This is a genomic window from Eubacterium sp. LMAG:50, assembly GCF_008680265.1.
Classification (GTDB): domain Bacteria; phylum Bacillota; class Clostridia; order Lachnospirales; family Lachnospiraceae; genus Eubacterium_U; species Eubacterium_U album.
This window is the reverse complement of record NZ_NALP01000007.1, coordinates 605,344-663,014: the sequence shown is the minus strand read 5'-3', so window position 1 is coordinate 663,014 and position 57,671 is coordinate 605,344. Positions and strand designations below refer to the sequence as shown.

Annotated in this window: 54 protein-coding genes and 3 tRNA genes (1 of these 57 running past the window's edge); 7 read left to right on the top strand and 50 right to left on the bottom strand. The window is 32.6% G+C overall.

Features of this window, described 5'->3' with window-relative positions:
- Nucleotides 1-97: 97 nt before the first annotated feature.
- The 3 genes from spoVG to CCC31_RS08230 all read right to left on the bottom strand — a co-directional run bounded on the left by spoVG (nt 98) and on the right by CCC31_RS08230 (nt 2,841).
- Complete coding sequence (gene spoVG / locus CCC31_RS08240) at nt 98-370, bottom strand: septation regulator SpoVG (RefSeq protein ID WP_022089209.1); 273 nt, start codon at nt 368-370, stop codon at nt 98-100.
- A gap of 81 nt (nt 371-451) precedes the next feature.
- Nucleotides 452-1,570 (bottom strand): glucose-1-phosphate adenylyltransferase subunit GlgD, encoded by a 1,119-nt coding sequence (glgD, locus tag CCC31_RS08235; RefSeq protein ID WP_022089208.1) that lies wholly within the window; start codon nt 1,568-1,570, stop codon nt 452-454.
- Entirely contained in the window at nt 1,570-2,841 is a 1,272-nt protein-coding gene (locus tag CCC31_RS08230) for a glucose-1-phosphate adenylyltransferase (RefSeq protein WP_290850826.1), read from the bottom strand. Before CCC31_RS08230 ends, glgD begins: the two co-directional genes overlap by 1 nt.
- A gap of 423 nt (nt 2,842-3,264) precedes the next feature.
- On the opposite strand from CCC31_RS08230, the gene murC reads away from it, so the two are divergent.
- From murC to CCC31_RS08210, 4 genes are all read left to right on the top strand, one after another.
- A complete protein-coding gene (murC, locus tag CCC31_RS08225; protein WP_290850824.1) occupies nt 3,265-4,647 on the top strand; it encodes a UDP-N-acetylmuramate--L-alanine ligase in 1,383 nt (460 codons plus the stop codon).
- A 352-nt stretch (nt 4,648-4,999) separates the two neighbouring features.
- On the top strand, nt 5,000-6,154 hold the full coding sequence (locus CCC31_RS08220) for a DnaD domain protein (RefSeq protein WP_118565843.1): 1,155 nt from the start codon (nt 5,000-5,002) through the stop codon (nt 6,152-6,154).
- 10 nt (nt 6,155-6,164) lie between these two features.
- A complete protein-coding gene (locus CCC31_RS08215; RefSeq protein WP_022089204.1) occupies nt 6,165-7,157 on the top strand; it encodes an ATP-binding protein in 993 nt (330 codons plus the stop codon).
- Between the two features lie 20 nt (nt 7,158-7,177).
- The gene (locus tag CCC31_RS08210) at nt 7,178-8,347 is read left to right on the top strand and encodes a ribose-phosphate pyrophosphokinase (protein ID WP_022089203.1); all 1,170 of its coding nucleotides are present in this window, start codon (nt 7,178-7,180) and stop codon (nt 8,345-8,347) included.
- A 358-nt stretch (nt 8,348-8,705) separates the two neighbouring features.
- On the opposite strand, the gene CCC31_RS08205 is transcribed toward CCC31_RS08210, so the two are convergent.
- The 6 genes from CCC31_RS08205 to CCC31_RS08180 all read right to left on the bottom strand — a co-directional run bounded on the left by CCC31_RS08205 (nt 8,706) and on the right by CCC31_RS08180 (nt 18,675).
- Nucleotides 8,706-9,062: an Hpt domain-containing protein gene (locus tag CCC31_RS08205; protein ID WP_147586521.1), complete on the bottom strand. Its 357-nt coding sequence runs from the start codon at nt 9,060-9,062 to the stop codon at nt 8,706-8,708.
- A gap of 128 nt (nt 9,063-9,190) precedes the next feature.
- Complete coding sequence (locus CCC31_RS08200; RefSeq protein WP_117910625.1) at nt 9,191-11,098, bottom strand: AAA family ATPase; 1,908 nt, start codon at nt 11,096-11,098, stop codon at nt 9,191-9,193.
- Nucleotides 11,095-12,159 carry a DNA repair exonuclease gene (locus tag CCC31_RS08195; protein WP_260979062.1) on the bottom strand — a complete coding sequence of 355 codons (1,065 nt, stop codon included), beginning with the start codon at nt 12,157-12,159 and terminating at the stop codon, nt 11,095-11,097. The genes CCC31_RS08200 and CCC31_RS08195 overlap by 4 nt, the downstream gene beginning before the upstream one ends.
- 17 nt (nt 12,160-12,176) lie before the next feature.
- Entirely contained in the window at nt 12,177-14,285 is a 2,109-nt protein-coding gene (locus tag CCC31_RS08190; RefSeq protein WP_022089199.1) for a hypothetical protein, read from the bottom strand.
- Nucleotides 14,286-14,399: 114 nt separating this feature from the next.
- Nucleotides 14,400-16,355, bottom strand: coding sequence for a 1,4-alpha-glucan branching protein GlgB (gene glgB / locus CCC31_RS08185; RefSeq protein ID WP_022089198.1), 1,956 nt, complete (start codon nt 16,353-16,355; stop codon nt 14,400-14,402).
- A 22-nt stretch (nt 16,356-16,377) separates the two neighbouring features.
- Nucleotides 16,378-18,675, bottom strand: a complete 2,298-nt coding sequence (locus CCC31_RS08180) for a hydratase (protein WP_117910628.1) — start codon at nt 18,673-18,675, stop codon at nt 16,378-16,380.
- 354 nt (nt 18,676-19,029) lie between these two features.
- On the opposite strand from CCC31_RS08180, the gene CCC31_RS08175 reads away from it, so the two are divergent.
- Entirely contained in the window at nt 19,030-20,160 is a 1,131-nt protein-coding gene (locus CCC31_RS08175; protein WP_158562712.1) for a glycosyltransferase, read from the top strand.
- A 212-nt stretch (nt 20,161-20,372) separates the two neighbouring features.
- Here CCC31_RS08175 and CCC31_RS08170 read toward each other — a convergent pair whose 3' ends face one another.
- The 31 genes from CCC31_RS08170 to CCC31_RS08020 all read right to left on the bottom strand — a co-directional run bounded on the left by CCC31_RS08170 (nt 20,373) and on the right by CCC31_RS08020 (nt 50,624).
- The gene (locus CCC31_RS08170) at nt 20,373-23,138 is read right to left on the bottom strand and encodes a glycoside hydrolase family 3 protein (protein ID WP_290850814.1); all 2,766 of its coding nucleotides are present in this window, start codon (nt 23,136-23,138) and stop codon (nt 20,373-20,375) included.
- A 529-nt stretch (nt 23,139-23,667) separates the two neighbouring features.
- Nucleotides 23,668-25,521 carry a leucine-rich repeat protein gene (locus CCC31_RS08165; RefSeq protein ID WP_290850813.1) on the bottom strand — a complete coding sequence of 618 codons (1,854 nt, stop codon included), beginning with the start codon at nt 25,519-25,521 and terminating at the stop codon, nt 23,668-23,670.
- Between the two features lie 244 nt (nt 25,522-25,765).
- Entirely contained in the window at nt 25,766-26,029 is a 264-nt protein-coding gene (gene rpsR / locus CCC31_RS08160) for a 30S ribosomal protein S18 (RefSeq protein WP_022089193.1), read from the bottom strand.
- A 54-nt stretch (nt 26,030-26,083) separates the two neighbouring features.
- On the bottom strand, nt 26,084-26,533 hold the full coding sequence (locus CCC31_RS08155; protein ID WP_117910632.1) for a single-stranded DNA-binding protein: 450 nt from the start codon (nt 26,531-26,533) through the stop codon (nt 26,084-26,086).
- Nucleotides 26,534-26,559: 26 nt separating this feature from the next.
- On the bottom strand, nt 26,560-26,850 hold the full coding sequence (rpsF, locus tag CCC31_RS08150; protein WP_022089191.1) for a 30S ribosomal protein S6: 291 nt from the start codon (nt 26,848-26,850) through the stop codon (nt 26,560-26,562).
- A gap of 117 nt (nt 26,851-26,967) precedes the next feature.
- On the bottom strand, nt 26,968-27,747 hold the full coding sequence (locus tag CCC31_RS08145) for a hypothetical protein (RefSeq protein ID WP_117910633.1): 780 nt from the start codon (nt 27,745-27,747) through the stop codon (nt 26,968-26,970).
- Nucleotides 27,741-28,439 (bottom strand): ABC transporter ATP-binding protein, encoded by a 699-nt coding sequence (locus CCC31_RS08140; protein WP_117910634.1) that lies wholly within the window; start codon nt 28,437-28,439, stop codon nt 27,741-27,743. The genes CCC31_RS08145 and CCC31_RS08140 overlap by 7 nt, the downstream gene beginning before the upstream one ends.
- Nucleotides 28,439-28,795 carry a GntR family transcriptional regulator gene (locus CCC31_RS08135; RefSeq protein WP_117910635.1) on the bottom strand — a complete coding sequence of 119 codons (357 nt, stop codon included), beginning with the start codon at nt 28,793-28,795 and terminating at the stop codon, nt 28,439-28,441. The genes CCC31_RS08140 and CCC31_RS08135 overlap by 1 nt, the downstream gene beginning before the upstream one ends.
- A gap of 270 nt (nt 28,796-29,065) precedes the next feature.
- The gene (locus CCC31_RS08130) at nt 29,066-29,395 is read right to left on the bottom strand and encodes an MBL fold metallo-hydrolase (RefSeq protein WP_290850812.1); all 330 of its coding nucleotides are present in this window, start codon (nt 29,393-29,395) and stop codon (nt 29,066-29,068) included.
- 304 nt (nt 29,396-29,699) lie between these two features.
- The gene (locus tag CCC31_RS08125; protein WP_290850811.1) at nt 29,700-30,656 is read right to left on the bottom strand and encodes a CAP domain-containing protein; all 957 of its coding nucleotides are present in this window, start codon (nt 30,654-30,656) and stop codon (nt 29,700-29,702) included.
- 57 nt (nt 30,657-30,713) lie between these two features.
- Nucleotides 30,714-31,073, bottom strand: a complete 360-nt coding sequence (locus CCC31_RS08120) for a hypothetical protein (RefSeq protein WP_290850809.1) — start codon at nt 31,071-31,073, stop codon at nt 30,714-30,716.
- A 146-nt stretch (nt 31,074-31,219) separates the two neighbouring features.
- Nucleotides 31,220-31,408, bottom strand: coding sequence for a DUF951 domain-containing protein (locus tag CCC31_RS08115; RefSeq protein WP_117910636.1), 189 nt, complete (start codon nt 31,406-31,408; stop codon nt 31,220-31,222).
- Nucleotides 31,409-31,510: 102 nt separating this feature from the next.
- The gene (locus tag CCC31_RS08110) at nt 31,511-33,247 is read right to left on the bottom strand and encodes a hypothetical protein (RefSeq protein ID WP_117910637.1); all 1,737 of its coding nucleotides are present in this window, start codon (nt 33,245-33,247) and stop codon (nt 31,511-31,513) included.
- A gap of 89 nt (nt 33,248-33,336) precedes the next feature.
- Nucleotides 33,337-33,882 (bottom strand): TIGR01440 family protein, encoded by a 546-nt coding sequence (locus tag CCC31_RS08105; protein WP_022089185.1) that lies wholly within the window; start codon nt 33,880-33,882, stop codon nt 33,337-33,339.
- 124 nt (nt 33,883-34,006) lie between these two features.
- Entirely contained in the window at nt 34,007-34,582 is a 576-nt protein-coding gene (locus CCC31_RS08100; protein ID WP_290850805.1) for an ECF transporter S component, read from the bottom strand.
- Nucleotides 34,583-34,995: 413 nt separating this feature from the next.
- Nucleotides 34,996-35,066: transfer RNA gene (locus CCC31_RS08095), tRNA-Cys, on the bottom strand.
- A gap of 64 nt (nt 35,067-35,130) precedes the next feature.
- Nucleotides 35,131-35,202, bottom strand: a tRNA-Glu gene (locus tag CCC31_RS08090).
- A gap of 219 nt (nt 35,203-35,421) precedes the next feature.
- A complete protein-coding gene (locus CCC31_RS08085) occupies nt 35,422-36,135 on the bottom strand; it encodes a CvpA family protein (protein WP_022089183.1) in 714 nt (237 codons plus the stop codon).
- Nucleotides 36,136-36,166: 31 nt separating this feature from the next.
- The gene (locus tag CCC31_RS08080; RefSeq protein WP_290850803.1) at nt 36,167-37,363 is read right to left on the bottom strand and encodes a DUF5711 family protein; all 1,197 of its coding nucleotides are present in this window, start codon (nt 37,361-37,363) and stop codon (nt 36,167-36,169) included.
- 108 nt (nt 37,364-37,471) lie between these two features.
- On the bottom strand, nt 37,472-39,181 hold the full coding sequence (locus tag CCC31_RS08075) for a LysM peptidoglycan-binding domain-containing protein (RefSeq protein ID WP_290850801.1): 1,710 nt from the start codon (nt 39,179-39,181) through the stop codon (nt 37,472-37,474).
- 289 nt (nt 39,182-39,470) lie between these two features.
- Entirely contained in the window at nt 39,471-40,196 is a 726-nt protein-coding gene (locus CCC31_RS08070) for an NAD-dependent protein deacylase (RefSeq protein ID WP_022089180.1), read from the bottom strand.
- A gap of 59 nt (nt 40,197-40,255) precedes the next feature.
- Nucleotides 40,256-41,608 (bottom strand): DUF6382 domain-containing protein, encoded by a 1,353-nt coding sequence (locus CCC31_RS08065; RefSeq protein WP_118565834.1) that lies wholly within the window; start codon nt 41,606-41,608, stop codon nt 40,256-40,258.
- Nucleotides 41,609-41,639: 31 nt separating this feature from the next.
- Complete coding sequence (locus CCC31_RS08060) at nt 41,640-42,134, bottom strand: TadE family protein (protein ID WP_147586527.1); 495 nt, start codon at nt 42,132-42,134, stop codon at nt 41,640-41,642.
- Between the two features lie 9 nt (nt 42,135-42,143).
- The gene (locus CCC31_RS08055; protein WP_158574539.1) at nt 42,144-42,515 is read right to left on the bottom strand and encodes a hypothetical protein; all 372 of its coding nucleotides are present in this window, start codon (nt 42,513-42,515) and stop codon (nt 42,144-42,146) included.
- Between the two features lie 113 nt (nt 42,516-42,628).
- On the bottom strand, nt 42,629-43,453 hold the full coding sequence (locus CCC31_RS08050) for a hypothetical protein (RefSeq protein WP_290850796.1): 825 nt from the start codon (nt 43,451-43,453) through the stop codon (nt 42,629-42,631).
- Between the two features lie 482 nt (nt 43,454-43,935).
- Nucleotides 43,936-45,843 carry a DUF5702 domain-containing protein gene (locus CCC31_RS08045; protein WP_290850794.1) on the bottom strand — a complete coding sequence of 636 codons (1,908 nt, stop codon included), beginning with the start codon at nt 45,841-45,843 and terminating at the stop codon, nt 43,936-43,938.
- On the bottom strand, nt 45,843-46,034 hold the full coding sequence (locus CCC31_RS08040; RefSeq protein WP_022089174.1) for a Flp1 family type IVb pilin: 192 nt from the start codon (nt 46,032-46,034) through the stop codon (nt 45,843-45,845). The genes CCC31_RS08045 and CCC31_RS08040 overlap by 1 nt, the downstream gene beginning before the upstream one ends.
- Nucleotides 46,035-46,076: 42 nt before the next feature.
- Complete coding sequence (locus CCC31_RS08035; RefSeq protein WP_118565830.1) at nt 46,077-47,531, bottom strand: hypothetical protein; 1,455 nt, start codon at nt 47,529-47,531, stop codon at nt 46,077-46,079.
- 119 nt (nt 47,532-47,650) lie between these two features.
- Nucleotides 47,651-48,388, bottom strand: a complete 738-nt coding sequence (locus CCC31_RS08030; RefSeq protein WP_022089172.1) for a type II secretion system F family protein — start codon at nt 48,386-48,388, stop codon at nt 47,651-47,653.
- An 8-nt stretch (nt 48,389-48,396) separates the two neighbouring features.
- The gene (locus CCC31_RS08025) at nt 48,397-49,560 is read right to left on the bottom strand and encodes a CpaF family protein (RefSeq protein WP_290851727.1); all 1,164 of its coding nucleotides are present in this window, start codon (nt 49,558-49,560) and stop codon (nt 48,397-48,399) included.
- A 53-nt stretch (nt 49,561-49,613) separates the two neighbouring features.
- On the bottom strand, nt 49,614-50,624 hold the full coding sequence (locus CCC31_RS08020) for a hypothetical protein (RefSeq protein WP_290850791.1): 1,011 nt from the start codon (nt 50,622-50,624) through the stop codon (nt 49,614-49,616).
- A 191-nt stretch (nt 50,625-50,815) separates the two neighbouring features.
- On the opposite strand from CCC31_RS08020, the gene CCC31_RS08015 reads away from it, so the two are divergent.
- Nucleotides 50,816-51,496: a hemolysin III family protein gene (locus tag CCC31_RS08015; protein WP_022089452.1), complete on the top strand. Its 681-nt coding sequence runs from the start codon at nt 50,816-50,818 to the stop codon at nt 51,494-51,496.
- A 96-nt stretch (nt 51,497-51,592) separates the two neighbouring features.
- Entirely contained in the window at nt 51,593-51,961 is a 369-nt protein-coding gene (locus tag CCC31_RS08010; RefSeq protein WP_022089451.1) for a hypothetical protein, read from the top strand.
- A gap of 252 nt (nt 51,962-52,213) precedes the next feature.
- On the opposite strand, the gene CCC31_RS08005 is transcribed toward CCC31_RS08010, so the two are convergent.
- From CCC31_RS08005 to CCC31_RS07960, 10 genes are all read right to left on the bottom strand, one after another.
- A complete protein-coding gene (locus tag CCC31_RS08005; RefSeq protein ID WP_022089450.1) occupies nt 52,214-52,648 on the bottom strand; it encodes a hypothetical protein in 435 nt (144 codons plus the stop codon).
- A gap of 166 nt (nt 52,649-52,814) precedes the next feature.
- Nucleotides 52,815-53,306, bottom strand: a complete 492-nt coding sequence (locus CCC31_RS08000; protein ID WP_022089449.1) for a dCMP deaminase family protein — start codon at nt 53,304-53,306, stop codon at nt 52,815-52,817.
- Nucleotides 53,307-53,586: 280 nt separating this feature from the next.
- Nucleotides 53,587-54,216 carry a uracil phosphoribosyltransferase gene (upp, locus tag CCC31_RS07995; protein ID WP_022089448.1) on the bottom strand — a complete coding sequence of 210 codons (630 nt, stop codon included), beginning with the start codon at nt 54,214-54,216 and terminating at the stop codon, nt 53,587-53,589.
- A 20-nt stretch (nt 54,217-54,236) separates the two neighbouring features.
- A complete protein-coding gene (locus CCC31_RS07990; protein ID WP_022089447.1) occupies nt 54,237-54,692 on the bottom strand; it encodes a low molecular weight phosphotyrosine protein phosphatase in 456 nt (151 codons plus the stop codon).
- A 16-nt stretch (nt 54,693-54,708) separates the two neighbouring features.
- Nucleotides 54,709-55,776 (bottom strand): L-threonylcarbamoyladenylate synthase, encoded by a 1,068-nt coding sequence (locus tag CCC31_RS07985; RefSeq protein WP_022089446.1) that lies wholly within the window; start codon nt 55,774-55,776, stop codon nt 54,709-54,711.
- 204 nt (nt 55,777-55,980) lie between these two features.
- A tRNA-Pro gene (locus tag CCC31_RS07980) sits at nt 55,981-56,054 on the bottom strand.
- Between the two features lie 33 nt (nt 56,055-56,087).
- Nucleotides 56,088-56,249: a hypothetical protein gene (locus CCC31_RS07975; RefSeq protein ID WP_167553930.1), complete on the bottom strand. Its 162-nt coding sequence runs from the start codon at nt 56,247-56,249 to the stop codon at nt 56,088-56,090.
- 273 nt (nt 56,250-56,522) lie between these two features.
- Complete coding sequence (locus CCC31_RS07970; protein WP_118565972.1) at nt 56,523-56,843, bottom strand: DUF2185 domain-containing protein; 321 nt, start codon at nt 56,841-56,843, stop codon at nt 56,523-56,525.
- The gene (locus CCC31_RS07965; protein WP_147365064.1) at nt 56,836-57,369 is read right to left on the bottom strand and encodes an ankyrin repeat domain-containing protein; all 534 of its coding nucleotides are present in this window, start codon (nt 57,367-57,369) and stop codon (nt 56,836-56,838) included. The genes CCC31_RS07970 and CCC31_RS07965 overlap by 8 nt, the downstream gene beginning before the upstream one ends.
- Before the next feature lie 10 nt (nt 57,370-57,379).
- Nucleotides 57,380-57,671, bottom strand: the 3' end of a protein-coding gene (locus tag CCC31_RS07960) for a GH-E family nuclease (RefSeq protein WP_290850782.1). Its footprint extends 944 nt past the window's final position; the window shows 292 of its 1,236 coding nt (coding positions 945-1,236); the start codon falls outside the window, past its right edge; its stop codon occupies nt 57,380-57,382.

The window sequence follows — 57,671 nt, the reverse complement described above, 5'->3', positions numbered from 1 at the left end:
CAAATTTCTAAAATTGTGTATAATTAAAAATGGCATAACCACAATCGGTCATGCCATTTTAAGATAATAACTATTTTTATTCCAATTTACATTATGTCTATTCTGGATCTGGTTCTAACAATGCTTTTTCATAAGCTGCTAAAACAATTTCCTGAATTGAATTACGAGTCTGTGAATTGATTGGATGAGCAATATCTCTATATTCTCCATCTGCTGCCTTACGACTAGGCATTGCAATAAACAATCCTTTTTCACCTTCTACTACTTTGATGTCGTGAATAACAAATTCATCATCAATTGTAATTGAAACAACCGCTTTCATCTTGCTTTCTTTTGTCATCTTTCTGACTCTTACATCTGTAATATTCATATTTTTGCCTCCTCATTGTTTTGTAGAACATTACTTTTATTTTTACGCATCAATCATCACATATCAATGCGTCAAATACTTTTATAACCCGTATCTAAAGTTACGCTCTATTATAATTTTAGGTTCACTTTCATGATTAATTATTTCTGTATTAGGTTTAATTGTTCCGTGACTTTCAACGATACAGTTTTCAAGATGTACGTTGTCTCCAATATAAACATCATTAAGTATAATACAATTCTTTATCGTACTGTTATTTCCGATGTAAGCCTGTTTAAATACAACCGAATCATCTACTTTTCCATTTACTATGCATCCGCCTGAAATTAAGCTGTTGCTAACATCTGCTCCCGGATTATATTTTGCCGGTGGTAAATCTTCTACCTTTGAATATACATCCGGATATGTTCTAAAGAAATAATTTCTAACTTCCGGTTTGAGGAAATCCATGTTTGTATTGTAATATCCATCAACTGTAGAAATATTCCTCCAATAATCAGTTGTCTTATAAGAGTAAATCTTACGATTATTCTTATTTCTCTGTATAATGTCAGATACGATATCATATCTGTCCTCTTCCATACACTGTTCAATCAACTGGATGAGTAATCTTCTTCTAATTACATATACCCCTGTTGAAATTAAAGTTCCATCACTTTCAATTGGCTTTTCTTCAAATTTTACAATACGTCCATCATCATTAGTTGTTACTACTCCATAATTAGATACCTTACCATCCGGTAAATCTGTTGTAACAATTGTTATATCTGCATTCTTTTCAATATGATATTCTAATACTTTATTGTAGTCTAACTTGTAAACTGCATTAGATGATGCAATAACTACATATGGCTCATGGCTCTTCTTAAGGAATCCTATATTCTGTGCAATTGCATCTGCTGTTCCTCTATACCAGAAACCATTGTCAGATGTAATTGACGGAGTAAATACATATAAGCCTCCCTGCTTTCTACCAAAATCCCACCATTTTGATGAACTAAGGTGCTCATTTAATGACCATGCGTTGTACTGTGTAAGTACAGCTACTCTCTGAATATGAGAATTACTCATATTACTCAAAGCGAAATCAATAGCTCTGTAACTACCTGCTATTGGCATTGCCCCTACGGCTCTTTTTGCTGAGAGTTCTTTTAATCTGTTACTGTTTCCACCTGCTAAAATAATTCCTATCGCTCTCATTAAATTTCACCTGCCTTAATTATATAGTCTCCTGATTCAAGTTTTCCGTCAGGGTAATCGCTAATTACAGTCTTACCTGATATAGCTACATTTCTTCCAACTGTAACATTGGATGGTACGGTTGAATTTTCACCAATAACTACTAAATCACTGGCATAAACTCTTGTATCAAGTTTACTTTCTGCATACTCACCCGTTCCGATTGTACATTTTTCACCGATAATGACATTCTCTGCAATGATTGCCTTGTCCACTACAGTTCCTTTCTTAATAACCGTATTGTCCATAATAATTGAATCCCTAACTATTGCTCCTTCTTCAATTACAACATTGGCACTGATTACTGAGTTAGATACGTTACCATGTATCTCACATCCGTTGCCTATGATACATCTTTCTACAGATGCCTCCTTGGCTACATACTGTGGTGGCAATGAACTGCTCTTAGTATATATTTTCCAAAATTCTTCATATAAATTAAATTCAGGTACAATATCTATTAATTCCATATTGGCTTCCCAATATGACTGTAATGTTCCTACATCTTTCCAATAGCTTGAATATTCATAAGCAAAAATTCTCTGTTCCTTATCAAAACAGTATGGAATTACATGCTTACCAAAGTCACAATTAGGCTGATTCTTAAGTGCTAAAAGCGCTTCCTTAAGTACATCCCAACTAAATATGTAAATACCCATTGAGGCTAAATTGCTCTTAGGTACAGGTGGCTTCTCCTGAAACTCTGTAATTCTGTGATTTTCATCTGCAATTACAACACCAAATCTACTTGCTTCCTCAATAGGAACCGGCATAACTGCAATTGTAATATCTGCATTGTTGGCCTTATGGTAGTCAAGCATAACTTCATAATCCATCTTGTAAATATGGTCACCTGATAAAATTACTACATACTCAGGATTATAGCTCTGCATATAATCAATGTTCTGATATATAGCATTAGCTGTTCCTGTATACCAATCTGTATGCTCGCTTCTTTCATATGGAGGTAATACTGTTACTCCTCCGATATTTCTATCTAGGTCCCATGGAATTCCAATGCCAATGTGGGCATTAAGTCTTAATGGCTGATACTGTGTTAATACACCTACAGTATCTACACCTGAATTAATACAGTTACTAAGTGGAAAATCAATAATCTTATACTTGCCTCCAAACGCAACCGCAGGCTTAGCTACCTTGGATGTTAAAACTCCAAGTCTGCTTCCTTGTCCGCCTGCGAGTAACATGGCAATCATCTCTTTTTTAATCATGTCGTTCACCTCGCTGCTAATTTTATAAAGTAGTTAAATTATACCATTTAATTGCCCATATTTAAAGGATTTTCTTAGATTTTTTTATTACATTTTTCTATATACGAAACGTTTTTATTTAGTTTTTTGTGCATTTTCAACAATTTTCGTCATATTATTGCAGTTAATTTCTAATTTGTCTTTTTTTTAACAATTCTTTTAATGTCATAATCTTAAATTTTTCCTTTTATTTTCTTTTTTTTAAGAGTATACTTATAAAGCAAATAGGAGAGTTTAACCTTTATTTTTCAGTAAATATGGCGTTTTTTCAGTAAAAAATAAAGTGAAAAATAATTACTTTCTTATAATATTGAAAACTTTTATTTTGTTACTACTTAATATAAAGTAACCAAAATTTATTACTTATTAAAAGAGGTATCACAAATGTATATTTTAAATTTTAACGAACCATGTAAATTACATTTTACGGGAATTGGTGGAATCAGCATGAGTGCTTTAGCAGAAATTATGTTATCAAGACATTTCACTGTTACAGGTTCTGACAATCAAAATTCACAGATTACAGCACATCTTGAATCATTAGGTGCAAAGATTTTCTACGGTCAGCGTAACGAAAATGTTTCACCTGACACTGATGTACTTATTTATACAGCTGCGGTAAAAAATGATAATCCTGAATTAGTAACTGCAAGAGAATATGGGATTCCAACATTAACACGTGCAGAGTTTTTAGGACAAATGATGAAAAATTACGATGTTGCAATTGGTGTTTCAGGAACTCACGGAAAAACCACTACAACTTCAATGATTTCACAGATTTTACTTCAGGCAAATACTGACCCTACTATTTTAGTCGGTGGAATTATGCCTGCAATCAAAGGTAACACCAGAGTTGGTCACTCAGGAACAATGATTACTGAAGCCTGCGAATACACAAATAGCTTCTTATCATTTGCACCAACTGTAGGCATTATTTTAAATGTTGCCGCAGATCATCTTGACTTCTTTAAAGATTTAGATGATATTCGTCATAGTTTTAGAAGATACGCAGAGTTGCTTCCTGCTAACGGAGCTTTAATTATCAACGGAGACATCGACAATCTCGAATATTTTACAAAAGACTTAGACTGCAAAGTTATTACTGTAGGTTCTGAAGAATCAGGCAGTATGTACACTGCAAAAAATATTACATTTGATGAATTTGCTCATGGAAGCTATGATTTGTATGTTGAAGGAGAATTTAAGCACAGAGTTACTTTAAAGGTAACAGGTATGCACAACATTTATAACTCTCTTGCAGCAATTGCAACTGCTCACTTTTTAAATATTGATAAAGAAGATATTCTTAATGGTCTTGAAGCTTATGGCGGAACTGACAGACGTTTCCAATTAAAGGGCAAACTTGGTGATATAACTATTATTGATGATTATGCTCATCATCCTGATGAAATTACTGCAACGCTTAAGACTGCTGAACATTATCCTCATAAAAAGTTATGGGTTGTATTCCAGCCTCATACATATACAAGAACTAAGGCTCTACTTCCTGAGTTTGCAAAAGCATTATCAGAGGCTGACGCTGTTGTTCTTGCAGATATTTATGCAGCAAGAGAAAAGAACACTTTAGGAATTAGTTCTAAAAATTTGGCTGATGAAATAGAAAAATTAGGTACTGAAGTACATTATTTTCCAACTTTCGATGAAATTGAAAATTTTTTATTAGAAAATTGTAATGATAATGACTTATTAATAACTATGGGTGCCGGAGATGTCTATAAAATCGGCGAAAAGCTGCTAGGTAAATAGAGTTATTAACACTATCCGTAAAAATGTGGTAAAAAGTTATCAACATTTTTACGGATTTTTAGTTTACATAACATTTTGTATTTTTAAACCTGATAAATGCCCTATTTAAAGCCTTTTTACAATTTTCGACAAATTATTTTCGAAAGTTATTCACATTATTAACATTATTAACATTTGCCTGAACCCCTTTAAAAATGGGCGTTTCAGTGTTTTTTAACCCTTTTCAAATAAAATTTATTGTGCTATACTTTGTCTTGCTTGAGAGAGAAAAAGGATTTTGACCTTTATTATTTTTTTGCTTTCTCAAGAAATTGGTTTACATAACATTTTGAGAATTTGAGAGGTTTTTATCATGGGTAAGTTAGTTATAGATAGAGGGAATTTTACAGATTTAACATCAGTATCTAATCTTTTTATTGATGAATATATGCCAAATGCCAATGGCGAATTTGTTAAAATATATTTATATCTTTTAAGATTAGTTTCCGGACATTCTACTGAAATAACAACAGATGCTTTGGCTGATCTTTTATGTTTTACTGAAAGTGATGTTGAACGTGGGTTATCTTACTGGGAACGCCTCGGTCTTATTTCTCTTTCAAGAGATGAGGACATGCATGTTAACGGAATTCGCATGGAAGCATATACAACTAATAAATTTTATGTTAAATCAATATTAAACTCTTCAGGAAGCCAGGTTTCAGCAAGAGCTGTTGGCGATACTTTTTATGGCAATTATGAAGACGTTAATTCTGAGCCTGCATTAATCGAAAGTATTGCACCTGCAAATGCAATTCCTGCCAAGCACAAATATACTTCTAAAGAAATTTCCGCATTCAGCAAGGATCCAAGGGTTCAGCAGTTAACATTTCTTGCCCAAACTTATCTTGGTAAGACATTAAACAGTAATGATGTTAATTCTATTTTATATATGATTGATGGTTTAAATTTATCTTCTGATTTTATCGAATATCTTATGGAGATGTGCATTTCATCAGGAAATAATACTTTAGGCTCTATCGAGAAGTCAGCTGTCAACTATTATAAACGTGGAATTACAACTATTGATGATATTAAATTTGATACAAAAATCAGGAAATCAATTTATAAGAGTGTATTTAAAATATTTGGATTAACTGACCAAAACGCAGCAAAGAAGGATGTTAATTACATTTCTAAATGGACAGAAACTTATAATTTTTCAGAAGATATTATTGTTGAAGCTTGCAACCGTACAATAGAACATACCCATACAGCAAGTTTTCCTTATGCTGACACAATCCTTAAAGGATGGTATAATAACGGTATTACAGAGTTATCACAAGTTGAACAGTTAGATGAAGAACATGCTAAAGAAGTTTCTGAGAAGTTTTCATCTCTTCAGACTTCTAAGGCTTCTAACAAATCATGCTCAGCAAGTCTTAAGAAGTTTAAAAACATGGACGAGCGTACATACGATTCTATTGAGTTAGAAAAAATGTTACTTTCATCTACAAATAGAAAATAGGTTTTAAATTATGGGTTTAAAAAGAGAACAATACGACGTTATTAGCAATATGTATAATATGCGCCGTTTAAACAATAAAATTGAATTAGAAGAGAGAATTGCCAAGGTTTATGAAAAAGCCCCTGAAGTTGAAGAAATAAGCCACCAGATTAGTTCTTTGGCCATTTCAGCCGGAAGGAAAGCTTTAGCCGGGGATTCTTCAGCAGTTGATTCACTAAAAAGGGAATTAGTCTTATTAAAAGATGATAAGAAGGCTGCTTTACTTGCCGCCGGTTTTCCATGTGATTATCTGGATGAGATCTTTACATGCCCTGACTGTAAAGATACAGGTTTTATAAATGGTGAACCATGCCACTGCTTTACTAAGGCTGTTGTTGAGGAATTATACTCACAATCTAACTTAAAAGAGATTCTTATGCGAGAAAACTTTGACAATTTTAACTTTGACTATTACAATAGTGGCGAAGTAGATTCTATTACGGGAAAAACTCCTCTTGAAAATATTGAGGATGTTGTTGACCATTGCAGGTATTTTATTAAGAATTTTAAAGACAGTCATGAAAGTCTTTTGATTTATGGGAATGCAGGTGTTGGCAAGACTTTTCTAGTTAACTGCATTGCTAAAGAACTTATAGAACAGGCTTACTCTGTTATTTATTTATCTGCAGTTCAATTATTTGACCTGTTGGCTGATTTATCATTTAACAGCCACAAATCTACGGGAAATAAACATATTAGTATGAGAGAACTTCTAAGCTGTGATTTATTGATTATTGATGACCTTGGCACGGAAATGGCTAATTCATTTACTGCCTCATCACTTTTCAATTGCCTTAATGAACGCCTTATACGTCAAAAATCTACTATTATTTCTTCAAATCTTTCAGTAGATGAATTGAAGCAAAACTATACTGAGCGTATTTTTTCACGTGCAGTTGGCAATTATACTGTTATGAAGATTTTTGGCGATGATATAAGAATAAAAAGTAAATTTAACAATTAACACACGGAGGAAATCTAAAAATGTCTAACAAAAAATTTATCGAATCTATCCCTGTAGGTCCGCTTGCAATTGTTGCTTTACCTGGAAGTAAAGCTCTCGGAGATAAAGTTGATGCTTATATTTCCGGATGGAGAAGCGAAAGACTTGAAGCTAAAGAATCACCTATTACCTTCAAAGGATATGTTAAGGATTCTTATCTTCTAAACGTAAGCGTTCCTAGATTTGGTACAGGCGAAGCAAAATGCGCTTTAAAAGATACTGTACGTGGTTGTGACCTTTACATCATTGATGATGTTACTAACCACAGTATCGAATACACAGTATGCGGTCAAAAGAATCATATGTCTCCAGATGATCATTATGCTGATATCAAGAGAGTTATCGCTGCTGCAAGTGGTAAAGCACGTAAAATTACAGTTATCATGCCTTTCTTATATGAAAGCAGACAGCATAGACGTTCATCTAGAGAATCTATGGACTGCGCTGTAATGCTTCAGGAATTAGTAAATATGGGTGTTGATAATATTATTACATTTGACGCTCATGACCCTCGAGTTAATAATGCAATTCCTATTAGTGGATTTGAATCAGTTATGCCAACATATCAGTTCATTAAAAACCTTTTAAGAAATGTTCCTGATATTAAACTTGATTCTGACCATTTAATGATGATCAGCCCTGATGAAGGTGCTATGGGAAGAGTTGTATACTATGCAAACGTTTTAGGTGTTAACATGGGTATGTTCTACAAACGTCGTGATTATACAAAGGTTGTAGATGGACGTAATCCAATTGTTGCACATGAATATTTAGGGGATTCCGTTGAAGGTAAAGATGTTTTAATTATTGATGATATGATTTCTTCCGGTGATAGTATGTTAGACGTAGCTAAACAGCTTAAGAAGAGAAAAGCAAACAGAGTATTTGTTGCTTCTACATTTGGTTTATTTACAAATGGTTTAGAGAGATTCGATGAAGCTTATGAACAGGGATTAATTTACAGAGTTATGACTACAAACAGTATTTACCAGACTCCAGAGCTTCTTGAAAAAGAATGGTACATCAATGTTGATATAAGCAAATTTACAGCTTTATTCATTGACAGATTAAACCATGACGCATCAATTAGTGACATCTTAAACCCAATTGATAAGATTACTAAAAAGATTAATGAATATAATAATAAATAATTGAATTAATTTACTATAATATTAAACTGTTGTGTTTACAACCATAGTTGCAAATGCAACAGTTTTTTTAATACAAAAAACCTTCAAAAGATTATATTAAGTAAATTCCAAAGGACAAACTTTTTGGATATATCATCTCATATCTCTTGAAGGTTTTATTTTTATGTATTAATTTTTTATGTATTATTTTTTTATGCATTAAATTGTTATGTATTTATTCTTTATCTCTTGTACAAATCGCTCTGTTCTAGCCGTTTTGTTTTAATTAATTATAATTCTGTCGGAATTAATTATAGTCAATTCCAGTTCTTTCTGTTGCAGTTAGCTATAGTCAATTACAAATCTGTTGCAGTTAACTCTAGTTCTGTTCTGCGAATTCTTTAAGTACGCTTATTGTCATTTCGTACTCTTTTTCTACATCTTTAAACATTTCATCACAGCCTTCAAGCTTTCCTGCTCTTAACTGTTCAGTAATCTTTGAGCTTGCTTCATATAACTTGTCAAATCCAAGATTAACACATACACCCTTTAATGTGTGTGCTGCCCTAAATGAATCATCCAAATTTTTGCCTGCTAATGCATCTTTTAAGTTCTGGAAACTTGAATCGTCTAAAAACTTAATTGCAAATTTTTTGATTATCATTTCACTGCCTAATCTTCCTAGGACTTTTTCATAGTTTGAGCCCATCTTTTCGTAGCATTCTTTTGTGGTCATAGTCTGTTCCTCCTATTTAACCTGTTCAATTTTATTTCCTGTTTTTGTAAACCCAATCCCCACAAATTTATTACATTACCAATCTCATTATTTATTATTTAAATTGATTAGCATGTAGCATCTACTAATCAATCTAATTTCTTCAAGTGATAATCAAGTCCAAGCTTGTCCGCCATAACCTTTTCTCTTGTATGACATGAGAACACTATTACCTGGTCAAGATTTTCTGCCATAAACTTCATTGTGTTTCCCATTCGTTTATTATCGTACATTGCAAAAGTATCGTCAAGCAAAATAGGTTTTGTATCGTTTTCAAATATTATATCTGCTGCTGCAAGCCTTAAAGCCATGTAAATTTGTTCAACAGTTCCCTTACTTAATTTAAAAGATGATATTAAAGCATTTCTACCATTAACTGAAACATTTAAGTTATCATCTATAACAATATTGTTGTATTTTCCATTTGTAATCTTTGACATATAGTAAGAAGCCTTTTCGTTAAGTCGTCTTCCAAAACTGTTTCTAACTTCATAAGCTATTTCTTCAATTTCTCTTTTAGCATTCTCTAATGCTCTTATTTCAATCTCTGCATTTTTAATTGATTGAAGTTTTGCTTTTAAATTCTCTATATGCTTTTCTAATTCAATATCCTGTTCCTGCTTCTGCTCTAATACCCCTTGCTCTTTTCCAATTTTTTCCTTAAGCGCTGCATATTCTTCATCAAGTTCTTTTATCTCTTCACTATAATCATCGCTTGATAATTCTGATTCTTCAAGATTTTTTAAAGATTCTTTAGCTACACTTAAATTAGCTCTTCTGTTATCAAGTTGACGCTCTGTATATGTTTTTTCATTATTTAATGCATCTAACTTATCCATGATAAGTTTAGTTTCTTTTAAATTTTCAGCAAGTCTTTCTTTGCTCTTTACATTCATAAAAAACTTAACAATTGTTGCTATTAAAAATGCTAATGCTAATCCTGCCGGTATTCCAATTTTTAAAATGCCTTTGCTTGAAAAATCAAGTAATTCAGGATTTGCCATAAACATACCTATTGAACATCCAAGGCATACAACTGTTATAAGGGCGAACACAATTGGTATATTTGTCGCCTTATTTAAGGCGTTGCTTACTCGTTCCATTACTTCCCTTGTTGGAATTCCTTTTGACTCTAACTGCTTTTCCATTTCTCCCTTTTGAGCCGTTATCTCTGTCAAAGTTCTTGAAGCCTTATCAATTTCATGGTTAAGCTGCATTATTTCATTGTAAAGATTTTCTTTTCTGGCACTGTATTTTGTCATTTCTTCTAATCTGACAGCATCCTTTCCTGCCAAATCCTGCTTCTTTGCCAGTAACTCCGCTTCTTTACTCCTGTCTAAATCAATTTCAGAAATTATTGTATCCTGCTCTCTTTTAGACATCTCTATTTCTTCTGCGGTTTCTTCCATATCACGAATTACTGATTCTTTAGAACCTACTTTATTTTCGCTTATTATTTCTTTACGCTCAGCATCAAGACTTGTCAAAGCCTGTTTCATATCAATTTCCATAGACTTTGTTGAACCTAGATTTGCTGCGTAGTTCTTTAATATATTTTCTAATTCTTTATCAGTTGCACTTCCAATCTGGCTTATGCTAATTGTGTTATAATAACAACTTTCATCTAAGCCTCTAAACAACTGCTTTATTTCGTTGTCATCAAGTTCTCTTCCAAGGTCCTCATCTATGACACGAAATGATTTTTCATTTTTATTAAAATTTCTTTCAAAACGATAGTCCTTACCATCGTTTTCAACTCGCATCATTCCACGATATACTTCAGGATTAATCCATGGTTCATATTTGGTATATGTATCTTTTCCGCTGGCTTTTCCACGCTGTTTATCTATACCAAAAAGCATTCCTCTTATGAATGTGTGTATTGTTGTTTTTCCGGCTTCATTTTCACCATAAACAATGTTTAATCCTCTTTCGAAATGAATTTCCGTATCATGAAATTTGCCAAAATTAATCAATCGAATATCTTTTATTATCATTGTTTGTCCTCCATAGCCTCAAGTAACGCCTTAACCCCATAGTATAAGGTCTTCTGCTGTATTGGAGAGAGAACATCCTGGTCGATATATTTTTTAATAAACATTCCTAACAGATTATCTTTATTTCTTTCATATAATTCTTCAAAATCATAGTCAGGCTCTGTTCGGTCCGTTACGGATACTACATTTCCTACCTGAGCCAGACCTTCTAAGTCAATATCAAAATCAGGATTTCTATAACCTACTATTGTTACTTTATATATATTATCTCTACCTTCTTTTTCTATAAATTCCATAAGAGTGTGTCGCAGTTCCATATTTGTAGCATTTGTAGTTACCGTCATTTCCGCATGTTTATATTCTCTCTTAGAAAAAGACTGGAATCTTATATTCAAATTCTGCTTAGTTACTTCTCCATATATAAATCCTCTAGGGCCTATTTCATTTACATCAATAGGTTCAAGGGAACCTGAATATGCCATTCTGTTAGCTTCATCCAAATCCGGAATGTGAATGTGTCCAAATGCCACATAGTCAAATCCCTCAAGCATTATCTTTCTTTTATTAATAGGAATATGCTTATCATCACCACCGTGAGCTACAAGAATGTTAATCCTATATGGATTTTTTATTTGTATATCATCATACAGCGGTTCTGTTATCTCATTTTTATAATAACTTAATCCATACACATCAACGCCCAAATCATCTATAGGCACACAATCTACTGTTTTGCTATCAAGAAAATAAACATTCTTATTCCATTCAAAATTTCTATAAAACGAACCTTTTTTTATTGCATCATGATTTCCTGCACACAACACAACCTTTGTATCCGGAATCGTTGAAAACAGGTAGTCTACCTCCTTCAATTCCCTTAACAATGGCTGTCTATGGAATAAATCTCCTGCAATTATAAGTAATTCTATTTCATCTTCCTTAACTTTTTTTATTAATCTTTCAAATGTTCCCCACATTTCATCTCCCCTGTGGACTGCCCAATCCATTTTACTTTCCGGCGTTGCCCCTAGATGAATGTCGGCTGTGTGTATGAACCGCATGTTGAATGATTCTCCTTTTATTCATAATTTTCTTCAAACGTCCAAATTTTTTGTCCATTATAATCTGTAACAAGGCCTTTATTTGTCTTCGCTACTGTTTCTGCCTCATTTTGATTATAATATATTCCAAATAAATTTCCACCCGCATATACAAAATATTGGTCCTGTGCTGCAGGCTTTATTATTGTATTTACTTCTGTTGATTTTTTGTATTTAATGGAAGCTTCCTCTACTTTTAATTCATTCTTTCCACTTAACTGGTTTACAAATGAAATTGCAAGTTCTTTAAGCTTTAATGTATCCGCAAAATAACTTGATTTTGTCTTTGTTTCTAATTTTTCAGTATTATCTATAAGTTGATCATCAGAAATAGCTTTGCCCTTCTTTTCTCTCTTCATGTTAATAATAGTGTCTGTTATTTCAACACCTGTAATAACTGTATTGTCAGAAGAATATGAAGTTATTTCGTTATAATCTTTGTCTATAATTTTTAAAGTATCTATACGCATACTGTCCGAAACATTCTCAGGTTTTGTTATACCATAGATAAGATTGTTTCCTGTATATCCACACGCTGACAGCTTTTCGCCATTTTCTCCTGTAAGTTTTTTCTCCTTACCTGTCGTCAAATCTATTACCGTAATACTATCACTATTCATTGTTGTCAAATCGGTATTATAAGCAATTGCTGTTTTTGACTGATTTATCGCATAAGAACCGTCAGGCATATTTTCAACAATTTTGCCACTTTCCTTTGTTCCTATATTAACATAATATAAACTGTTATCTAACATGAAATAAATTGTTCCATCGTTTACATAACATAATTTGTGAATCTGTTTGTCAATCATCTCTGCAGGCTGGCTAAATGGAATAAACAACAATTCTTTACTTTCATTACTTTCTTTATCATAATGAAATACTGAAATACCATTTTCTCCTAAATGTTCATTACTTGGACTGTATCCATAAACCAGGAAATTGGCATTGCCTTTATCATCTGTCTGAATCATTTTTGCCTTTGTCATTCTGTTTTCTGACACACTTTTGGCATCAAGTGCAAATAATTTTTTCATTCCATTTGATGTTAAATCCATTGTATAAACATCGCCATTAATTTCAAATCCAATGTACTGTCCATTTTCACTTTCAGCAACGTCTATTGTTTTCTGATTCTGGATTCCTAAATCTATAAAAGCTTTTCCAACATTGTTGTCATTTGCTTCCCATACCTGATTTATTTCTCTATTATAATTCAATACATAATTTTGTCCTGAAAAAGTCCATACAACTATTGTTTCTGATACGTTATATGTTTCTTCAACACCTTCTGCATTGCTTGCTTTCACTTGATATTCTAGTGTATATGTTCCTGCTTCTCCGCTGTCTTTGATGCAAAACTCTTTTGCTGAAACATTTATCTTTCCCTGAAGTTCAGGTTTCATTTCACTCCACTGCAACATTTTATAACTTGAAGATAATGTCGTATATCCCAAATCATCATTTTTCAAATCTTCATCAGGCTCTAAATATGTCGCAATATTTAATTCTGTATCCTGTCCTAATGTGCTACTGCTAAACTGCTTTGCAAACGCAATCTGTCCATCTACAAAACTGTCATTCATTACCATGACTCTTGTATAGTAGTATATATTTTCATTATTATTTGTTTCCAATGTTAAAACAAGCTGATATTCCTGTCCCGACTGTAAAATAGCACTGGCATTTATTTCATACAATGTAGTCTTTTCTGTATTTTCTGTCTGTTTTGCTTCCCCATTGTCTATTAATCGGGAATCTTCCGTGCTTCGCACTTCATACTTCATTCCGACAATTGTTCTGCCATTATTTATTATTTTTACAGGTATCACACGACTACTTTCCACCGGAACAATGTTGTCTCTTATATAGTTACTTCCTACTTCTGTTTTATATCCTAATATTGATGCTATCTTTTCTGAGCCATAATATGCATCTACTTCAGGAAGCAATTCGTGTTCATTTGTAGTATGATTATTCTTTGTATCCGATGATTTATCAAATACTTTACCTCTTGTAATACCAAAAACAGCAAGTGTAACCAGTAATATAACAATTACAATTGCTACAACATATCTTTTTTTCATTTTATGTCTCACTTTCCCATTCCAATATGCCGAAATTTTATTTGCTTAAATACGACTTCAGACGGGAAGCTATTTCTCCCCGCCTGTTTCGTATTCATAAGGCACTTCGCCCATTTATTTTTTATTTACAGCTTTTTTACCCTTAGTGCTTTTTGCATGGCTTTTTCTTGCAGCTGCTACTTTTGGGAATTCAAATATAACTGATTCAAATGGATGTAATGGCATGTCCAAACTATATGGCATTCCGTCACATTCACCTTTTTTAGCTTTATATTTTACTTCCTTTGTTTCTCCTGCTTCTGTTGTGAGAAGTCGTTTGTAGGTGCCTGCTTTAGGAACTCCCACTCTGTAATCTTCTCTTGCTATAGGAGTAAAGTTTGTTACAAATCCTATTGCATTCTTATAATTTTCTTCTCCTGTCTTTCTTATAAAACTAAAGATACTTCTATCATTATCATTACAGTTTATCCATTCAAATGCATCGTATCCTTTTGTTTCAGTATACATTGCAGGATATTTTTTGTATAAATGTAATAGTTTTTTAACATATTCATGTAAATCTTTATGTTCAGGTTCTTCCAGTAAATACCAGTCAAGACTTCTTGCTTCTGACCATTCCTGAAGTTGTCCGAAATCCTGTCCCATAAACAATAATTTTCTACCCGGATGTCCAAACATAAATGTATATGCTGTCTTTAAGTTCTTAAACTTATCTGCAGGATATCCAGGCATCTTGTTTAACATTGAACATTTAAGATGAACTACTTCATCATGTGATAACACTAATATGAAGTTTTCACTAAATGCATATGTTAATCCAAATGTCATTTTATTGTGGTTAAATTTCTTGAAATATGGGTCTAATTTTACATATTCAAGGAAATCATGCATCCATCCCATGTTCCATTTATAAGAGAATCCAAGTCCACCGTCTTTAGGGTCCGCAGTTACCTTTGGCCATGCTGTCGATTCTTCTGCAATTATATATGCCTGTGGATTTCTCTGTTTCATAATACTGCTTAAGTGCTTAAAGAATTCTATTGCCTCTAAGTTCTTATTATCGCCGTATTTATTTGGAACCCATTGACCGTCCTGTCGTCCATAGTCTAAATATAACATTGATGCTACTGCATCTACTCTAAGGCCATCAACATGATATTTTTCCACCCAGAATAATGCATTTGCAATTAAGAAGTTAACTACTTCTGTCTTTGAGTAATCAAATATCTTTGTTCCCCAATCAGGGTGTTCTCCTTTTCTTGTGTCCGCATATTCATATAATGGAGTGCCGTCAAACATTGCAAGACCATGTGCATCTTTTGGAAAATGTGCCGGTACCCAGTCGAGTATAACACCAATTCCTGCCTTATGGAATTCATCAACTAAATGCATAAATTCTACAGGCTTACCGTATCTGGCTGTTGGAGCATAATATCCTACAACCTGATATCCCCATGAGCCATCAAACGGGTGTTCCAATACGCCCATTAATTCTACGTGTGTATAACCCATATCTTTTACATATGCTACAAGTTCTTTTGCTAATCTCTTGTAATCATAGAATCCGTCTTCGTCGTTTTCATCTACAAAGTCTTTTTTCCATGAACCCATATGTACTTCATATATTGACATCGGTTCTTCGTAGTGGTTTTCCTTTTTCTCATGCCATTTTTTATCTTTCCATGTATAGTCTTCAATATTAGCTACTTTAGATGCATTTCCAGGTCTCTTTTCTGACCAGAATCCATACGGATCAGATTTGTATAAGGTGTCACCATTCTTCGTTGAAATAACGTATTTATACATTTCACCTTCGCCCACACCCGGAATGAATAACTCCCAAATTCCTGAGTCATTTTCCATTTCCATATTGTGGTCAAATCCTATCCAATTGTTAAACTCACCTACTACGCTGACGTTAACAGCATTTGGTGCCCACACTGCAAAATACGTGCCCTTTACTCCGTCTATCTCCATTAAATGAGCACCTAGTTTGTTGTAGATTTCATAATGTGTACCTTGTCCAAACATATAACAATCGTCTTTTGTTATTATTTTTTTATATTCCATATGGGCCCTCCGTTCGTCTTATTTATACTCTGTTATAATTGATTAAACATCCTTTTAAGATTATTTCTCTTTCGTCATCTGTCATTTCTCCAAGCTTCAATGTTATTTTTTTCTTTTCCGTTCCGTTCATTACATAAGCTGTGATGTCAGACTTCTTTTCCTTAATTGCATTTGCAATATCAGGTACAAAGATGTAATCTCCTTTCGCAAATGGTAATTCCATATCTTCATAGATAAATGGAAGCATTCCCCAGTTGATAAGGTTTGAACGATATCTCTTTGTTGCATATTCATGTGCTATATTTGCCCATCCGCCTAATACTTTCTGACAGCTTGCTGCCTGTTCTCTTGCTGAACCATCTCCAGGCTTAACTGCATATATTGTACTTCCTATTCCAACTGTTTCTTTGTTTATATTCATTTCAGGGAAGGCTTCTTTTAAACCATTCCATACTTTTCCAAATTCATCTGAGTGTTCGCATGGGCATTTGCCTGAAACACGAATCTGTTCTGCCTTCTGAACATCCTTTGCATTCTTAACATATTCAGGATCTTTTCTTGATAATGTAAATTCTGCCAATCCAAGAGGATTTGAACGATATGATGATGTTTCTCCTGAAGGAATTAATTCATCTGTTGTTGTTACAGGGTCATGAATTTCTGAAACTACCTTTAACAATAAATTATCTGTTAAAGCTTCCATTTTTGGCCAGTCCTTAATATTAGGTCCAAATTTAATTTCTGTATCAGGGTCTGCAACTCCGTGTGAATCAAATACTCTGTTAGCGTAAATTGAGCTGTCAAAGTGATATGTTCTTCCTTTATATTCAACATCCATATCTGTTGCTGCTGTAAGGTATCCCTTATTAGCTGCTGTTGCTGCAATTGAACGTGCATCCATAAGAGCAACTGATGAAATCTGTCCATTCTGTAACTTAGAACCTTCTCTGTTAGGGAAGTTTCTTGTTGAATGTCTGATACTAAATGCGTTGTTTGAAGGTGTATCTCCTGCTCCGAAACATGGTCCGCAGAATGCTGTCTTCATTACACCGCCGGCTTCCATAATGTCTGCTGCACATCCATTTTTAATTAATTCCATATATACAGGCATTGATGCAGGATATACGCTTAACGTAAATTCATCTGAGCCAATGTTATTGCCTTTTAAGATATCAGCTGCTGCACAGATATTTTCAAATCCACCACCTGCACAACCTGCAATAATTCCCTGTTCTACATAGAATCTGCCATTTCTAATCTTATCCTGTAATGAGTATTCAACCTGTCCGTCTAATGATACTAATGCTTTCTGTTCAACATCGTGTAAAATGTCTGCAAGGTTAGCATTTAACTCATCAATTGTATATGTATTACTTGGGTGGAAAGGCATAGCTATCATTGGTTTAATCTTGTCTAATTCAACATATACCATTCCATCGTAATATGTTACTGCTCCAGGATTTAATTCTTTATAATCATCTACTCTTCCGTGAATGTCGTAGAATTCTTTAATCTTTTCATCTGTTCTCCAAATAGATGAAAGACATGTTGTTTCTGTTGTCATAACATCAACACCAATTCTGAAATCAGCACTTAAGTTGCTTACACCAGGTCCAACAAATTCCATTACTTTATTGTTTACATATCCATTAGCAAATACTTCACCAATAATTGCAAGAGCAACGTCCTGAGGTCCAACTCCCTTTGCAGGTGCTCCTGTCATATAGATACCGATTACACCCGGCATGTTAATGTCATATGTCTGAGATAATAACTGTTTGACTAATTCAGGTCCGCCTTCTCCCATTGCCATAGTTCCCAAAGCACCGTAACGTGTATGAGAATCTGAGCCTAAAATCATCTTTCCACCGCCTGCAAGCATTTCTCTTGCAAACTGATGAATTACTGCCTGATGAGGTGGTACATAAACTCCACCGTATTTCTTTGCACATGTAAGTCCAAACATGTGGTCATCTTCATTAATAGTTCCACCTACTGCACATAAACTGTTGTGACAGTTTGTAAGTACATATGGTATTGGGAATTTCTCTAATCCTGAAGCTCTTGCTGTCTGGATAATTCCTACGAATGTAATATCATGTGATGTCAGTTTATCAAATTTAATCTGGAGTTTTTCCATGTTTCCAGATGTATTATGGCTGTTTAAAATGTTATATGCCATTGTATTCTTAGCTGCTTCTTCTTTTGTTAAATAATTCTGGCCTAATTTTGATTTTAAAATTTCTTCAGAATCGTCCCCAACTTCAATTACTTCGTTACCGTTTAAAAGGTAAGCTCCACCTTTACTTAATGTAATCATTATCGTCCTCCTAAATGCCATTAAATATACATATCAATCTCAGAATGTATTTCAGTTTATTATACATTTTTTTAGCCTTTTATGCAATGCCGACGGACGTTTGTCTGCATTAATAATTGATGTTTTTAACCATAATAGACACATTTCTAATTCACGTCGAATTTCTTATATTGTAAATTAGCAGTTTTTGTTTTATATTACTTTCTAAAGGGGTGTCTAAATAGAGAGTTTGTCCTTTTATTTTGTGAGGTAAACTCTTGTTTTATAATACTTAGTTTCATCGTTTGGTTTATTTGTGACTAATTTATTCGAAACTAAACCTTTATTATGTATTTAGTTTTATGGAGGGTTTTTATGATTATTGCAATGGTTTGCGATTTCTTAGGTGAGGAAAACAATGGTACCACAATTTTTTGCTACAATTTAATTGAATGGTTAACAAGACACGGACATTCTGTAAATATTATTTGTCCGGATAAAGACAAGTCTGATATAAATTCATGTTTTATTGTTCCTCAAAAAAAGCATTTAACTAGTATTGAAAAGCGTTTTGCCAATCAGGGGCTTGTATTTGCGAAGCCAAAGCGTTCTGTTATTAGGAAGGCTGTTTTGGGAACAGATGGGGTTTTAATAATTACGCCATTTTCTCTTGGAAAATATGTTACAAAATACGCTTTGGAGCACCACATTCCTGTAATGGCGACTTTTCAATGTCAGGCAGATTCGCTTATTCGTCCTATTCGAATTGGTTCCAAAGATAAATATAAAAAGAAAATTTACAAACAATTTTATGAACAGGTATACAAATATTGTCAGGCTATACATTTTCCATCTGCGTTTTTATGCAGAGATTTTGAAAAATATATCGGATACACTCCTCATTATATTATTTCCTCGGGAATTAGTTCTGATTTTAGCAAAAAAGTATCATGCCACAGACCTGTAGACAGCAATTTTAGAATTATATATATTGCACGTTTATCTAAACACAAAAATCACAAAGTACTAATTAACGCTGTAAACATGAGTAAATATAAAAACAGAATTCAACTTATTTTTGCGGGTGATGGAGATTACAAATCTTCAATTGAGCGTGACGCCTGCGGACTTATAAATCAACCTATTATTCGTACATATTCAAGGCCTGAATTATTAGAAGTTATTGCGACTTGCGATTTATATGTTCATGCTGCAAACGAAGAAACTGAGGGCATTGCCTGCCTCGAAGCGGCCACATGCGGACTTGTTCCTATCATAAACGATTCACCTAATTCCGCCGCTCCTGCTTATGCAATAGATGAAAAAAACTTGTTTAATTATAACGATGCTGCTGACCTTGCTGAAAAGATAGATTATTGGCTCGACCATCCAAAAGAACGTAATGAAAGAAGTTTAGAATATCTTGATTTTACAAAAAAATACAGTTTAGCCGAATCCATGAGCGCAATGGAAAAGATGTTTAAGCTTGTAATTTATAAGCAGTGATTGCTTGTTTTTCAGCTGGATTTATGCCATAACGGAAGTGTTTTTGGATTGACTTAAGATTAAAAACAGAGGTGCATTGGCAATCGCCAATGCACCTCTGTTAATTAAGGAATTTTTACATCCCATTTTTTATTAAATTCAAACTATTGTAAATTCATTTCTAACTTAACAAATTTATTTCTAATTCGATTAAATTCAATTATTCCAAGTTATTATCTAGCTTTCTTCTTAGGAATCTTCTTGAACTCAATATAGCCTACATTCATTCCGGCCATTACATGTTCAAGTTCTAAGTTGTAGAAACCTTTGTCTAATTTTACTTTGCAAAGTTTCTGTGTAATCCATTTTCCATCTGTACCACTTGTCTGAATAACAACCATAACCTTGTCATTTGCATGAACATTTACTGTACACTGTGAAAGATTTGGAAGTGGTGATGAAATATGTACAATTATTGTGTACTCAGCATCTTCATCAATTTCAACTGTAGCATTATCTGTTCCTTCAAATTTAATCTTAGCATCATTTGCAAGTTTCTGAACTTCATATTTTGCATCTGATGCTGATTCGAAGTATTCAGCTACATTTGTATCTATTAATTCTCTTTCGATAACAGGTGCTACAAGTATAAATCTTAAGATGTTCATTGAAGCTCTCTGAAGTTCTCCAACTGTAAGTCTTCCTTCGATTATTGCTGCCTCTGTATTGTCACCATTTGAATTAATTTCTGCTCCATTGTTGTTTACTACCATGTAAGCATCATTCTGTGCGCGAACCATGTCTCTTGTATCCTGATTTGACTCTTTTCCTCCAGTTACAACGTCGTTCATTTTTGCCCACCAGTCAGTCATTACAAAACCTTTATATCCCCATTCTTTTCTAAGAATAGTTGTACATAAGTCATAATTTGAAGCTGCCCAATGTCCGTTGATCGGATTATATGATGTCATAATGGACATTACTGTTTTTTCCTTTACAGCCATTTCAAAGCTCTTCAAATAGATTTCTCTGATTGCTCTTTCTGAACATACAGCATCAATCTTAAATCTGTGTGATTCCTGACCATTTAATGCAAAATGCTTAATTGTTCCCCAGGCGCCACCATCTTTAATTCCGCCTGTTGAAGCAACTGACATTTTTCCTGAAAGGAAAGGATCTTCTGAAAAATATTCAAAATTTCTTCCGTTTAATGGATTACGACGAATATTTACACCAGGTCCAAGTAAAGTATCAACCTGATTTCTGTATAATTCCTGACCTTCCATTGTATATAATTCTCTAACAAGTTCTGTATTCCATGTTGCACTTAAAGCTGTTCCAATTGGAAGCTGTGTTGCTTTTCCTTCCATGCGAAGACCACTAGGACCATCTGCACAACATGCTGCCGGAATGCCGTAGTTAAATAAGCTATCACTCATTCCACCAAATGCTGATGCTGTTCCTCTTGTTACTCGTGGATTACTCATTCCTTCACCACGAATGATTATAGCCATTTCTTCAATAGACAACTGAGCAACAAATTTTTCTAATGTTGCTTTACCGTCACGAACATCCTGAAGTGTAATTCCCATATCTCCTGTTATTGGCATGTCCATTGGAAGATTGTCTGAAATTCTTTTAGCCATGTCAACTGTCTGAGTTGAAACAGGTACATATGTAACTTCATAAGTTCCGTCAGCATTTTTCTTACCAGGCTTCATAATATTTATAGCCTCTGTAGGAGCCATTGCTTCCTGAAGTTCTTCAACTACAACAAGTTCTTCTTCATTGTATGTATTAATCTTTGTAAGATTCTTAACGCTGTTACCAACATAAATATTATATTCGCCTGCTTCTAAAACATAGCATGATTTGTGTCCTGTAACACCTGAATCATCGTAAGAAGCCATATCTGAAATCTTAAATTCTAATGTCAATTCCTGACTTTCGCCCGGTGCAAGTTTCTTTGTCTTTGCAAATGCAATAAGTTCTCTTGCAGGTTTTCCAAGTTCACCCTGAGGTGCTTCATAATATACCTGAACAACTTCTTTTCCTGCAAATTTGTCACCTGTATTTGTAACCTTAACATTCAATTCGATTGAATCTGTCTTTTCTTTTACAGTCTGTGTTTCAATATCAAATGTTGTATAAGATAATCCATAACCAAATTCAAACTGAACTTTGTCCGGTGCAAATGTTTCAAAATATCTGTATCCGATATAAATATCTTCTTCATAAAGATTCTTAAATTCATTACCAAAATTCTTTGTTGATGGATAATCCTCAATACTGTATGCTATTGTATCTGCAAGCTTACCACTTGGTGTTTCAGCACCTGAAAGTACATCAACTACTGCTGTTCCACCTTCCATACCTCCTTGCCATACAATAATTACTGACTTAATGCTTCCGTTATATTCTTCGTCATTAATCCAGCTCAAATCAATAATATTTGACACATTTAAAACGATACATACATTATCAAATGCTTTTGTTATATTTCTAAGATTTTCTTTTTCTTCATCTGTTAAAATATAACTTCCCTGCCAAATTGCGTTATCCTTATCTTCTCCGGCAGTTCTACCTATAATGTATAACGCCTTGTTAGTCTTTGCTGCCTGTTCCTTAGCAAATGCTTCATCGATAGGCATATCCTTCTGGAACCATGGTTCACATGCCCATCCACCACCACCATTATCAAATGGGTGGTCTTTTAACCAAGTCTTATACTTTTCAACTAATGTTTCATCAATGTTAAGATTGCTGTTTTCAAATCCGTCTAAGATGTTAGTAGCATATTCAACATTAACCGCACCACCTGAACCTGTACCACTTCTATAATATTCAATCTGTGGTCGACCAAATACTGAAATCTTATCTTCCTGTGTAAGTGGTAACATTCCGCCTTCGTTCTTTAACAATACAATACCTTCTGTGGCAGCCTCTTTACTCTTCTGAGCAAATCCCTCTACCGGCACTCCAAACATATTTGTGCTCATTACAATTCCTCCCGAAATCACATACTATTGTTGTTTTTAACTATAACATACTGAATTTATAATTGCTATATTCCGGCAATATAAAAATGTTTTTATTTATTATAGACTTTTAATTAATTTTTTTGCTACTTTCCTTTATTTATCGGCATTTCAAATTATAAAACAGTTCAATCCTCTTTAAATTGAAACGTTTTTATTTTTAGTTGGATACATTGTTATTTTTTTATCAATTTATAAGGGAGATTTTCCTCTTAATAAGTCATATAAATTAAAACATTCTTCTAATATTGTTTAGGTCAAATAAGAGAAGAAATTTCAGTCATATTAATAAAAAACAAAGTTTAGCATTTGGTGCAAATTTAAAAATTTTCAACCATATTAGTAAATAACAATTTTAGCATTTGGGTAAACTTAATTAAGCCAGTCAATAAAAAAGTTCCAACCATGTCGGAAATATTTTATTACCAACATGACTGGAGCTATTATTTAAATTCGTACAACGCCTTTTATACTAATTATTTATATTTACCTAACGGCTTTCTCTTACTAATTTTCTATATTTCTTTCCCTGTCCTTTAGCGCATTTAATAACAATTTTTGAATTAGCATTCTTAAATGCACCTTTCTTAATTTTTTTCAATTTCTTACCTTTAATAACTAAAGTTTTAAGATTTTTGCATCCTTTGAAAGAATTCTTTCCGATAACTCTTACATTTTTTCCAACTACAACACTTCTTATGTTCTTGTTGTTTTTAAATGCGTTTGGTGCAATCGCTGTAACTTTATAGTTAACATTATTATAATTAATTGATGCAGGAACTTTTACATTCTTCGCCTTTTTATTTATATTTCCTAAAAATGTTACTGTAGGATTCTTTGAATTTGCAGCTGATGTAGCTTTATACTTTTTACCTTTTACAATAATAAGTGTGTTTTGCAAATCATTGTTTGTTGTATTGTTTGCATTGTTATTAGTCACATTATTTTTTCCGTCGTTATTTGCTGGATTTTCAACTGGCGGCTGACCATTTTCTTTAAGGTTAAAATCAAATTTAACAGCTATAACTGTATCCGGTTTCACCTCTACACTTTCTCCATCAGTTTCAGCCGGGCATGAATAATTAAAATTTCCATCAACCTTATAATCTCTATAACCTTTTTCACCTGTCAAATCAGAATTAACCGTTACATCAAATTTAATTCCTTCTTCTTTTAACTTTTCCTGTAAAGGATTATATTTAATTTCGTTATTATCTTCATCAGTTTTTGTAACTGTTATAGCTATATCTTTAATATCTTGTGCAAATTTATTGAGGCTTTCAATCATATTGTCTGAAATATATTTCTCTGCTTCTACAGGCATTGTTAATATTTCATCAAATCCCGGAAGAGCTTTTAACTGACCGAATACCAAATCAACTATAGTTTTTGAATTTGAAGATAAGGCATCTGCAATAGCCAATACAAATTCTGATGCCTGCTCATCTGTAACTTTAAAAGTTGTCTTCGTTCCATTTGTTGTTTCAAATTTAGCAAATGCAGAATCTGCTGTGTTCAGCACTAATTTTGCAAGATTCATTACTGTATTAACAACCTGTTCACCTGTTAATGCAAAGTTAGCTTCTTTTGCTTCCTCTCCATATTTTAAGTCAATTACTTTTCCTAATTCATCCTGTTCAAATAATTTATTATCAATGTCTTTCTGTTCAACAACTTCCACTCCGATAATAGGATAATATTTTCCACATTTATCCTTTAACATATTATTAATTTCTGCAACAGAATCTAATTCAATTGATTTTAACGCCGGAATTTCGAGTGCTTCACACACTTTGCTTGTTGTCATGCCACAATATTCTGACATGAATTTAACAAATGAATCTAAATCAATTTTTACATTTCCATTATTATATTCAATTTTTGTGAGTTTCATCTCTTTTCCGTTTGCAATATTTCCTGCCAATTCAACTGAAAACTGAGTTGTAGTTACTATTTCTGTTGAAATTTTAGCATTAATTGTAAATCTGTCGGTGTACTTATATGTATCTTCTTTTTCATCATAGCTTTCAAGCAATCCTAGTTTTTGTGAATGATCATCCCATGCTGCCCTATATGCCGTTCTTCCATCCTCACCTTTTGTATCATCGTCATTTCTGTGAGCCTCACGGTATACACTATACAAAATCTCATTGATTTTCTCCGACACTTCGTCCCCCGCAATATCAATACCCACATTTCCACTGCCTGTAGCATTACTTACGTCCATCATTGATACTGCTTTACTAAATGTCGTATTTGTTGCAGCCGGAGTCTGAACTCCTGCCATAGAAACCGTCATAACTCCTGCGAGAGTCATGGCTGCCACTTGTTTAAAATTTCTCATATTTCCTCCTTTTAGTCTCTGATTTTTTTCATGCGTCACTATAATTATTTATTTTTCTACGCACTACTCTTTCATTTTATTCATGTTACTTTTAAATTATACCATTAAAATTATCATATTAATTTGTAACATTTCGCCTTATTTCGACTTTTAAGGAGATATGAAATAAAAAAAACCTTATCTATATAAATACCTTTATAAGACAAAAAAAGACTTTCCACATGGAAAGTCTTTTTATATAACCTTATTCTACTGTGTAAGGCATTAAAGCAACGTGTCTTGCTCTCTTGATTGCTACTGTAAGAGCTCTCTGGTGCTTAGCGCAGTTTCCAGTAATTCTTCTAGGAAGAATTTTTCCTCTTTCAGATACATATCTCTTTAATTTGTTTGTGTCTTTATAATCAATTACGTTGTTTTCACTAGCACAAAATACGCAAACTTTTTTTCTTCTACGACCGCCTCTTCTTCTCATTGGAGAATCAGGTCTTTCACTCTTATTAAATGCCATAGTTTTGACCTCCTATAATACTAATTAACTATGTTTATGTTAATCGTCTAATCTCTAAAAGTTAAATGGTAATCCTACATCTTCAACACCATCAGGGATATTCATAAATCCATCTCCGGCTGGAGCTGTTGGAGCTGACTGTGCCTGTGGCTGGAAACCACCTTCATTATTAGAAGCACTTGCTTTGCTTTCAGCAAATTCCTGATTTTCTACTACAACTTCTGTTGTGTAAACTTTATTACCATCTTTGTTTGTATAGCTTCCTGTCTGAATACGACCTTCTGCTACAATCTTAGTTCCCTGATGTAAGTACTTTTCAGCGAATTCTCCATTTCTTCCAAATGCTACGCAAGAAATGAAATCTGCTGTCTGCTGGTCGTTGTCTCTTCTAAATCTACGATCAACTGCTAATGTATATCTGGCAATTGCCATTGGGCTATCGCCCTGTGAATATCTTACGTCAGGATCACGGGTTAATCTACCCATAAGAATAACTTTATTCATATTATACCTCTTTATGTTTCAAAAACCTATGCCTCAACCTTTACGCACAAATATCTGATAACATTTTCCATAATACGAATCTGATCTTCTATTTCGTTAGGACAATCTGTGTTATCAGTGTCGAAGTGAATGAAGTAATAATAAGCTTCTGACATCTTCTGAATTTCGTAAGCTAATTTCTTCTTACCCCATTCTTCTACGTCAGTAATTGTTCCACCAAAACGTGTTACAAGGTTGCTTACCTTTTCGATTTCAGCGGCTCTTTCTTCTTCTTCGAGTTTTGCACTAACAACAACTACTAATTCATACTTGTTCATGCTTTCTTACCTCCTTTTGGTCTCTGGCCTCCCTATTTCATTTAGGAAAGCAAGGAAAATTAATATATATCACGAATTGACATTTTATCATAATTCAAGAGCAAATGCAAGAAAATTTTATTCTAAATTCAACTTTTTACTTAATATGTAATAAGTTGCTATATAACTTGCAATCGAAACCACAATTGATAAAACTATACCAAATATAAATATCTGATTTGCAAATGCACTAATATCGTAACTATTACCTAAACTATGCATACATATAACCAAAAATACTGATGATACAACTTGATTTATTATGTAATATCCAATGTAAGCTAATATTGCACCAACTACTCTGTGCTTAGTATAAAGCTGTCCGATGCTTAAGCATGCATACATAAGTATTGGCATACCTATTACTGTCACTATTGCTGCAATTATGCCTTCAGCAACATATCCCCATGCACCTAATTGAGTTAATTTCTGCACACTATAAGATATACCTCTTGCATAATCGATATCTTTACTATAAGTTACTACAAAAATCGAAACTCCAGTCAATACTACTGTTGCTATAACCCATGTAATACAAACTATCATTTTACTTGCAATGTGCTGTCCTACTGTAGCCGGAAGTGTAAATGTTAAATATCCTTCATCTTTAAGCATATTAAAATAAAATCTTCTTAACATTAATACAACAGTTGCTACTGCGATTGCTATAATAGCTATGACATAACTTGCCATTATGATTCCAAACAATATATCAACTACTCTCAACTGTACATCTGATGTGTCCTCAATTATGAGCATAATTTTATTACCAATTGTAAGCAACGCCAAAACTATATATAATCCTATAAAATATCTTGAAGTTGCTTTATATTCATATTTTAATAATTTTCCTAACATTTAAATACCTCCCTGAAAAGTTCATCTACTGACTTTCCTTCCTCTTCTCTTATCTCATCAACTGTCTTATGCATAACTAAATGTCCATTCTTAATCATGACAACCTCATCTAATATCTGCTCAACATCTGAAATCAAATGTGTTGAAATAATAACAGAAGCTTCCGGATTGTAATTAGTTATAATTGTGTTAAGTATATAATCTCTCGCAGCCGGATCAACACCTCCAATCGGTTCATCAAGGAAATATAATTGAGCCTTTCTACTCATAACCAAAATAAGCTGAACCTTTTCCTTTGTTCCCTTAGACATGGTTTTCAACTTATCATTAATGTTAATATTAAGTCTTTCAAACATCTTATAAGCACACTGAGCATCAAAGTCTTCATAAAAATCGTCAAAGAATCCTACCATTTCTTTAACTTTCATCCAATCATTCAAATATGTTCTCTCAGGTAGATATGAAACTATGCTCTTTGTTTCAACTCCTACTTTCTTTCCATCAATTAATATCTCACCTTTAGTCGGTGTAAGTAAACCGTTAGACATCTTTATAAGTGTTGTCTTTCCACTTCCATTAGGTCCTAAAAGGCCAATTATCTTTCCTCTTTCAATAGAAAGATTAAGATTCTCTACTGCAGTAAAAGCTCCATATTTTTTAGTCAAATCTTTACATTCAAATATTATGCTCATTATTTTCCCTCCTCTATAATTTTCACAATCTGTTCTTTGCTAAACCCCAATTGTTCCATCTTCTCAATGTATTTATGTGTTAATTCTATTGCTGTACTCTTCTTAGATTCCATAATTACTCCCACATTATCTGTTACTGTTCTACCAGTCGTTCTATTAGTTACTACATATCCTTCTCTCTCAAGTTCCGCCATCGCTCTCTGCATCGTATTAGGATTAACTGCTGCTTCTGTAGCTAATTCCCTTACTGACGGAAGCCTGCTTCCAGGCGGATATTCTCCCACAATTATGCGTTCCTTAATCTGCTCTAATATTTGAGCATATATTGGTCTGTCACTCTCAAATTTCCAAGGCATCTCTCTCATCTCCTTATATAACGCAAATTAATATATTGTATATTTGTATTAGTTGCTTAATACAAATATACAATATATATTTATAATGTCAACTATTTCTTTTAAATGATTTTCTTAATATTTTATTAACTACATGGTTGTATTAGTATTCTTTTTTATTTTGAAAAAAATAAAAAGACATTCCATTGCTGAAATATCTTCTTATTTTATGATAATTACTTAGATTTTAATTTACATAACATCATTTACATAATTGTATTTGTCGGGTTATCAATGTAACCCGTCATTTATAGACAAAATATTATCTATTGTATTTAGGACTTCTTTATATTCCATTGTTGTAGAAGTTTTCGATGTCATATATACAGTTTTTACATTATAATCTCTGATAAGCAAATCGGCACCACCTATGTGGTCGGCATCAGGGTGAGTTAGTACTAATGACGAAATTTTTGATATACCTATTTTATCTAAATATGATTTTAATTTAGGGTAGTTACTCTCGGTTCCGGTATCAATCAGCGAATAACTGTTTCCATACTGAATAACAGTTGCATCACCCTGACCTACATCAACAAAATGCACTTTATTTAATGGCATACACTACATGGCGTATACCCTCTGTTTTTGGCATCTGTCAGGCTAATGCTTATCTTACTACTTGTCAAATATCTGCAACCATCCTCATGATATTTAGTACCTGAATTAGTTATATAAACTGTAGAGGATGTAACTTGATTACTTGTAATTGTACTAGAGCCTGTACTACTGCCTGCGTTTTTAGATACTGACGTAGAGCCATTGCTTTTTGCAGATTTGTATGTAGTTTTATTAGAAGTATCCTTGCTTTTACCAGAAAGAATAACAACTAATTACACTCATTTTAAAAGTATCTATAATCAATTTATCTAATGCTATCTATGTCAATAACAGCAAATGAGCCTATCCAATATTCTTTTTCTTCATTATCACGATAACAGGAGATAGCCCCTGACACCAAATCTGTATCTAATAAATTACTATAGTGTGGTAAGCTAGCCTTCCATCTTTTCATCTTCATTTCAGGTCCATAATATCCACAACCAGCGTTTTCCGTATAACAATTAGATGCACTACATACTTTTTCGTGACCTGCAGATTTGGTTTGCAATCTAAAGTTTTCTTGAAATATCCTACATCTTTCTTTACTAAAATAATCAACAAAAAAATCTTGACAACCTTGGCCGTCAGGTCTTGTATGTTCATATAATTTTGTTAAATCTTTACTTCTTATCTTTGCGAAATTGTATAATTCATTAGACCAAATAAGGGGAGCAATACCTTTTTCGGCACGATACTGATTCTGAATAATAAATGCCTGCTTAGATGCATATTCACAATACCCGTCTTTTCCTTCAGCATAACAACCCTTAGTCATTAACTTTTTCTTATTTCTTAAACTAATAGAAGTATTTTCCTTATATTTAAACTCTTTAGAATAGTCACCATAAACTTTGCCTTTGTTACCTTTTTTATATGCACAAATCTTTATAGTAAAAGTCTCATCCTGCAATAAAGATGAAATAATGAAACTATTATTTTTTGTTGTTAAAACTTTGTTCCATTCGTTAAGTAAATCATCATATCTATAAACTACGTAGCCATTTGCACCTTTTATTTTTTTCCATGAAATGGTTCTGTAATTTCCAGAACACAACTTACCATTTACTTTTTTATTCCATACATGTTTAACTTTTGATTTCTTTATGTTTTTTACAGTTCCTACACCTGATGCAGCATTTACTTTTTCTGCTGGATTAAAACACAATCCAATGCCTAGAGCTACCACCAATACTAATACAAATTTTCTTAAAATCTTCATTTTTATTACCTCCCAAATCAAGCATATAGTTATAGTTTCACTTTCACTAAAAAACTTTTAAACACTACTACATATTAAACAACTTAAAAAAGTTCCAACATCCAAAGTTACGCTAAAATCTCCGTCATCAAAGTTTATGAAACTTAAATCTTTAAATTTTAATATCTGCCCATACAACCAATTAATATCAGACACTTCAACATAACTTAAGTTATTATCTAAGCTTTTATTTTCAGCAAGTGATTCACTTAAATATAATGTTAAACTTAAATCCTCACTATTTTTAAATAAAGTAGTGTCCTCATTACATAATACAAATATTTTTTCTTTAAACAACAAATTAACTAATTCATATTCATCATTATCCAAAACATTTGTGGCATTATTTTTACAATAATCTTTAATAATAGAATTCATAACTGTATCCTCCCAATTTTTATCGCTATAATTTTATTTGCTAACATATAAAATAGCAAGTGCAAAAAAATGCGAACAATTTTACTTGTGTAGAATTGTTCGCATTTTGGAATAACTATTTTTATTTACATTATTTAACCAATTTCCTACTCATTCCCCAAGTACTTTTTTACACTTTTCTCAAATGTTTTTCTAGGCAGCATTACTATATGATTGCAACCCAGGCATTTTATTTTAAAGTCAGCACCAACGCGAATTATTTCCCATTCGTTTGTTCCGCAAGGATGACCTTTTTTCAATACAACTTTATCGCCTAATTTGTAATCCATTTTAATCGCCTCCCTGTTTTTTAATTTATTAAATTTGTTAAACAGTCTTAGAATATAATCTTATATTCTTAAAATTCGTGAATTTCAAATTTTTAGAATGTGTTATATTTATTCTCCCTGAGCTTTCCATTTAACAATTGTCTTTATATTCTGGCTGTCATATTTTGCATTATCCAAGCCATTTTCCTGACTTTCACCATCTGTAGTGCTCTGACTTTCGTCCGCATTTTTCTTGCCATCTTTCTTATCTTCTTCATAATAAATTGTTATCTGTGCGCCCGGCTTGATGAAAATAAGGCTTTCATCTTCAGCAAACAATTCTTTATATACATTGTTATTTTCATCAGAAATATATACATAAGTTTCACCGTCTGTTGTAATATACTCAATATCAGTAACCTGTATATTTACATTTGGCAAATCATTGTTCATGTCATCGATTGCCTGCTTGTTGCCTAAATTATTTTCCTTCATAAGTTTATTATAAGAAGAAAGCGTATCTCTTTGCGTTGTTCCAGTCGCAACAATGCTGTATTTTTTTACATTTACAAGGGCATACTGTTTTACGAGGTTGCTCTTGTCCTTCAAAACCATGAAATATGTTGGCTCGCCACCTATATTTATGATTGCAGGGAATGAAGCCTTGTATCCTAAATTCTGGACCTGACCTTCTGCTGCGTCCATTGCTGAAAATTCTTCTGCACCTGCTGCCTTGAAGTATCTTGTTTCTCCGGTTCTTGCATTTATCATTACAAATCCAATATTAGATGAATCGTCAATAACAGAAGTTACGCCTGTGTAAATCCATACGTCATCATCCATTACCTTGTAGCCATAATCCTCTGTTGTTATTTTACAATCCTTCTGACCTATTATGCTATTGATGAATCCGTCTGACAAAGTTCCATACCAGTCGAATTTTCTCGTTGCCAAATCACCATCATAAACTCTGTCTACCCACTGTGGCACATTTTTTACATCATAATATTTGCTTTTGCCTGTGCAAGGGTCAAATATGACAACGCCTTTTACGTCTTTACCACCAAACAAGCCTATCTTTGCAGTTAATGTTGGGCAAATATAATATGGATTTCCATCATTATCTAATTCAAAATAATATCCTTCAAAAATTGCTGTAGGATATTCAAATCTAAGTTTTCTTTGTAATTTATCATTAAATCGTGCTGAAGAAGTATACTTAATTGGTTTGTCTAATTTTATATATTCTGCTTCAAATTCCACAGGGTCTACCAAAACATATCCCGGTATACCATTTTTTCTGTTGTTAAACCATTTGAAAAAATCTGCATACTCTAGCGTTGCTACTTTCTTTGGCTGGCCATTGTAATCTATCTGGTTGTAATCCTGATTAATTACATACTGACTTACAAGGTCTGATAATGAGCCAATTGCTCTTTCGCCGACAACTCTTGCACTCTTTGTATCCATAAGCGCAATATCATTGACTGTGTCTGTCTGGGCGATTTCATCTTCAAATTTGCATTCTTTCACTTTGATAAGACTTGAATATCTTGAAGCGTTAAATATTTCTAAAGATGTTAATCCGCCAATCACTACCACAACCACGCCAATTGCGATAACAGCCGTTACAATTTTTGATACTATTGTTACACTTAGCTGCTCAATATTATTTTCCTTACTGCAAAAAAATGTTGCAATCAAAAACAATAGTACAAAGAATCCCTGAAAAATCCAGCTTCCTATATCATGTATGTTAAGTGGCGGTAACAAAATGTAGAACGCAATAAATTCTAATATTGCTACTACTATTAGTGCTATAATCGTTTTTGCAACCGATGTTTTTTCAGTATAATTTTTCAACATTAAATATTCCTCCATATATATAAACCTTCAGTAAATAAATTATTCCTGTATTTTATTTATTCTTTATTACAATAAACTATTCTTATCATTTACATTAGATCTTCGTTGTAATGAGCTCTTCCTCCTCCGATAAATTTCGCTCTGCTTCGTGCAGCAATTACCCTTGCCTGACCTATTATATTATTTTCCATTTTAACAGGTACAGCCACTTTCTTTATGTGCATTCCTATTAAAGTTCCACCGATATCAATCCCTGCATTTGCCTGAATTTCTTCTATAGCTATAGGATCTTTAAATGTGTTATATGCTGTAGTTCCAAATGAGCCACCTGCTTTTGGCTGCGGTACAACATTTACTTCATATGCATTTGGCACAGCCTCACGCTCTACTATAATCGCCCTGTTCAAATGTTCACAGCACTGTGCAGCAAGATAGATTCCTCTTTCCTGAGTGACCTTATAAATTCCTTCAAAAACTGCTTCAGCTACCTGAAGATTTGAGTTTGTTCCTATTTTATCTCCACAAACTTCACTTGATGAACAACCTACTACTAAGATTTGTCCTTTTTTTAATTTACCTGCATCACATATTTCATTGGCAACATTTTCTGCCTGTTTTCTAATTTCCTCGTACATAAAAATCGCCTCCTGTTTTCTACGAGTGATTGTACTCCTTTATTATATAAAAAATCAAGGAGTTACCGCAACTAAAATTACAGCAACTCCTTTTATATTTATTATTAGCTTAATAATTTGTTATTTAGTTAACTTTTAATACGCTCTTAAATGCATTGCTTGCGTTTAAAACTTCAACTAATACAAGTCCTAATACAAGGCATGTAATTCCCTGAACTCCATTACTTGGAATTGAAGCTGCTGCTGTCATTCCGTATCCTAAAAGTGTGCTTTCATATAAGAAGTAACCGAATACCATTACTAACTCAGCTACTACTGCACTAACTGCAAATGCCAAATGCTTATTTGCCTTTGCAATTATCTTAAATAAAAGAACTGCTACAATACCCATAAGTGCTTTAATAATAAATGTTCCAGGTACATATGTTGTGTATCCTGCAATTAAATCAGCAAGTGCCGGTCCTAATCCTGCTGCGGCTGCTGCAAAGAAAAGATTTTCATCTACTAATTTGCCTTTTTTGTTGCCTACATAAAATGTTCCTAATACCCATGCTGCTAATAAAACTACTGTATCACCAATGTTAACATATCCTGATGTTCCAATAGTAGGGATTCTGATAATCATTGTTGCTACGCATCCAAGTGCAGCAAACATTGCAGCTAAAACTAACTTAACTATTTTCTCATTTGAATTATTCATTATATTCCTCCTGTTTAATCAGAAATCTGTAAATCCATCAAGCATATATGAACGTCTTTGCTTTATTTCTGACCTTTTTCTTTTAATATAATTCTTATTTAAACAATTTTATCAATATATGGTATTAGATAAATAGTCAGTTTTTATGTAATTGACAATACCAGTTAGTTGTATTACACACTTGGCTTTGCCATGTTTAAACACCTCAAATCCGCTTCGCTTCTTCGTCTTGTATTTTGTTATACACTTGGCTTCGCCATGTTTAAACACCTCAAATCCGCTTCGCTTCTTTTCGGTGATTAAACATTCGCCAAATACTTTTAGTTTTTTTTGCAAGCAAAAAGCTAAAAGTATTTGGCTCATTGTGTATAACAAAAAAAGAAATCTTATTGCTAAGATTTCTTTAAATAGAGAGGCGACAACCAGATTTGAACTGGTGATAGCGGTGTTGCAGACCGATGCCTTACCACTTGGCTATGTCGCCATAAAATATAGAACTATTACATTATAGCAACTGTTCTTTTTTCAGTCAAGAATAATTTCTTGAATGACTCCAAGGGGATTTGAACCCCTGTTACCGCCGTGAAAGGGCGGTGTCTTAACCGCTTGACCATGGAGCCTTAGTGGATTTTTCCAATCCACTTTTTACAGCTTTTTTAATTTATCAAATAGTATCGTGTTTGTCAACAATTATTTTAAATATTTGTATTATTTTAAATATTTTTAATATTTATTTTCTATATTATTCTCATTTGTTCACGACGCTTACTGATATTTTTATCATTTCCATAAATATTTATCCGCAATATCTACTGATATTCTTCTCATTTTCATAAATATTATGCAAGAAGATTGAGGTTATTTAAAAACATCTGAATTGCATTATTGTCGTATATCAGACTTAAAAATACGCTATTTCCAATTGCATCGCATGCCTGCTGTCCCCAACTTGTTGCACTAAATGCTGTAATTATTATACATGCAATCCAAAGTACAAAGACTGCTTCTATAAGTCCGATAACAGCTCCGCCTCCTTTATTTAACATATTTATTCCCGGAAGCTTTGATATTATATCAAGCAAATGAACCACCAGCTGAACCAGCAGCGTCAAAACAACAAATAGCAAAATAAATGTAGATGCATTTAACACAGAATCTATCAAATATTCTGCTACATACTGGCTAAAATTTTCTACACCTAATTCTATGTAGCCATCAGCATTATTATTCTTAATTAACGATTCCTTTACACTTTTTGGCAACGGTAAACTGTTAATTGTATTTTTCTGAGCTGTTTCTCCGGTCTGGGAAATGCTGTCTGATACATCTACTATTTTTTCATCCACATATTGTGTAACCTGCTTTGAAATTGCATCATACACCGGAGTTGTTTCTATAAAATCTTTCGTAATTGGTGTTAATATCTGAACTAAAATTAAAACTATTAACATCGATGCCAACGAAAATATCATCTTTATCATTCCTCTATGTTGCCCAATAAATATCATAAGTGCGATAAATACTATTACTGCAACTGTTAATATTGTTTCCATTTTTCCTCCATTTATTTTTATCTGTATTCGTTTATTTAAGACTGATTTCTTCTATCTTATTTTTTGTCATAAGCAAAAATGTATTTGTACTTTCCATAGGAACTATCGCGTCTAACTGTTTTGTAAATACGTGTTTAAATTTAACCACGCCTTTAAGGGATATCAATTCACATGTAACGTCGTCATACATTAGCACGTTTTTTCCTGCAAATTTAACATGGTCCAAATTCATCTCTATTTCCTTAGACATGATTTTTTCTCCACTCAAAGAATACACTTCCATTTTATATGGAGTATCCCCTTTTGAGTTTTCAAATATAAGTCCTACATATTTTTCATTATAAAATACCTTTTGTATTTCTTTATCAAATTTTATTTCTTTTCTAATTGTTGGCTTTTCTTTCATCTTATATATAGTAAGAACATTATCACCAATCGCTATCGCATCTTCATTTGACACAAAATATACTGCAGGTACTATAGTTTCTCCATATTGATTAAATGTGCCTACCACTCTGTCAACTTCGTCTTTACCTACATTTGAGAAGTTATAGAAAATTACCTGATTTTCAGTACTTCCTTCCTTAATTGATAAGTACGATGTCATCATTTTCTCACCATCATTTGAAATTGAAAACGATAATGGGAATCCATTTTCACTAAGCAATGATTTGTGTGAAACGATAAGATTTCCTTCTTTATCATATAATTCAATATAATTTGCACTTGCTTCTTCTAAAAGTGCCGCAACCACACCCTGTTGTGCCACTTCAATTTTAATTATAGGATAACTTGTGTTTACTTCACCGACTTTTCCTTTTTTATTGAAAATGTAAATAGTATTACTATTCTTATCCGCTATCGCTAAATAATCTCCACAAACGTCTACTATTGGTGATTTCATTTCGTACGCTTCGTTCCAAATGGTTTCTGTTCCATTGATGTACGAAATTCCATCGTTACTATATTTTACTACAAATTCGCCAAACGCCTGATACTGGCTGTTTGTTCCTGTTTCTATCTTTATTGTCTTTCTGACTTTGTAGTTATTGTATGTGCGATAAACACAAAATAAATATATTGCTAAAAGTAATGCGCATACAATTCCAATTATTGTTATTACCTTTATTTTTAGATTTCTTGATTTATCTTCCCGTGATTTTTCTGACTCAATTACTGTATCAGGTCTAATCACTCTGAGTTTTCTTCTTTTCTTTGCTAACTTCACTTTTCTTACTTCCTGTACCTTATCTGCGTTTCAGTTTTCCTCAATTATATTCTTTTATACTTCAATGCACAATGTACATTTTATTCAGATTATACAATATATATTTTTTTATGGCAATTTTATCTGCTGACCTTCTATTATTTTGTAATCGTCTCCTATTCCGTTAAAAGCCTTTATTCTGTCAACCATATCACTATTTCCATAATATGTCATACTGATATCATATAAGGTTTGTCCGGGAGTTACTGTATGAATTGCTCCTCCATATATGCCTGCCTGTACATTTGTTGATTTGTTTTGTGGTTCAGTTTCCGTTCCTGTTCCATCATTATTTGGTTGTGATTGGGCATTATCCTGTATATCGGATTGTGTGTTTGATGAATTATTCTGCTGCGTTAATCCGCTATTATCCTGTGATTCAGATTGCTGCGTCTGCGATAAATTATCATTCTGCATATCATCTGTCTTAGGTTGTGATGAATTTTGTCCATCATCTGGATTGGTCTGTGAAGAATCATCGTTCTGCCCATTTTCAGATTGCTTTTGCTGTGTATTCTTTTTGTCATTCTTTTCTTTCTTACTATCAGATTTTGTTTCGTTGTTATTCTCCGTGCTTTCTGATGTTGATAGTGAATCTATTATCTGATTTACTGCCTGAGAATTTTTGTTGTCATTTATATTTTCCAATGATGTTTTTATATTTTTTAATTCACCATAATTATTTAGCATAACAATTGTTGACAGTAAAAGAGCAATTATTAGCAAACCACTGATTCCAACCGCTACTTTGCTAACTTTGCCTGAATTTTCACTTCCATTTTTATGTTGGTTTTCAATTTCTTTTTTTCTTTCACTTATAGCTTTTCTAAGCTGAAACGAATCCGAAATTCTGCTGTTTTTTTCTGCAATGCGTTTCTGCTTATTTTTTCCATTTAATTTTTCAGGTGTTTCCGTTTTGTTATCAACCTGCTTATTAGCATATATGTCCTTTTTCTTTTTTCCTAAAATGTCAGGCATTTCTATCGTCTGCCCGCTCTTTGTGTTTGCCTCCTCATCGTTTTCTGATTTTTGGTTTTTACTTTTAGACGAAGCTTTATTCATTACAACGCTATGATTTTCATTTTCTCCATTATATTTATTTGCCTCTTCTTTTATTAATTGTTCATCATTTTCCTTTATTATTTTACCATCTGTTTTTTTATTATTTTTTATATTTTCCTTAATATTTTCATTGATACTATTTTTATTTTGTTCCCTCTCCCTCACATATTTTTTCATTTTCTCATTTTTTTCATAATATATGTAATAGCCGCTTTGTCTGTTCAAATTTCCATTTTCATACACAAAAAATCCGTCTTCATTTTCCGTTCTATCACTTAAAAAGCAGACTTTATCATTTCCGGCGAAGTTATCAAGATGTATTTTCTTTATTCCTGACATATCATCTTTTACTCTGTACGGAACAGATATGAACCAGCCCACAATATCGAATTCATCAAAGTATCTTTTTATATCTTTATATATGTTTGTCCAAATTTCATCGTTAAATATTATGCTGTTTTCGATTACGTCGTTTACTTCTGCCATTCCTTTTACAAATATGTATGAATAACCTTTTACCTTTTTTGTTTCACCAAGAAGAACACCATATCTTATGTTATCTTCATTTTCCGGTTCCTTTTTTAAGTTGCTCATTACATAATCTTCTACATATATTTTCTTTTTAAAATTATTGTCACCAATTTGGCGAATGTTTTTTGGCAACCTTACTTCACTTTGTCCTTTGGATTCTTTTCCATTATAAACCATCTCTATCATGAGCCCTCCTCTACATTTATTTCTTGTAGAATATAGCACATGAAAAAAGCACAATTTGTCAAATTAGGTTTTGTAAAAATATATGTAAAAATTCTTTTGCGACATTCATCGAAAAAATGCGGTTAACTGTGATGGGGCCTTTATTTATAAAAAGCTTATCACTGTCAACCGCATTTTCTTCTTATGTTTATATTAATTATGTATGGTTTAATGTATTCCCAACTATTTGAGACTTAAATGTTATTTCTTTTAATCTCTATACAAATATACCCGGCTTAAATTATTTGTTCTACATATCCATAATTTCGCTAAATACTTTACCTAAGCTGTCATTAATAACTAAATCTGCTCTTGAATCTCTTATTGTCATTGTCTTATTAATTAATACAAGCTTGTCCCCTTTGTAATAATCAATAAGCCCTGCTGCAGGATATACTATAAGGGAAGTTCCTCCTATTATAAGAACGTCTGCTTCCTCTATTGCTTTAATAGCCTTCTCAACGATTTCTTCGTCAAGTCCTTCTTCATATAAGACTACGTCAGGCTTTATATCTCCACCACATTCGCAATGTGGAACACCTTCTGAATTTTTTACATATTCAAAGTCATAAAACTTTCCACACTTTTCGCAGTAGTTTCTCATTACAGAGCCATGAAGTTCATATACAACTTTGCTTCCTGCCATCTGATGCAATCCATCAATATTCTGAGTTACAATTGCTTTTAATTTACCCATCTGTTCTAATTTAGCAAGAGCCTTATGTGTGACATTAGGCTGCGCACCTTCATATAACATACGATCTTTATAAAATCTGTAAAACTCTTCTTTATTCTTCATATAGAAAGAATGACTAATAATTTCTTCCGGTGGGAATTTGTATTTCTGGTTATAAAGTCCATCAACACTTCTAAAATCCGGAATACCGCTTTCTGTTGAAACTCCTGCACCTCCAAAGAAAACAATATTATCACTTTCTTCAATTATTTGTTTTAGTTGTACAACCTTATCCTCCATCTTATGGTTCTCCTGACTTTTTAACATATAATATAGACCATTATACCATTTTTCTTTTATTATTCCACAACAAATTCCATATCAGCTAACATTATTATATCCCCTAACTGAAACATTACCTGCGTATGTGGCTTTAATTTTTCGCCATTAACAAAAGTTCCATTAGATGAGTTTAAGTCTTCTATATAATATCCATCCATTTCTTCATATATTCTTGCATGAACTCTGCTTATAAACTGCTCTTCTAATTTATAGTCTGAACTTTTCCCACTTTTACCTATAATGCATGGAAATCCATTTGGAATTATTGTTACAGGATTTTCTATGTCAGTACTCCTTAGTAAAATACCTGTACTATGAACATTTGATGTAAGAAGAACCGTAGCCTCTTCATCAATAGAATCCCTTTCTTTAACAGGCATTTCACTTGCTACAAATTTTTCAATATCATCAAATCCATCCGTCTCCTCTAATTTTATAAAATTATTTTCTAAAAGTTCTTCTCTTTTCTTTGGTTTACTTCTCTTCCAGAATTGCCACCATTTCTTACTCTTTGTGTTTGTTTTTCCATTCTTATTTTTTGCACTATCCTTTATATTTTCCTTTATTTCTTTATTCTTTTTTCTATTTTTCTCTTTTTCTTTTTTCTTATTTGCCCTTTTCTCTTTTTGTTTTCTTTCCTTTTCGTTTTTATTGCTGAATCTTTTATTTATATTGTCATTTTCAAAATCTGTACTATCAAAATATTCGTCTGCATCTTCTTCTATAATATTATCCAAATCTTCCAAGTCATCATTTTGCTTTTCATTATAATAATTGGATTTTTTAGCCTTTTCATATGAATACTTATTAATATTATTTCCTGGCATTTTTATATTTTCAGCTACATATTCTTTTAGCTCTGTAATTGTAAAATTCTCTGATATTATTTTCTGTTGCAGTCCATAACCTATTACAACCGCTTCCCTATCATTATGATTTAAAAGTTCTAACAATTCTAAAAAAAGTCCGTTCAGACCTTCTTTCATTCCCTGCTCAGTAAATGGATAATAGCAAAAATTATATACTTTCTTTTTTGAATCCCAGTAAATCATGTCCATATCAAAAACTATATTGTTAATATCAAGCAAATATTCCTTCATAGATTTTGCTACTATCGCCATACTGTTTATAAACTGTTCAATATCTTTGGCTCCTACTTTATTTTTTACAAATAAACTTCTCATGGAATTTTTTGACGTTATATCATAATAGAATTGGTTTTCATTATTAATCTTCTTTATATTTATACTTAAAATTCCTTCTATTTTATTATTAATCAACATCTGAAGTTTGTAGTCATTTTCCACGTCCTTCTGATTTCTTATAATCATATAATTATTTATTCCGTCTTTCTTATAAGATATTTCCATTCACACCCTCAACTTTCTTTACCTGCCTTTATCAATTTGCTTTAGAATCAATAACTGCCTTGCAAATATACATCTTTTGCTCATCCATATTTTTCTCTATTTTAATTTCTATATCTTCATCATTATCCATAATATTTTTTATCCATCTCATTTGAAAATTATATTTACTTTCTATCGTAACCGCACTTTTATTTGCCTTTTTTATCTTATTATCCGCTACAAATACCGGTATCGAATCTATAGCTTTTGTGGCTAACCTTTCCATTTCTGTTTTCTCATTTTTATCATACATTTCTATGCATTTACCATAAACATATACCTTTGTAACAACTATGTCATGAAGATAAAATGCCACAAATAAAGTAAACGCCAGCATTAAAAACACCATTGGCATTACAAGGCTTGCTTCTATTGTCATTTCACCTTTTAACTTAGGTTTTTGTTTTAAGTCTATAAATTTTTGCTTTAAGTTTATAATTTTTCCATAAACTTCCACCCTATCCTCCACCCTCTTTTTATATTTCATCTTACATTCTCACCCTCTTAAATTATTTACTATCACACATATTTGTCCTATTAGTAAAAATGGAGCTAACGGAATTGTTGTTTTCTTATTAGACAAAACTTTAAATATTGCTATTAATGAAACAAAAATAAAAGCCCATACCAATGCTGAAAGTAAATACACTACATTCATAAATAATCCTAATGTTATTATCATAATTCCATCCCCAATTCCTATTTGCGACGAGAAAAGCATACTTAAAATCAGAAGAACTATTCCCGGCATTAATGCAAATATCAGCCCCTCCATATTTCCATTTAAGTAAAGCAAAGCATACGCAATACCAACTATAAAAAATATTGTGCAATATATTAAATTTAATTCTTTCTTTTTAATATCCATTATCGTGCATCCACATAAATACACTCCACTAATTATCCAATTTAACATCTTACTCTATTGTTTCACACTGAATTAAAATTTACATACGAACAACTTACACTATGTTTAACATCCTATTCTGTTGCTCCACACTTACTACATGCATTTTTCGTTTCTACCTGAGAAATATCTAATGTAATTACCCTTCTTGTAAGTCCTCTGCAATTTATGTCCGTGTGATATTTCTTTCCTTCCTTCGTTATAAAAACCACTTGGCTATCAGCTATTTTTTTATTCACACAAATACTGCATGCTTTATATTTGCTCCCGCTACCGGTTCTTCTTTGTGTCATTTCCAAATAAGAAGTTTTTTCTATGTTTAAATTTAAATATGTACAGTCAATATTTGTGTGATAAACTGTTCCTCCATCCGTCATATAAACAAGGTTCAACTGTTGTGTTAAGTCACGTCCTGTCCATGCCTTCATTCTTGCTCTTTGAACAATTTGAATCTGATTGTCTTTAGAAAAATAGGGATATTTATACCTTGAAATAGCTATTATGTCTACCAGACCATCATTCATATCCACTTTACTTTTACTCAAATCAACCAGCTTTTGAGCACTATTTTTCACACCTATTTCTTTAACCAGTTTTCCATATAAATAAGCTACACCCATTACATTTTCCTGACCAAATTTATTATTGTCCTGTCCTATTTCGTCATTGTCTGCATCAGCATTTTTATTTTCATATTCTTTAAATTTACTGTTAATGCTTTTCCGTGTTTCTTCCCCGTTTTTGTCATTATTTGTAATATTATTGGCAATTTCCAAATAATACATTTTCTTTGCTGTATCCTTTGCAATATTATTTATATTCATCTGCATAGAAACCTGCCAGTTAAACATCAAAATAAAATGAATCATTGCAAAAGATGCATATAAAAATACTGACATGGCAAGCGCCGCCTCAATCGTTAATGAGCCCTTTAAATTATTTGAACTTTTTATATTACATGAGTTATTTACATTATGTAAGGCAAATAAAAATACCCTTTTTCCAGACAAGTTATAAAATTTACGCTTTTGCACTTGGAGAGATGCACATTTGTTATTATTTTTATTTTTTATTATTGTTTTATTTGGCTTTATTGTTCTTATGAAAAAGGGCATTATTATTTACCTCACATTTATTCTGCTAATCAGATTTTTACAAAACTCTCAACTATCTGTTTAAATTTATAATTCTTAATATTGTTTTCTATGTTCGACGTTGTTTTTAATATTACGTTCTATGTTCGACGTTGTTTTTAATATTACGTTCTATGTTCGACGTTGTTTTTAATGTTACGTTTTATGTCCGACGTTGTTTTTAATATTGCGTTCTATATTCAACGTTGTTTTTAATGTTGCGTTCTACATTCAACGCTATTTTTAAATCAGTACTCATATTCCATCTTGGTTTTATAAACATAACTTTCGTTATTGTTACCTATTAAATGTGACACTATTGGTAACGACGTAAATACCGGTTCTATTCTAAGATTTGCTTCAACTTCACACATTCCAAAACACTCTGAAATTAAAAAATCCTTATTATATCTTTTTTGCATATTTACCTGCACTAAATCCATAGTTCTAAAAACAGTATTTTTTGTTTTCTGTGTCATAATCATTGTCTGCAAATACTGTGTATAAGTTAACCCTGTATTGTTTTTACGTCCGTCTTCAAATGTCCCGATATTTTTTATGCTGCTATTCCAGTTTTCACTGTTTTTCACTATCGGTACTTTTTCTCCATTTAATAACTGCCTTACATCAATAACCGCTTCTGTCAGTGCCCACGCCTCTATTATTACTGCCTGAGCAACCGGCGTTAAAAATGGCATTCCAATAGCCGTGGCTACCGTTTCAGCCAAAGTTGTTATTTCCTGCATCTTTTCGCCATCCGTTATTAAATACGCTCCATTTGATAAATTTCTAACTTCAACTAATTTTTTAATAGTCTCTGTAAGATTGTCTTTATCATTTAAATTTCCATTTAAAATGTACTCCATTTCGTACTTTAAGGCTGTATCATCATTTCCATATTCAGAAATTTTTGCATAATTGTTAAAGTACAATTCTATATACTTCACAAAGATTCCTTTGTTTGTAATATCCTTTATTAAATCTGCTTTCTTATTACCATCTGTTTCTAATGTTGTTGGCAGATTTAGATTTCTTATCTGCATTGTAGATATATTGTTTACATCCTCTAAAACAATTCCTAATACACCATCGCTTATTAAACTTTTTGCTCTTTCATATAAGTTTTTTTCTTCTTTAGCATCGCCATTAGAATTTCCTTTTTTTAGATCCCATAAACCTTTTTCAATGCTTTTTACCTTATCAAGCAATTTTTCTATTTCACCGATATTACTTTGATTAATATCTGCATCCACATTTGAAGCTGTCATTATTTCTTCTATTGAATTTTTTATTGTTTTCAAACTTTCTCTATCTACTTCTATATAATCCTCATATCCTGAAAAATCGCCATTCATTTCTTTTTCTATAACATTTTTATTTTCAACATATGTATCCATATCTGTTAAAGTTTTTGATATTAAAGTGTCTTCTATTTTCAATAGATTTTTTAGTTTCTTATATTTATTCCAAAACTTCTTAACCTTTTTATCGTGAATATTTTGATTCTGGTTTTGACCCGTTACATTTGTTTTTAAATCATTAAATTTCTGAAACACCGCTGACATTTTTCCTTTTAACTTTTCTGTGTTTTTTAGTTCATCAATCTGAGTGTTTATTTTTTCTACGATTCCTATCATTTCTTTTGAAACATCATTGGCTATATTTGTAACATTACTATTTTCTTTTATTTCATTACATGTTTCCTTATTATTATTTTCTTCTTCGGAATCGGAAATTAATTTATTAACAGCATCAATTCCCACAATATATTTTGCATAATCAACTACTTGTTTTACAAATAAGTCTCCTTCTTTATCTGTGGCGTATTTTTGTTTTAAAATATTTACACTTTCTATCTCCATATTTGAAAAATCATAATTTTTAAAATCTAAATCTGCCATATTTATATTATCCTGCATATATCTTGTAACCTGATTACCTAACGGCTCCTGTTCCCATGCAAGTAATATTCCATAATCCTGATATAACTGTTTTCCATATCCTGCAAAAACGGATTCAACTGCCATATATGTTGCAGCTTTTCCTTCCATTTGCGAAACACTTATTCTTGCTGACTCAATTACAGTACATACAACAACTATAACCACAGTTATAACCAGGCTTAAAAATATAGTTACGCTTGCTTTTAATCTCATTAAAACTTGCCTACTTGAGTTTTTATTGAAGTAAATATTCCATCTGCAATATCTCCTATCTGTTTCTTAAAAATTAGTGCAAGTCCAACTAAAACCAATATTATTAAAATAACTTCAATTACACCCATACCTGACTCATCTTGTCCAAAATCTACTAAATTTTTCTTTAATTTATCTATTAAACCTCTCATATATTTCTCCCATTTCTACATTATTTATGTTGCTATCCTGTTTTATATTTTTATTGACATAAGTGCCGGAGCCACGACAATGCCCATTGCTACAATCAACATTATTATCATTGGTCCTAACAGTTTCGTTCCGACTTCCTCTCCTTCTTTTAATGCCTTATTTTTTCTTTCAATTAACGCATTATCCATTTCCTCCTGCAAAGCTACTGCCATTTCTCTTGTTCCACGTTTAATGTTCTGTTGTAAAATATTTGCCAGTTTTATATAGCAATGAATTCCGCTTCTTTTTCCATATTCACTAATAGCCTGCTGTTCATTAATACCACTATTCATTGCATTTAATGTATAATCCAGTTCTTCATATGCATATCTATAGCCTAAATTCAAATTTCTTTTATACTCTGCAACAATTCTTTCCAAACCATTTCGTATCGACATGCCGGCACCATTATATAAAAGCAGCTTACTAATAATTTCAGGATAATCCCTTACCATCTGACTTTCTCTTTTCTTTAAATTTTTGTCCAGATTTTTGTCTTCAAAAAAGAATATTGCAATAGCAAAAATCAGCCCTATAATTATAAATTTATCTGCAACGGTGTCTACATCACTATAAAATTCAATACTTTTACCATTTATTTTTCGGGGTAGTTTTATAGTTTTTTCATACAGATTTTCATCTGCTATTTCCTGAACCTTATCCTGTACTGAATCAATTTCATCATTCCCGGTGATATGCAAAGGAATTTCATATATTATCGTTACATCCTCTAAAGACAAATAACCTGTAAGTTTTACATCATCGCCCTTATCATTTATTTCCTTAATAATTTTTCCTGATGAATCAATAACATCTTTTTTATCAATTTCCCATCTTATATCAATTTCCTTATCATCATCAGTTGTTATTAAATTCAGTTTTTTCGAAATGTTATTAACATTTTTGTTCTCACCTAGAACTTTTTTTAATATTTCCGGCTTTTTTTTATCAAGTTGTTCATAACATTCATCAATAGTCAAACTTTTTTCTGCAGCGTTAACAGTTATTTCTTCACTGTTATCTTTACCTTTTGCAATGAGTGAATACTCTTTTTCTCCCTCACCCGGATTATTTCTTTGTATTTCTGATAATTTATTTTTTGCTTCTCCATATTCATTAACACCTATACCCAATCCAACAATTAAAACTATTACTAATACAGCGATACTATTCGCTATCTTTTTACTCATATACAAATATCGGTATTCATCTATGTCTTCCCTGACATATAGTTTCTTTAATTTTGAATCACTTTTTTTATATAGGTTTTTGCATTTTTTCACAACAAATTTATCATTTATCCAAAAACATAATCCATAAAGTTTTAACAAAGGATGCTCGTCCTTATCCAACTTATTTTTTAGTCTTTTTCTATACTTTATTTTGTATCTTCCTGTCACTAATAAAAGTATAAGTAAAATTACTAAACCACTACTACATAACACTATACCTGCCATCTATTCTCCAATTTCATTCGCTATCATTTTCCCTGATATCTAACAATCTATATTTCATTACCATAATCCATCTTTCCAAAATCATTAAATCTCAACCTCAATAATCTTCAATAAAATAATTAAATTTCAACATCCATAATTCTTTGTGCCCATACGATTGCCAGTACATACGCTATTAACCCGATTGTCATAATGCCTTTTCCCATCCATGTTTCATACATAACATTTAAAAATCCCGGTGAAGAAATCAGCATATATCCAATTAAAATAACGGGAACTGTACTCATTATTTTTTGTTCATATTTTTTTCCGTTTATAGCTACTCTTATTTCCTCTTTTACTTCTGATTTCTGTCGTATATTATCAGCTACGTTTTTTACAACATGAATCATATTTCCACCTTTTTTCTGCGCTATTTCAAATACGGCTACAAACAAATTTAAATCTTCTATATTTGCCCTCTCTGCAAAATTTTTTAACAATTTTTCTAACGGAACATTTAATTTAATTCCTGATAATATAATCCTTAATTCCTGGCAAATATAACTGTTATAACCATGCATTCCCAACATCTCTTTATAACTTTCTTTTAATGCTGTTACTGAAGATGCGCCTGCACTCATCGCATCAGCCATTCCCATTAGCATATCTTTAAACTGCTCCTCTAATTTTTCTTTACGCTTTCTTTTTAATTGCAATTTTTTAATTCTTAAAATAACTATTATTAAAGGTGATAAAAGCACTGCATATAAATATTTGCCATAAAATAATTTGGCAATCATAAGCACACATACTATCGCCATTATTAGATAATTAAATAACTCTTTCCTGTTAAACACATACTTTTCGTAATCCATTTATACACCTATATTTCTATTCCATGTGCTGCTAATTTTTCATTATTTTTTAGTTTCTTTTCTGTTTTTTCCAAACTACCCTGCACAATACCATTACTTTCACCTGTTTCCTTATATACATATAATGGTTGAAGTTTTATTTTTTCATTTTCATCTTTCACCATCTCATGTATTGTCATAACTTTTCGTGTCTTATCCCTTAATCTTCCCAAATGAACCACTATATCTATTGCTGCTCCAATCTGTGATTTTATTGCTTCAAGTGGTATATCAATTCCTGTCAAAACCATGTTTTCAAGTCTGTACATCATATCTTGTGCAGAGTTTGCATGACCTGTACACATTGAACCGTCATGTCCTGTATTCATGGCCTGGAGCATATCCACCGCTTCTGCGCCTCTTACTTCTCCCACAATTATTCTGTCCGGCCTCATTCTCAAAGCTGTCTTTATTAAATCTCTGATTGTTATTTCATTTTCACCCTCAGTATTCGCCTGCCTTGTTTCCATTCGCACCAAATTGTCAGTATTGAGTAACTGTAATTCTGCCGAATCCTCTATCGTAATAATTCTCTCATCCCGCGGAATATAATTGGACAATGTATTTAAAAATGTAGTCTTACCTGAGCCTGTTCCTCCGCTTATAAAAATGTTGTATCCACCTTCTACAAGTTTCTTAAGAAAGTCAGCTGCCTCTTTTGTGATAGAACCCCATTTAATCAAATCTTCCATTGTTATCTGGTCAGCTGGAAATTTTCTAATTGTTACTGCTGCTCCATCAATCGCAACAGGGGGCAAAACCACGTTTACTCTTGAGCCGTCAGGCAATCTTGTATCCACTATAGGATCAGACTGATTTACCCTTCTATTTGTTGCTGAAACAATCTGCTGAATTACGTCCTCTAACCTTTCTACCGAAGGAAATTTCCCATCTATTTTTACAATTCGGCCAAATTTTTCCACATAAATATTGTCCACTCCATTAATCATAATTTCAGAAATATTATCATCTGCCAAAAGTTCCTCTAAAATTCCAAGTCCTCTGATTGAATCATACAATTGTCTATGTATCTCCCATCTGTCATAAAGTGGCATAAGTCTGCACTTGGCAACTCCTGCAATAACATAATCAATTATTTCATGAAGCTCTTCATCATTAGGATTTCTTGTCATGTCTATCTCTTCAATTATTTTTTCACGTAATTCTTCTAAATCAACTTTTGTTTTCAAGCCACTTCCTCTTTTAACAGTTTTCTTATAAAATCACCTAAACTACCCCAAATCTGCTTATCAAAATAATCTTCATCCCATTGGTTTTCATTGCAAATAGGCAGTTTTACCTTAACAATCTTATCTAACAACTCTTCCTGCTCCGTTTTAAATATAAATTCTTCAAATTCAGATATTTTCATTAGCGATATTCTGTCATCATTCATTGGCATATAAATTACGTTACAAAACTCCAGCACTTCATAAATGTCTTTAACCATATTGCTTAAATCTAAAATTATCGTCTTGTACATTCCTGAATTAATAATTGCCTGTATCATTCCTAACCAAACACTACTGTCTAAACTTCTCAAGTCATTAGAAAACATCGAAGGCGGTATATAATCCATTTCATTTATGCTGTTAACTATCGCTTTAAGTTTTAATGGTAACGACTCCGGATTCTGCTTGTAAAAATACATTAAATCAGACAAATCTCCGCTGTACTCTTTATTAAAAATCTTTGATAAAGCCGAAAACTCCTCCATATTTATATACAGGGTTTCTTTCTCTTTCGCCAAAACCTGTCCTAAAGTAATTGCAAATGTGGTCTTTCCACTTCTGCCAATTGGCGAATACACTCCAATTACTTCAACATCATCAACCAAAACTGACCCGACGCCTTCCGCAGTGCTTATATCGACATAATAATTTATTACTTCTCTTATAATATTTTCTGAAGATTGATATTTATAAATCGATGCATAACTTATATATTCGGCAAATACGTTACCATCCGTCAGCAAAATTATCTTTCCAATATTATATTCAGCAATATCATGCGTCATTGCAGTTGCAGATATCAACAAAATATCTATCTCTCTTTTTTCTGCAAATTCCTTAAGTGCCTCTAATTCTGTAAATGCAACCGTGCGAAACGGTATTCCTCTTTTGTCACTTATGTACTCCATAAGCGAATTCGCATAGTTGCTATCAACATCGTAAATTCCCAGCATACCTGTTTTCATTTATTTTGTTCCTTTCTATATACTTTTTGTTGTTTTAGTGTACTCACATTATATATGCATATTTTCAAATTGTCTATACCTTTTTATAATTTTTTCTATTTTTCTTTTTGAATTTTACTGTTGACTATAAATTTCACTGTGTTATACTGATGTAGTATTGAATACTACATGTTATGTTTTGGAGGTGTCAAATGGCTAAAAGAATTAAATTAGACGACAGAGAACTCCCTGATTACACAAAAGGGGAAGAGATTTTTAATATGGTATCCCACATTGTTGGGGGAGCATTAGGCATAGCAGCTATGGTATTATGTATTATTATGGCAGCTAAACACGGAAGTGCTATCGGTGTAATAAGTAGTATCATTTATGGAATTACTCTTATTGACCTATATGCAATGTCCAGTATTTATCACGGTTTGAAACCGGGCAAAGCCAAAAAAGTTATGCAGGTTCTTGACCATTGCACTATTTACTTTTTAATTGCAGGAAGTTATACTCCTGTACTACTTGTTGCAATGATGCCTAAATATCCTGTTATCGCATGGGTTTTATTTGGTATTGTCTGGGGTTGTGCAGTAGTTGCATGTACGCTTACTGCTATAGATTTAAAGAAATATAACGTATTTTCCATGATTTGCTATTTAGCCATGGGATGGTGCATCATATTCTTTATAAGACAGACATTTGAAGTTATGGGAATGGGTGGAGTTGTATTACTTGTTTCCGGTGGAATTGCTTATACTGTTGGTGCTGTTTTATATGGGCTTGGAAAAAACCACAGATATATGCACTCTATCTTCCATTTATTTATTTTACTTGGAAGCATCCTTCATTTTTTTGCAATTTTACTTTATGCGTTACCACAATAATTTTCTGACGCTTTAATGTGAATTTTGTCTATTTTTCAATCACGTTATTTTTTATTTTGTCATATAGATATATTAAGAAAATAGTCGGATTTGAAAATGATTTATAATTATATACCCGTTTATATACAGCAAAGTTCACTTAGTGAAGGCTTTTTTATCAAGATGGATTCTTCTTTTTCTAACAAAATTGATTATGTTAAGGAAATGTACCCTAAAGCTTTTGCAAAAATTCAAAGTACTATAGAAGAAGAGTGCGATAAAATGGATTATGTCGGCAGTCCTATGTACGACGAATATCCTGATAAAACCAGACTTTTAGGTATCAGGGATAGAATTTTTGAGATTGTTCATATGGAAAATGCAGCCTGCGAAAATGATGTCTGCATAATATATCCCGAAGATGATTGGTTAAAAGATACAATTATGGTTCTTCTTTTATATGAAATTCAAAGAAGAAATCAATAGTAAATGACGTGCTTGTTTTTACAAGCGATAAAATTTAATTCATATAATACACAAAAACAGGGAGATAAGAACTTTATCTCCCTAAAAAAATAATGATTCGCATTTTAAGCTGCCAAGTGCTCAAAATAAAGGTTCACATCCAAAGTAGTGAAGCACTTAAATTAAAAGTTTGCGCTCAAAGTAACGACGTGCTTAAATCTAGCAAGTATTCTTGCCTATTTACATTGTATGCAATTATTATTAATTTTGCCACTATAAATATTCTGCGACTTCACTCCTGAGTTTTTCCTCTATTTCTATTATTTGTTTTGCCATTTCTTTAGCATTTTTTTCAGCTTTTTCATATTGGTTTAAATATTTGTGCAAAGATTTAATTCCCATATTGCAACCATCTGTAATCAAATCCGCAATTGTAGCATCTCCGCTTTCCATTGTTGTTTTTACACCTGTTTTCACACGAGACATTCCTTTTGCTATTGGATTTGGTTCTTTTTCAAAAGCTTCTCTTTCATTTAACATATCATGAATTTGATTTCCTAGACTTTCATGATGCGATTTGCTTTCTTCTAGGACATTTTTCAACTGCTGACTTCCTACTTTATCAAGCATATTGTCTATTGACGCTACCGCCATTTTGGTCCCGGCATCGCATTCCTGCAACAACTTTATTGTATCAATACTTTTCATTTTCTAAATCCTTTTTATTTTTATATTAACCAAATTTAGAAAATTTATTAAATTTATCGACGTCTATCATAATGAAAAACAATTTATACTTTGCGTCATTTAATTTGGATAATTCCCTCTTTTGTATTCGCATATCTCTTTTCTATGCAGTTAAAATATGTGCAAATTATAAATCCACTTCTATAATTCTATTTGATTTTTTATAGCGAGTATATTTTACACCTGCAGCGTCCATCATTCGTTTCGACGCTTTTACCCCTGGCGTATCTCCATATTTGTCCTGATCGTAAATAACTTCTTTTATTCCACATTGGATAATTGCTTTTGCGCATTCATTACAGGGAAATAATGTCACGTATATTTTTGCTCCTTCTAAACTTCCACCTCGGTAATTTAATATTGCATTCAATTCACTATGTGTTGTGTAAAAATATTTATTGTCATACGGGCTGTCACTTTCACGATTCCATGGAAATTCATCATCGTCACATCCCACAGGAAGTCCGTTGTATCCCATAGATAAAATCTTATTATCCTGACTTACTATGCATGCTCCAACCTGAGTATTTGGGTCTTTTGAGCGCATCGATGATAAATATGCAACTCCCATAAAATATTCATCCCAGGATATATAGTCTTTTCTTTTATAACTTCGCATACATGTACCTCCTTGTTGTCATAAGCTATACCTCAAGCACTGCACCTCAATTCCGCTTCGCTTCATTTCGGTTGTAGTCATTCCTTCTAAATAAGCACTGCACCTCAATTCCGCTTCGCTTCATTTCGGTCGCAGTCATTCTTCTTTCTAAATAAGCACTGCACCTCAATTCCGCTTCGCTTCATTTCGGTCGCGCGCATGCGCGCTATATCAATAAGCAAAAATACGTTTTCTTTTGTGCTAGCACAAGAAAACGTATTTTTACTTATTGATGCAGTGCTTATTTAGTTCCGAATATTCTGTCTCCAGCGTCTCCTAATCCTGGTACTATATAGCTGTGTTCATTTAATTTTTCGTCTAATGCTCCGATAAACATGTCAACATCAGGATGTGCTTCCTGCATTGCTTTTACTCCTTCAGGAGCTGCTATGATACACATAAATTTGATATTTTTTACACCTTTATCTTTTAACATCTGAATTGCTGCTACAGATGAACCACCTGTTGCTAACATTGGGTCTACTACAAATACATCTCTGTTTTCACAATCTTCAGGTAATTTACAGTAGTATTCAACAGGTTTTACTGTTACAGGGTCTCTATAAAGTCCGATATGCCCTACTTTTGCTGATGGAATCATTGCTAACATTCCGTCTACCATTCCTAAACCGGCTCTTAAGATAGGAACTATTGCTAACTTCTTTCCACCTAATTCTTTTACTGTTGTTTTGCAAATTGGTGTATCAATTTCAACATCTGTTAATTCTAATTCTCTTGTTGCTTCATATGTAATGAGCATTGCAATTTCACTGATTAACTGTCTGAAATCCTTTGTTCCTGTTTCCTTTCTTCTGATTATTCCAATTTTGTGCTGAATCAATGGATGATCCATTACCATTGTCTTTGCCATTTATTACTTCCTCCATCTTTTTAACTTAATTTTGGTACTCTTAATTTGTAAACCAATTTTCTCATTAATTCATTCAATGAGTCGTATAACTTACCATATTCCTGTAATTCTCCACCATAAGGGTCCGCAATATTTCCTGACTCATTTATAAATTCTTTGAATGTGTAAACATTCTGTGCCTCCGCATATTCCTCATATACAGTAGGCTTTAAACTTTCTTCAAATACTAAAACTAACACATCTTTTCCAAAGTCCGATTCACTTAATTGTTGTGATGCATATCCCTTTACGTCTAAATCTTTTGCCGCTGCTATCGCCTCAACTTTCTGATTTATCGGCTCCGGGAACAATACAATCAAGCCTCTGGATTCAATCTCAATTGGTTCTATTGGCATCTTCTGTCTTAAAATGGCCGCTGCCAACGGACCTCTTGATGTATCATCTTTCGTTACGAAGATAATCTTTGAATAATCCATTATGCCTCCAAATATACTATAAGTTTATTATATTATAACCTGCTGCCTTAGTAAGTCTGTTCATAATCGCATCACCTACATCTTTTCTGGAAAATGTTTCTCCAAAAATAAACTGAGCTTCCATCTTATCAAAATCTCTCAGTGCTTTAAACAAATGATTTGCAATTGTTTCAGGCTTGTCCAAATCCCCTAGTGACACTATAACTACTCCATCATTTACCTTTCCTTCATAAAAATGTTTATTCTGGTCTGATGTAAGTATTCCCGTAACGTATCCCTGTGAATCCTTTTCATTGGCAACTTTAATTATTTCATTCGCAACCTTTTCTTCTTCTCCATCGTACATTCTAAAATCAGCTTTAGGTGCGTAATGCCTATATTTCATACCTGGAGCCTTCGGTCTAAGTCCGTCCGTAGGCTTTGTAAGAATCGCCTTATCCGTTTCTACTTGGTCTATTACTTCTTTTAACATTTCTTTTGTAATAAATCCTGGGCGCAAAATCATAGGCGGCTCAACTGTTACGTCAATAATCGTTGACTCCAACCCCATTCCTACCATTCCACCGTCAATAATCATATCAATTCTGCCATCCATGTCATCAATAACATGTTCTCCTAATGTAGGACTTGGCTTTCCTGATAAATTTGCACTTGGTGCTGCTATGCTAACACCTGCTTCTTTTATAAGCGCCTGTGCAATCGGGTGATTTGGCATTCTTATAGCAACTGTATCCAATCCTCCCGTTGTGTCCTTTGGAACAATATCACTTTTATTAAAAATAAGTGTCATTGGACCCGGCCAAAAAGCATCCATAAGTTTCTTTGCCACTTCCGGAATCTCTTTTACCAACGGTTTAAGCATCTCTTCATTTGCTATATGTGCAATTAATGGATTGTCAGACGGTCTGCCCTTTGCCGCATAAATCTTCTTAGCTGCCTCTTTATTTAATGCATTGGCACCCAATCCGTATACAGTCTCTGTAGGGAATGCTACAAGTCCACCTTCTCTTATTATTTCTCCAGCTTTTTTTATTGATTCATTATCAATATTTTCTGAATTCATTTTTACAATTAAAGTATCCATTTTTTGCCTCTTTTACTGAATTTTTCTAAATTCTACGTAAGCCCATACTCATTTCTTATAATACCATATATGGCATCAAATTACAAATATTATGATGTATTGCAAATGTTTTGCAGGGCATTGTATTTAATGCAAAATTCGCTTTTTCATATAGACTACAGCTTTTATATCAATAATAAAATATTGTTTTTTTGCACTAAAAAATCGGTGCGACAGGATTCGAACCTGCGACCTCTGCGTCCCGAACGCAGCGCTCTACCAAACTGAGCCACGCACCGATTAAAAAATTTTTTTGATTCTTAGTGTATTTATTAAGAACTTTTATATTTTATCATATCTGTTAGTATTTTCAAGTTTTTTGTCACATCCGCATATGCTCTTTCCCTGTTTCCTGCATATGTATACCTTACAATTGTACCATCTGATTCCTTTTCTTCAAGCAGTACGGGATACTTTTCTGTGTAGTCCCACACATACTCTTTTTCTTACTGACTTCGGTGCCTGAAACCGATTTGTATTATGTTTTCGTTTCTTTATTTCACCCGTAGTTTTTATCCAGATAGGTATCTTTCGAAATATTCTATCTTGATTTTGCAATGTCCTTTCGTATACCCAACTCCGCAAAATTTCGCTAGTGTCTATTAATTAACATCATGGATTCTTAATTGCTTCGCAGCAGCCATGATGGTTAATTAATAGACGTGCAAGAGTTGTAGGTTATTGGAAGTCCAAAAGTATAACCCTAATTAAAATATAAGTTTCTCTCCGGTTTCAGAATTTACAAAATATTTTTGTGAGCCATCATACTCTAAGGTCAATTCTGTTCCAATTGGTAATTCAAAAATTGGAGCAATTGCAGGCTCTATTTCAAAAATTGTGCCCCAATCACAGATGACCATGTTTTTTGAATCTGCCAAAAATTCATCTGTATCTATTTCCGAAAGAAATCTCCACCCATTATCAATATTATTTACACTCTCTTCTCTAAAACACCATTTTACTCGTCCTCTTTTTTCTAATATATTCTTTGAAACAACAGAACCTCCTAAGTTCATTGTGCTATGCATATTTTTCCTCCAATCTTTTTTTTAGTTCATCGCTTCCCCTTTCCATAATCAGTTTGCGAATGCTAAATCCATTCTTGTTTTTCTCATCAACATCTGTTACTTGTTCAAAACATTCTTCAATAAAATTCATTGTACTCTCTGAACGTTCCTTAAAAGCTTCCATGCATAATGAGAAAAAGGCTGTATTACCATACTTTACATCTTTTTGCATTACCGAAGTACCTTTACTTAGCAATAATTTTCCGATTTCAACTGCTTCGATACAATTTATATTGGGAGCCAAAAAATGAAATTCATTATTCCCTTCTTTTGACACTATGTTTACTTTTGCATTGTTATCAAGTAAAAATTTTGATATTTCAAATTTTCTGGATACTAAGCTTCTTTCAAGAATACTCATTCCACTATCATCTACCCAATTAATGATATCAGATACATTATCGTCTTTTAACTTTATTTTTTCATATAAATCTTTTAATGTACCAAATTTAACAATTGTCCCATAATCTGCTTTCTCAATATTCATTTTTATTTCCTCACTCATATTTATGACTTCTATTTGTACTAGGTAATTCTGGTCTGTAATTTTTAGGATTACGATACCATTCTAAAAATTCATCTTTTGAAATCACATCATCCATATATAATTGATGCATTTCAGAGTATTTCTCACCAGGAATATGCCCCATATCCCATTGACCATTTCTCGGTTTAGTTTTATCCCATGTAATTTCAACGCCAGATGGGTCATAAACTTTTCCTGTAATAGGGTCTTTCGCATTCTCCCAAACTTCATTTACTTGATTTTTACCATAAGATGGGCGACTA

Bases quoted from the DNA above. Each gene is read 5' to 3' on its own strand.
- CCC31_RS08020 (WP_290850791.1), bottom strand. From the start codon at position 50,624: ATGAAAACAGGTATGCTGGGAATTTACGATGTTGATAGCAACTATGCG.
- CCC31_RS08125 (WP_290850811.1), bottom strand. From the start codon at position 30,656: ATGAAGATTTTAAGAAAATTTGTATTAGTATTGGTGGTAGCTCTAGGC.
- CCC31_RS08155 (WP_117910632.1), bottom strand. From the start codon at position 26,533: ATGAATAAAGTTATTCTTATGGGTAGATTAACCCGTGATCCTGACGTA.
- CCC31_RS08055 (WP_158574539.1), bottom strand. From the start codon at position 42,515: ATGGATATTAAAAAGAAAGAATTAAATTTAATATATTGCACAATATTT.
- CCC31_RS07985 (WP_022089446.1), bottom strand. From the start codon at position 55,776: ATGGATACTTTAATTGTAAAAATGAATTCAGAAAATATTGATAATGAA.
- CCC31_RS08075 (WP_290850801.1), bottom strand. From the start codon at position 39,181: ATGATAGAGATGGTTTATAATGGAAAAGAATCCAAAGGACAAAGTGAA.
- CCC31_RS07970 (WP_118565972.1), bottom strand. From the start codon at position 56,843: ATGCATAGCACAATGAACTTAGGAGGTTCTGTTGTTTCAAAGAATATA.
- CCC31_RS08065 (WP_118565834.1), bottom strand. From the start codon at position 41,608: ATGGAAATATCTTATAAGAAAGACGGAATAAATAATTATATGATTATA.
- CCC31_RS08085 (WP_022089183.1), bottom strand. From the start codon at position 36,135: ATGGAAACAATATTAACAGTTGCAGTAATAGTATTTATCGCACTTATG.
- CCC31_RS08165 (WP_290850813.1), bottom strand. From the start codon at position 25,521: ATGAGAAATTTTAAACAAGTGGCAGCCATGACTCTCGCAGGAGTTATG.
- CCC31_RS08130 (WP_290850812.1), bottom strand. From the start codon at position 29,395: ATGCCATTAAATAAAGTGCATTTTGTTGATGTAGGTCAGGGTGATGCA.
- CCC31_RS08015 (WP_022089452.1), top strand. From the start codon at position 50,816: ATGGCTAAAAGAATTAAATTAGACGACAGAGAACTCCCTGATTACACA.
- CCC31_RS08100 (WP_290850805.1), bottom strand. From the start codon at position 34,582: ATGAATAATTCAAATGAGAAAATAGTTAAGTTAGTTTTAGCTGCAATG.
- CCC31_RS07990 (WP_022089447.1), bottom strand. From the start codon at position 54,692: ATGGATTATTCAAAGATTATCTTCGTAACGAAAGATGATACATCAAGA.
- CCC31_RS08105 (WP_022089185.1), bottom strand. From the start codon at position 33,882: ATGTACGAGGAAATTAGAAAACAGGCAGAAAATGTTGCCAATGAAATA.
- CCC31_RS08010 (WP_022089451.1), top strand. From the start codon at position 51,593: ATGATTTATAATTATATACCCGTTTATATACAGCAAAGTTCACTTAGT.
- CCC31_RS08140 (WP_117910634.1), bottom strand. From the start codon at position 28,439: ATGAGCATAATATTTGAATGTAAAGATTTGACTAAAAAATATGGAGCT.
- CCC31_RS08045 (WP_290850794.1), bottom strand. From the start codon at position 45,843: ATGAGATTAAAAGCAAGCGTAACTATATTTTTAAGCCTGGTTATAACT.
- glgB (WP_022089198.1), bottom strand. From the start codon at position 16,355: ATGGAATATAAAAAAATAATAACAAAAGACGATTGTTATATGTTTGGA.
- CCC31_RS08040 (WP_022089174.1), bottom strand. From the start codon at position 46,034: ATGAGAGGTTTAATAGATAAATTAAAGAAAAATTTAGTAGATTTTGGA.
- CCC31_RS08175 (WP_158562712.1), top strand. From the start codon at position 19,030: ATGATTATTGCAATGGTTTGCGATTTCTTAGGTGAGGAAAACAATGGT.
- CCC31_RS08050 (WP_290850796.1), bottom strand. From the start codon at position 43,453: ATGTCAGTATTTTTATATGCATCTTTTGCAATGATTCATTTTATTTTG.
- rpsR (WP_022089193.1), bottom strand. From the start codon at position 26,029: ATGGCATTTAATAAGAGTGAAAGACCTGATTCTCCAATGAGAAGAAGA.
- CCC31_RS08005 (WP_022089450.1), bottom strand. From the start codon at position 52,648: ATGAAAAGTATTGATACAATAAAGTTGTTGCAGGAATGCGATGCCGGG.
- CCC31_RS08025 (WP_290851727.1), bottom strand. From the start codon at position 49,560: ATGACAAGAAATCCTAATGATGAAGAGCTTCATGAAATAATTGATTAT.
- spoVG (WP_022089209.1), bottom strand. From the start codon at position 370: ATGAATATTACAGATGTAAGAGTCAGAAAGATGACAAAAGAAAGCAAG.
- CCC31_RS08230 (WP_290850826.1), bottom strand. From the start codon at position 2,841: ATGATTAAAAAAGAGATGATTGCCATGTTACTCGCAGGCGGACAAGGA.
- CCC31_RS08180 (WP_117910628.1), bottom strand. From the start codon at position 18,675: ATGATTACATTAAGTAAAGGTGGAGCTTACCTTTTAAACGGTAACGAA.
- rpsF (WP_022089191.1), bottom strand. From the start codon at position 26,850: ATGAACAAGTATGAATTAGTAGTTGTTGTTAGTGCAAAACTCGAAGAA.
- CCC31_RS08220 (WP_118565843.1), top strand. From the start codon at position 5,000: ATGGGTAAGTTAGTTATAGATAGAGGGAATTTTACAGATTTAACATCA.
- CCC31_RS08135 (WP_117910635.1), bottom strand. From the start codon at position 28,795: ATGCCTTGGAAATTTGAGAGTGACAGACCAATATATGCTCAAATATTA.
- upp (WP_022089448.1), bottom strand. From the start codon at position 54,216: ATGGCAAAGACAATGGTAATGGATCATCCATTGATTCAGCACAAAATT.
- CCC31_RS08035 (WP_118565830.1), bottom strand. From the start codon at position 47,531: ATGGCAGGTATAGTGTTATGTAGTAGTGGTTTAGTAATTTTACTTATA.
- CCC31_RS08190 (WP_022089199.1), bottom strand. From the start codon at position 14,285: ATGAAAAAAAGATATGTTGTAGCAATTGTAATTGTTATATTACTGGTT.
- CCC31_RS08210 (WP_022089203.1), top strand. From the start codon at position 7,178: ATGTCTAACAAAAAATTTATCGAATCTATCCCTGTAGGTCCGCTTGCA.
- CCC31_RS08030 (WP_022089172.1), bottom strand. From the start codon at position 48,388: ATGGATTACGAAAAGTATGTGTTTAACAGGAAAGAGTTATTTAATTAT.
- glgD (WP_022089208.1), bottom strand. From the start codon at position 1,570: ATGAGAGCGATAGGAATTATTTTAGCAGGTGGAAACAGTAACAGATTA.
- murC (WP_290850824.1), top strand. From the start codon at position 3,265: ATGTATATTTTAAATTTTAACGAACCATGTAAATTACATTTTACGGGA.
- CCC31_RS08170 (WP_290850814.1), bottom strand. From the start codon at position 23,138: ATGAGCACAAATATGTTTGGAGTGCCGGTAGAGGGATTTGCTCAGAAG.
- CCC31_RS08195 (WP_260979062.1), bottom strand. From the start codon at position 12,159: ATGCGGTTCATACACACAGCCGACATTCATCTAGGGGCAACGCCGGAA.
- CCC31_RS08215 (WP_022089204.1), top strand. From the start codon at position 6,165: ATGGGTTTAAAAAGAGAACAATACGACGTTATTAGCAATATGTATAAT.
- CCC31_RS07965 (WP_147365064.1), bottom strand. From the start codon at position 57,369: ATGAATATTGAGAAAGCAGATTATGGGACAATTGTTAAATTTGGTACA.
- CCC31_RS08000 (WP_022089449.1), bottom strand. From the start codon at position 53,306: ATGCGAAGTTATAAAAGAAAAGACTATATATCCTGGGATGAATATTTT.
- CCC31_RS08110 (WP_117910637.1), bottom strand. From the start codon at position 33,247: ATGTTGAAAAATTATACTGAAAAAACATCGGTTGCAAAAACGATTATA.
- CCC31_RS08070 (WP_022089180.1), bottom strand. From the start codon at position 40,196: ATGGAGGATAAGGTTGTACAACTAAAACAAATAATTGAAGAAAGTGAT.
- CCC31_RS08145 (WP_117910633.1), bottom strand. From the start codon at position 27,747: ATGTTAGGAAAATTATTAAAATATGAATATAAAGCAACTTCAAGATAT.
- CCC31_RS08120 (WP_290850809.1), bottom strand. From the start codon at position 31,073: ATGAATTCTATTATTAAAGATTATTGTAAAAATAATGCCACAAATGTT.
- CCC31_RS08200 (WP_117910625.1), bottom strand. From the start codon at position 11,098: ATGATAATAAAAGATATTCGATTGATTAATTTTGGCAAATTTCATGAT.
- CCC31_RS08205 (WP_147586521.1), bottom strand. From the start codon at position 9,062: ATGACCACAAAAGAATGCTACGAAAAGATGGGCTCAAACTATGAAAAA.
- CCC31_RS08060 (WP_147586527.1), bottom strand. From the start codon at position 42,134: ATGAAATATAAAAAGAGGGTGGAGGATAGGGTGGAAGTTTATGGAAAA.